The sequence below is a fragment of the Candidatus Pelagibacter sp. HIMB123 genome (genome assembly GCF_052048195.1).
Taxonomy (GTDB): domain Bacteria; phylum Pseudomonadota; class Alphaproteobacteria; order Pelagibacterales; family Pelagibacteraceae; genus Pelagibacter.
On the sequence record NZ_JBNAIL010000002.1, the window covers coordinates 1 to 57,671 of the forward strand.

Annotated in this window: 51 protein-coding genes, 3 tRNA genes, 1 other RNA gene and 1 pseudogene (1 of these 56 running past the window's edge); 16 read left to right on the top strand and 40 right to left on the bottom strand. The window is 28.1% G+C overall.

Features of this window, described 5'->3' with window-relative positions; translation table 11 throughout:
• Positions 1–139, bottom strand: a pseudogene (locus tag ACTTBL_RS00250) (2Fe-2S iron-sulfur cluster-binding protein); the annotation flags it as partial.
• 193 nt (positions 140–332) lie between these two features.
• On the opposite strand from ACTTBL_RS00250, the gene ACTTBL_RS00255 reads away from it, so the two are divergent.
• Positions 333–728: a LexA family protein gene (locus ACTTBL_RS00255; RefSeq protein ID WP_034390305.1), complete on the top strand. Its 396-nt coding sequence runs from the start codon at positions 333–335 to the stop codon at positions 726–728.
• A complete protein-coding gene (locus ACTTBL_RS00260) occupies positions 706–1,983 on the top strand; it encodes a Y-family DNA polymerase (protein ID WP_440643097.1) in 1,278 nt (425 codons plus the stop codon). The genes ACTTBL_RS00255 and ACTTBL_RS00260 overlap by 23 nt, the downstream gene beginning before the upstream one ends.
• On the opposite strand, the gene ACTTBL_RS00265 is transcribed toward ACTTBL_RS00260, so the two are convergent.
• Genes ACTTBL_RS00265 through ACTTBL_RS00285 form a run of 5 tightly spaced genes read right to left on the bottom strand, consistent with a single transcriptional unit; the run spans position 1,980 to position 8,620 of the window.
• Complete coding sequence (locus tag ACTTBL_RS00265; RefSeq protein ID WP_440643098.1) at positions 1,980–3,812, bottom strand: FG-GAP repeat domain-containing protein; 1,833 nt, start codon at positions 3,810–3,812, stop codon at positions 1,980–1,982. The two genes, ACTTBL_RS00260 and ACTTBL_RS00265, sit on opposite strands and share 4 nt — an antisense overlap.
• 3 nt (positions 3,813–3,815) lie before the next feature.
• Positions 3,816–4,982, bottom strand: coding sequence for a DUF1501 domain-containing protein (locus ACTTBL_RS00270; protein ID WP_440643099.1), 1,167 nt, complete (start codon positions 4,980–4,982; stop codon positions 3,816–3,818).
• Entirely contained in the window at positions 4,979–6,424 is a 1,446-nt protein-coding gene (locus tag ACTTBL_RS00275; protein ID WP_440643100.1) for a DUF1800 family protein, read from the bottom strand. Before ACTTBL_RS00275 ends, ACTTBL_RS00270 begins: the two co-directional genes overlap by 4 nt.
• Before the next feature lie 3 nt (positions 6,425–6,427).
• Positions 6,428–7,297, bottom strand: coding sequence for a glycosyltransferase (locus ACTTBL_RS00280; protein WP_440643101.1), 870 nt, complete (start codon positions 7,295–7,297; stop codon positions 6,428–6,430).
• Positions 7,298–8,620 carry a glycosyltransferase family 39 protein gene (locus ACTTBL_RS00285; RefSeq protein WP_440643102.1) on the bottom strand — a complete coding sequence of 441 codons (1,323 nt, stop codon included), beginning with the start codon at positions 8,618–8,620 and terminating at the stop codon, positions 7,298–7,300.
• Positions 8,621–8,698: 78 nt separating this feature from the next.
• On the opposite strand from ACTTBL_RS00285, the gene ACTTBL_RS00290 reads away from it, so the two are divergent.
• The gene (locus ACTTBL_RS00290; protein WP_440643103.1) at positions 8,699–9,214 is read left to right on the top strand and encodes a TraR/DksA family transcriptional regulator; all 516 of its coding nucleotides are present in this window, start codon (positions 8,699–8,701) and stop codon (positions 9,212–9,214) included.
• Here the strand turns inward: ACTTBL_RS00290 and ACTTBL_RS00295 are convergent, their stop codons facing one another.
• The 5 genes from ACTTBL_RS00295 to ACTTBL_RS00315 all read right to left on the bottom strand — a co-directional run bounded on the left by ACTTBL_RS00295 (position 9,215) and on the right by ACTTBL_RS00315 (position 13,108).
• Complete coding sequence (locus ACTTBL_RS00295) at positions 9,215–9,841, bottom strand: glutathione S-transferase family protein (protein ID WP_440643104.1); 627 nt, start codon at positions 9,839–9,841, stop codon at positions 9,215–9,217.
• On the bottom strand, positions 9,838–10,854 hold the full coding sequence (locus tag ACTTBL_RS00300) for an NAD(P)/FAD-dependent oxidoreductase (protein WP_440643105.1): 1,017 nt from the start codon (positions 10,852–10,854) through the stop codon (positions 9,838–9,840). Before ACTTBL_RS00300 ends, ACTTBL_RS00295 begins: the two co-directional genes overlap by 4 nt.
• Positions 10,855–11,175, bottom strand: coding sequence for a 2Fe-2S iron-sulfur cluster-binding protein (locus ACTTBL_RS00305; protein ID WP_440643106.1), 321 nt, complete (start codon positions 11,173–11,175; stop codon positions 10,855–10,857).
• Positions 11,176–11,236: 61 nt separating this feature from the next.
• A complete protein-coding gene (locus tag ACTTBL_RS00310) occupies positions 11,237–12,238 on the bottom strand; it encodes a fatty acid desaturase (RefSeq protein ID WP_440643107.1) in 1,002 nt (333 codons plus the stop codon).
• Between the two features lie 102 nt (positions 12,239–12,340).
• Positions 12,341–13,108 carry a bacteriorhodopsin-like gene (locus ACTTBL_RS00315; protein WP_440643108.1) on the bottom strand — a complete coding sequence of 256 codons (768 nt, stop codon included), beginning with the start codon at positions 13,106–13,108 and terminating at the stop codon, positions 12,341–12,343.
• 212 nt (positions 13,109–13,320) lie between these two features.
• On the opposite strand from ACTTBL_RS00315, the gene ACTTBL_RS00320 reads away from it, so the two are divergent.
• Both ACTTBL_RS00320 and ACTTBL_RS00325 read left to right on the top strand, forming a co-directional pair.
• On the top strand, positions 13,321–15,216 hold the full coding sequence (locus ACTTBL_RS00320) for a propionyl-CoA synthetase (RefSeq protein WP_440643109.1): 1,896 nt from the start codon (positions 13,321–13,323) through the stop codon (positions 15,214–15,216).
• The gene (locus tag ACTTBL_RS00325) at positions 15,216–15,551 is read left to right on the top strand and encodes a DMT family transporter (protein WP_023854905.1); all 336 of its coding nucleotides are present in this window, start codon (positions 15,216–15,218) and stop codon (positions 15,549–15,551) included. The genes ACTTBL_RS00320 and ACTTBL_RS00325 overlap by 1 nt, the downstream gene beginning before the upstream one ends.
• Here the strand turns inward: ACTTBL_RS00325 and ACTTBL_RS00330 are convergent.
• Positions 15,544–16,851, bottom strand: coding sequence for a dihydroorotase (locus ACTTBL_RS00330; protein WP_440643110.1), 1,308 nt, complete (start codon positions 16,849–16,851; stop codon positions 15,544–15,546). The two genes, ACTTBL_RS00325 and ACTTBL_RS00330, sit on opposite strands and share 8 nt — an antisense overlap.
• Positions 16,852–16,894: 43 nt before the next feature.
• Here ACTTBL_RS00330 and ygfZ point away from each other — a divergent pair, with 43 nt between their 5' ends.
• Complete coding sequence (gene ygfZ / locus ACTTBL_RS00335) at positions 16,895–17,785, top strand: CAF17-like 4Fe-4S cluster assembly/insertion protein YgfZ (protein WP_440643111.1); 891 nt, start codon at positions 16,895–16,897, stop codon at positions 17,783–17,785.
• Positions 17,786–17,978: 193 nt separating this feature from the next.
• Here ygfZ and ACTTBL_RS00340 read toward each other — a convergent pair.
• Positions 17,979–18,064 (bottom strand) — tRNA-Leu (locus ACTTBL_RS00340).
• 55 nt (positions 18,065–18,119) lie between these two features.
• On the opposite strand from ACTTBL_RS00340, the gene nadA reads away from it, so the two are divergent.
• Positions 18,120–19,109, top strand: a complete 990-nt coding sequence (gene nadA, locus ACTTBL_RS00345; protein ID WP_440643112.1) for a quinolinate synthase NadA — start codon at positions 18,120–18,122, stop codon at positions 19,107–19,109.
• Between the two features lie 4 nt (positions 19,110–19,113).
• A complete protein-coding gene (nadC, locus tag ACTTBL_RS00350) occupies positions 19,114–19,947 on the top strand; it encodes a carboxylating nicotinate-nucleotide diphosphorylase (RefSeq protein WP_440643113.1) in 834 nt (277 codons plus the stop codon).
• On the opposite strand, the gene ACTTBL_RS00355 is transcribed toward nadC, so the two are convergent.
• Positions 19,944–20,315, bottom strand: coding sequence for a phosphoribosyl-ATP diphosphatase (locus ACTTBL_RS00355; protein WP_440643114.1), 372 nt, complete (start codon positions 20,313–20,315; stop codon positions 19,944–19,946). The genes nadC and ACTTBL_RS00355 overlap by 4 nt on opposite strands.
• Before the next feature lie 67 nt (positions 20,316–20,382).
• Here ACTTBL_RS00355 and fumC point away from each other — a divergent pair, with 67 nt between their 5' ends.
• Positions 20,383–21,771: a class II fumarate hydratase gene (gene fumC / locus ACTTBL_RS00360; RefSeq protein WP_440643115.1), complete on the top strand. Its 1,389-nt coding sequence runs from the start codon at positions 20,383–20,385 to the stop codon at positions 21,769–21,771.
• On the opposite strand, the gene ACTTBL_RS00365 is transcribed toward fumC, so the two are convergent.
• Positions 21,759–23,249 carry an AsmA family protein gene (locus ACTTBL_RS00365; protein ID WP_440643116.1) on the bottom strand — a complete coding sequence of 497 codons (1,491 nt, stop codon included), beginning with the start codon at positions 23,247–23,249 and terminating at the stop codon, positions 21,759–21,761. The genes fumC and ACTTBL_RS00365 overlap by 13 nt on opposite strands.
• 34 nt (positions 23,250–23,283) lie before the next feature.
• Here ACTTBL_RS00365 and ACTTBL_RS00370 point away from each other — a divergent pair, with 34 nt between their 5' ends.
• Together ACTTBL_RS00370 and ACTTBL_RS00375 are read left to right on the top strand one after the other, a co-directional pair.
• Positions 23,284–25,320: an ATP-dependent helicase gene (locus ACTTBL_RS00370; RefSeq protein ID WP_440643117.1), complete on the top strand. Its 2,037-nt coding sequence runs from the start codon at positions 23,284–23,286 to the stop codon at positions 25,318–25,320.
• Positions 25,317–27,011, top strand: a complete 1,695-nt coding sequence (locus ACTTBL_RS00375) for a M24 family metallopeptidase (protein WP_440643118.1) — start codon at positions 25,317–25,319, stop codon at positions 27,009–27,011. The genes ACTTBL_RS00370 and ACTTBL_RS00375 overlap by 4 nt, the downstream gene beginning before the upstream one ends.
• Here the strand turns inward: ACTTBL_RS00375 and ligA are convergent.
• The 20 genes from ligA to ACTTBL_RS00475 form a co-directional block, all read right to left on the bottom strand.
• Positions 26,994–29,024: an NAD-dependent DNA ligase LigA gene (ligA, locus tag ACTTBL_RS00380; protein ID WP_440643119.1), complete on the bottom strand. Its 2,031-nt coding sequence runs from the start codon at positions 29,022–29,024 to the stop codon at positions 26,994–26,996. The two genes, ACTTBL_RS00375 and ligA, sit on opposite strands and share 18 nt — an antisense overlap.
• A complete protein-coding gene (locus tag ACTTBL_RS00385; RefSeq protein WP_440643120.1) occupies positions 29,017–29,871 on the bottom strand; it encodes an outer membrane protein assembly factor BamD in 855 nt (284 codons plus the stop codon). The genes ligA and ACTTBL_RS00385 overlap by 8 nt, the downstream gene beginning before the upstream one ends.
• A 49-nt stretch (positions 29,872–29,920) precedes the next feature.
• Positions 29,921–30,841 carry a UDP-3-O-acyl-N-acetylglucosamine deacetylase gene (gene lpxC, locus ACTTBL_RS00390; protein ID WP_440643121.1) on the bottom strand — a complete coding sequence of 307 codons (921 nt, stop codon included), beginning with the start codon at positions 30,839–30,841 and terminating at the stop codon, positions 29,921–29,923.
• A gap of 64 nt (positions 30,842–30,905) precedes the next feature.
• Positions 30,906–31,610: a hypothetical protein gene (locus tag ACTTBL_RS00395; RefSeq protein ID WP_440643122.1), complete on the bottom strand. Its 705-nt coding sequence runs from the start codon at positions 31,608–31,610 to the stop codon at positions 30,906–30,908.
• Positions 31,607–32,275: a cell division protein FtsQ/DivIB gene (locus ACTTBL_RS00400; protein ID WP_440643123.1), complete on the bottom strand. Its 669-nt coding sequence runs from the start codon at positions 32,273–32,275 to the stop codon at positions 31,607–31,609. Before ACTTBL_RS00400 ends, ACTTBL_RS00395 begins: the two co-directional genes overlap by 4 nt.
• Positions 32,256–33,170 carry a D-alanine--D-alanine ligase gene (locus ACTTBL_RS00405; protein ID WP_440643124.1) on the bottom strand — a complete coding sequence of 305 codons (915 nt, stop codon included), beginning with the start codon at positions 33,168–33,170 and terminating at the stop codon, positions 32,256–32,258. Before ACTTBL_RS00405 ends, ACTTBL_RS00400 begins: the two co-directional genes overlap by 20 nt.
• A gap of 1 nt (position 33,171) precedes the next feature.
• Positions 33,172–34,077 (bottom strand): UDP-N-acetylmuramate dehydrogenase, encoded by a 906-nt coding sequence (murB, locus tag ACTTBL_RS00410; protein WP_440643125.1) that lies wholly within the window; start codon positions 34,075–34,077, stop codon positions 33,172–33,174.
• Positions 34,074–35,471: a UDP-N-acetylmuramate--L-alanine ligase gene (gene murC / locus ACTTBL_RS00415; RefSeq protein ID WP_440643126.1), complete on the bottom strand. Its 1,398-nt coding sequence runs from the start codon at positions 35,469–35,471 to the stop codon at positions 34,074–34,076. Before murC ends, murB begins: the two co-directional genes overlap by 4 nt.
• Positions 35,461–36,525 carry a UDP-N-acetylglucosamine--N-acetylmuramyl-(pentapeptide) pyrophosphoryl-undecaprenol N-acetylglucosamine transferase gene (locus ACTTBL_RS00420; RefSeq protein WP_440643127.1) on the bottom strand — a complete coding sequence of 355 codons (1,065 nt, stop codon included), beginning with the start codon at positions 36,523–36,525 and terminating at the stop codon, positions 35,461–35,463. The genes murC and ACTTBL_RS00420 overlap by 11 nt, the downstream gene beginning before the upstream one ends.
• A 3-nt stretch (positions 36,526–36,528) precedes the next feature.
• Positions 36,529–37,650: an FtsW/RodA/SpoVE family cell cycle protein gene (locus ACTTBL_RS00425; RefSeq protein ID WP_440643128.1), complete on the bottom strand. Its 1,122-nt coding sequence runs from the start codon at positions 37,648–37,650 to the stop codon at positions 36,529–36,531.
• Positions 37,637–38,935 carry a UDP-N-acetylmuramoyl-L-alanine--D-glutamate ligase gene (murD, locus tag ACTTBL_RS00430; protein ID WP_440643129.1) on the bottom strand — a complete coding sequence of 433 codons (1,299 nt, stop codon included), beginning with the start codon at positions 38,933–38,935 and terminating at the stop codon, positions 37,637–37,639. The genes ACTTBL_RS00425 and murD overlap by 14 nt, the downstream gene beginning before the upstream one ends.
• Entirely contained in the window at positions 38,935–40,020 is a 1,086-nt protein-coding gene (gene mraY, locus ACTTBL_RS00435) for a phospho-N-acetylmuramoyl-pentapeptide-transferase (RefSeq protein WP_440643130.1), read from the bottom strand. Before mraY ends, murD begins: the two co-directional genes overlap by 1 nt.
• A complete protein-coding gene (locus ACTTBL_RS00440) occupies positions 40,020–42,863 on the bottom strand; it encodes a UDP-N-acetylmuramoyl-L-alanyl-D-glutamate--2,6-diaminopimelate ligase (RefSeq protein WP_440643131.1) in 2,844 nt (947 codons plus the stop codon). Before ACTTBL_RS00440 ends, mraY begins: the two co-directional genes overlap by 1 nt.
• Before the next feature lie 2 nt (positions 42,864–42,865).
• Complete coding sequence (locus tag ACTTBL_RS00445) at positions 42,866–44,557, bottom strand: peptidoglycan D,D-transpeptidase FtsI family protein (protein WP_440643132.1); 1,692 nt, start codon at positions 44,555–44,557, stop codon at positions 42,866–42,868.
• The gene (locus ACTTBL_RS00450; protein WP_440643133.1) at positions 44,557–44,862 is read right to left on the bottom strand and encodes a cell division protein FtsL; all 306 of its coding nucleotides are present in this window, start codon (positions 44,860–44,862) and stop codon (positions 44,557–44,559) included. The genes ACTTBL_RS00445 and ACTTBL_RS00450 overlap by 1 nt, the downstream gene beginning before the upstream one ends.
• Positions 44,859–45,869, bottom strand: coding sequence for a 16S rRNA (cytosine(1402)-N(4))-methyltransferase RsmH (gene rsmH, locus ACTTBL_RS00455; RefSeq protein ID WP_440643134.1), 1,011 nt, complete (start codon positions 45,867–45,869; stop codon positions 44,859–44,861). Before rsmH ends, ACTTBL_RS00450 begins: the two co-directional genes overlap by 4 nt.
• 18 nt (positions 45,870–45,887) lie before the next feature.
• Positions 45,888–47,372, bottom strand: coding sequence for a cell division protein FtsZ (ftsZ, locus tag ACTTBL_RS00460; protein WP_440643135.1), 1,485 nt, complete (start codon positions 47,370–47,372; stop codon positions 45,888–45,890).
• 1 nt (position 47,373) lies between these two features.
• Positions 47,374–47,841 (bottom strand): division/cell wall cluster transcriptional repressor MraZ, encoded by a 468-nt coding sequence (gene mraZ / locus ACTTBL_RS00465; RefSeq protein WP_440643136.1) that lies wholly within the window; start codon positions 47,839–47,841, stop codon positions 47,374–47,376.
• 214 nt (positions 47,842–48,055) lie between these two features.
• Positions 48,056–48,413: RNase P RNA component class A (gene rnpB / locus ACTTBL_RS00470), an RNA gene on the bottom strand.
• Between the two features lie 41 nt (positions 48,414–48,454).
• Positions 48,455–49,198 (bottom strand): N-acetylmuramoyl-L-alanine amidase, encoded by a 744-nt coding sequence (locus ACTTBL_RS00475; RefSeq protein WP_440643137.1) that lies wholly within the window; start codon positions 49,196–49,198, stop codon positions 48,455–48,457.
• Positions 49,199–49,297: 99 nt separating this feature from the next.
• Between ACTTBL_RS00475 and ACTTBL_RS00480 the strand changes: the two genes are divergently transcribed.
• From ACTTBL_RS00480 to ACTTBL_RS00490, 3 genes are read left to right on the top strand one after another with little or no spacing between them, the layout of a single operon-like run.
• Positions 49,298–50,086 (top strand): MlaA family lipoprotein, encoded by a 789-nt coding sequence (locus ACTTBL_RS00480; protein WP_440643138.1) that lies wholly within the window; start codon positions 49,298–49,300, stop codon positions 50,084–50,086.
• Positions 50,087–50,098: 12 nt separating this feature from the next.
• Positions 50,099–50,692 carry an MlaC/ttg2D family ABC transporter substrate-binding protein gene (locus ACTTBL_RS00485; protein ID WP_440643139.1) on the top strand — a complete coding sequence of 198 codons (594 nt, stop codon included), beginning with the start codon at positions 50,099–50,101 and terminating at the stop codon, positions 50,690–50,692.
• Positions 50,692–51,171, top strand: a complete 480-nt coding sequence (locus tag ACTTBL_RS00490; RefSeq protein WP_440643140.1) for a hypothetical protein — start codon at positions 50,692–50,694, stop codon at positions 51,169–51,171. The genes ACTTBL_RS00485 and ACTTBL_RS00490 overlap by 1 nt, the downstream gene beginning before the upstream one ends.
• A gap of 9 nt (positions 51,172–51,180) precedes the next feature.
• Here ACTTBL_RS00490 and ACTTBL_RS00495 read toward each other — a convergent pair.
• The 5 genes from ACTTBL_RS00495 to ACTTBL_RS00515 form a co-directional block, all read right to left on the bottom strand.
• Positions 51,181–51,257, bottom strand: a tRNA-Ile gene (locus tag ACTTBL_RS00495).
• A 59-nt stretch (positions 51,258–51,316) separates the two neighbouring features.
• Positions 51,317–51,391, bottom strand: a tRNA-Val gene (locus tag ACTTBL_RS00500).
• A 4-nt stretch (positions 51,392–51,395) separates the two neighbouring features.
• Positions 51,396–53,219: an RNA polymerase sigma factor RpoD gene (gene rpoD, locus ACTTBL_RS00505; RefSeq protein ID WP_440643141.1), complete on the bottom strand. Its 1,824-nt coding sequence runs from the start codon at positions 53,217–53,219 to the stop codon at positions 51,396–51,398.
• A gap of 67 nt (positions 53,220–53,286) precedes the next feature.
• Positions 53,287–55,062 (bottom strand): DNA primase, encoded by a 1,776-nt coding sequence (gene dnaG, locus ACTTBL_RS00510; RefSeq protein WP_440643142.1) that lies wholly within the window; start codon positions 55,060–55,062, stop codon positions 53,287–53,289.
• The gene (locus ACTTBL_RS00515) at positions 55,062–55,523 is read right to left on the bottom strand and encodes a GatB/YqeY domain-containing protein (protein ID WP_440643143.1); all 462 of its coding nucleotides are present in this window, start codon (positions 55,521–55,523) and stop codon (positions 55,062–55,064) included. Before ACTTBL_RS00515 ends, dnaG begins: the two co-directional genes overlap by 1 nt.
• Positions 55,524–55,649: 126 nt before the next feature.
• On the opposite strand from ACTTBL_RS00515, the gene carA reads away from it, so the two are divergent.
• Together carA and carB are read left to right on the top strand one after the other, a co-directional pair.
• Positions 55,650–56,846 carry a glutamine-hydrolyzing carbamoyl-phosphate synthase small subunit gene (carA, locus tag ACTTBL_RS00520; RefSeq protein ID WP_440643144.1) on the top strand — a complete coding sequence of 399 codons (1,197 nt, stop codon included), beginning with the start codon at positions 55,650–55,652 and terminating at the stop codon, positions 56,844–56,846.
• Positions 56,824–57,671: the start of a carbamoyl-phosphate synthase large subunit gene (gene carB / locus ACTTBL_RS00525; RefSeq protein WP_440643145.1), read on the top strand. The gene runs 2,371 nt beyond the window's last position; only the first 848 of its 3,219 coding nucleotides appear in the window; its start codon is at positions 56,824–56,826; its stop codon lies off the right edge, out of view. The genes carA and carB overlap by 23 nt, the downstream gene beginning before the upstream one ends.

Sequence of the window (57,671 nt, forward strand, 5' to 3'; positions counted from 1 at the left end):
TATCAATCGTTTCTTTGTCCATTATAATTTCACCATCCTCTTTTGCTGGAAGCTTATCTAACCATTCTTCTTTGACATAAACATGGCAGGTAGCACACGCCATTCCACCACCACAATCTGCATCAATTCCTGGAATATCGGCTTTAATACAAATCATAATTTTCCTTTATAGATCACTTTAAGACTACTTATTGTAAAACTTATCCACATGTCCACTAAATGTTGTTTTGGATGTTCACGTTTTGATTCACTTTTGATTCAATTACGGACTCAAAATACAACCTCTTGAATGTATTGTATAAATGGTCTATAAAGTAGAACAAAACAAGAACATGAAACTAACAATCCCTTATTATCTACATAAAGCAGGCGCTGGTTTTCCTTCTCCTGCAACCGATTACATCGAAGAAGATATTGATCTGAACATGCATTTAATAAGAAATGTTCCAGCAACTTTCATCATCAGAGTTCAAGGTAAATCCATGGTCGATGTTGGGATTAATGATGGTGACTTATTAGTAGTTGATAAAAGTTTAAAACCAAAAAACTTTTCAACAGTGATTGCAAATGTTCATGACGAGCTTGTGGTTAAAACTTTAGTTCAAGAACGAGATAAAAAATTTTTAACTTCTGGATCTAAAGAGTTTTCTGACAGAATTTTAATTAACGAAGAACAAGATATTTTTATTTGGGGGGTTGTTACTTATGTCATCCATTCAACATACTAAAAAAATAGCATTAATTGATTGTAATTCTTTTTACGTTTCTTGTGAAAGATTATTTAATCCAAAAATAAGAAGAAAACCTGTTGTCGTTTTATCAAATAATGATGGCTGTATCATTTCAAGATCAAATGAAGCAAAAGCTTTGGGTATTAAAATGGGGGAACCTTATTTTAAAGCAAAAGATATTATTCTTAAAAATAAAGTTGAAGTTTTCTCATCTAATTATTCTTTATATGGAGATTTATCTAGAAGAGTAATGCGAACTCTTAAAAGATTTAATTCAGAAATAGAAGTTTACTCCATTGATGAAGCGTTCTTAGATTTATCAAACTTTCCTGATAGTGAAGTAGAAAAAGTTGGGAAAGAAATAAGAGAAACAGTTTTGCAATGGACTGGTATCCCAACAAGTATTGGAATAGCGAATACAAAAACATTAAGTAAAGTTGCAAATCATATTGCAAAGAAAAAACAATCAGGGGTAACAAGCTTAATTGGAATTGAAAACTTAGATCCTATTTTAGAAAAAGTTGAAATTAATGATGTTTGGGGTGTTGGTAGACAACTAACTAAATTTTATCAAAAGCATGGAATTTATAATGCTAAGCAGTTAAAAAATAAATCTAATACCTGGATCAAAAAATCTTCAAATGTTCTAAGTTCAAGAACTGCAATGGAGCTTAGAGGAGTTTCTTGTATAGGTTTAGAGACCACTACTACTAAAAGAAAAAGTTGTGTTGTTTCAAGATCATTTGGAAAAAGAATTGAAACGTTCCAAGAGTTAAAAGAAGCAGTTGCTAACTATTGTTTAAATGCATCTGAAAAGATTAGATCAGAGTCTTTAGTTGCAAAAGCAATTACAGTGTTTGTTAGAACCAGTCCCTTCCAAAGGAATTTTGGTTACTATTCAAATGCAAAGACAGTTGATTTTCCAATTGCAACAAACAATAGTATTGAAACAGTTAAGACAGCAGTTTCAATATTAGAAAGCATATTTAAAAATGGTTACCGTTATCAAAAAGCAGGTGTGATGCTAACAGGACTTTCTAATGCAAGTGATAAAACAAATTTATTTACATCTGAAAAGGATGAAAAAATAAATAGCTTAATGCGATCAATTGATAACACTAATCATCGATATGGAAGATCTACTTTAAGCGTTGCAAGTGCTGGGGTTCATAAAAAATGGAATATGAGAAGACAATATTCCTCTAAAATTGATACAGCAGATTTCTTTTGTTTGCCAACGATTAGAGCCTAATTTATATTCTTATCAAGATTAGTTAAAAGCTCTCTCTTTTGATCATCACTTAACTGAGGAATATTTGCTAAAATCGGTCTTACTTCAAAATTTAAATCTTTGAGCAAAGTATCTATTCCTATTTCTATAATGACAGGTTCAGTAATGTCCCAACCAGCAATATATCCACTTTCTCCCCTGCATTCTTGAAAGCTAGGAATTGAAGTTTCATCTAAACCTCCAAATTTAAACCTATCAACTAAACTGACTCTATTTGCGGGAAAATTAAATTTTGAGTAATATTCTAAACACATACTTATTGGGAATTTAATCCCATCCCATTCAACCAAAATATCGTAATCAATCCAATCATCTCCATGTTTTATATATTTATAAGCTAATAAAGAAGCACCAGATCTTTTTAAAAATATTGGTTCATCAATATTTTTAAATCCATCCAAATTAAAATCTTCTAGTTTTTTTCCTTTTAAAAATTTTTTAAATTTTTTAGATGACTCAGTTGGTTTAGATTTCCCACGAGCAGTCTCAAAATTTTCAAAAAAAGTGCTTGGATCATCTTTATACATTTTATCATCAACGATTTTGATTGGGTTTCCTGTCTCTTTATATTTAATATGTTTAAAATTCATCCCACCCTCATTTTTTAATATTGATCCTGCTTTTAGTTTTAAGCTACCTGGGCGTATTAAAACGATATCAGTTAAATTATCATTATCTAAATCTGAAAATCTTACTTGGTCAACAAAACTATTCCATTCATTTCCTTCATGTTTTGGAACATAGTCTTTTGGTGGATCTACTAAAATATAAAATTTAGAGTTAAATTCATTTTCTCCTAAATTTTCTATAACCTGTACTCCAGTACCAACATATAATTCTCCCGCTCTAGATACTACGATATCTAAGTCACCATCCTTATCCAAATCCCAAAAAGAAACTTCTGGCACTGTTCCCCAATTTCCTTCTGGCACAGGTAGTTTAATTTTCTTTTTAAATTTACCCTTGCCATCATTTAGTGCTATACCTGTTACCGTACCCTCGTATTCATGACCACCATGAACAATATCTAAATCTCCATCATTATCAAAATCACCAAGTTCAATTCCAAATGCATTGATAGAACCACATTTTTTTATTTTCATTTTACCGGTGCCATCATTATGCAAACACCGCAAAACTCTTTTTAAATCTGTTAAAACAATATCTATATCTCCATCATTATCGATATCACCTACAGCTCCACCATGATCAAAAATTTTAAACTTCTTTTTTGATAAATGAGTTGATGAACTTTCTAACCAAGTTCCATTTTTTTGACTTAAAAAATAACTATCTCTAAAGCCATCATGATTTCCACCTCCAATTCCATGATCTGCTAAATAAAAATCTAATATTCCATCATTGTTAAAATCAGCTATCAGTTGCTGACGAGATAAACTATGTCCAGAAGGTTCTCTTTTATCAATAATAAGTTTTGAATTATCAATGAAAGACCCATCCTTTTGACCCAAATAAAGTGTCGGTCCTGGCATGTCCCCTTCACATTTTTTACCACCACATGCACCAGATGTATCTTTACCACTTGTTTTAAGGTTGATTGGACGCATTGTCCCTGAATATAAAAAATCTTTTATTCCATCATTATTAAAGTCGTGGTAGCTCCATCTGTGACCAAAATAATATCTTTGCTTTGTTATCCCAGGTCTAGACTGTCCAAAAACAGTCATACCTTCATAGTTTTCAATAAAAATTCCTGCTTGAGGTTTATCTTTGGCAAAAACATTATTTGCGAATGCAAATAAAAATAGAATACCTAAAATTTTTTTCATGATCTAAGCTTTAAAAAGCTTATCAGATAAGTTTTGCAGCTTATCTCCAAAGAAAACTTCTTTTTCAATTTTTTTGAAGTCCAAATCAAATACCGTAGACATGGCAGAAGCATATACAGATCTTGCATCAATCGTTGCATTTAAATCTCTTCCTTGATAAAGCTCTTTTCTTTTTAATCCTGGCCAATCAGAGTAAACTTGGCTTTTCTTTAATAAACCACCAGCCATAAATAGAGCGGTACCATATCCATGTTCTGTGCCATTTCCTCCATTTTGAGCGATTGTTCTTCCAAACTCTGTGACTGTTAATATCAAAGTATCTTTATAAGCTTCTTTTAAATAAACCTTAAGATTTTCAATTATCTCATCCATTTCAAGTAGACATTTGGTGTGAGTACCGTTAATTCCACCTTGAGCAGCATGAGTATCAAATCCATTTACTTCAAATACTGCAACTCTTGGACCATCGGATTTTTTTAAATACTCAGCAGCTTTCATTGCTAAGTTGCCATTTTTTCTTTTTCCGTAACTCGACGTCATACCCATCATTTGTTCATTTTTACGCTTTTTAATAAAGTTCATCATATCGAGTAATTCTTCTTCTGAACTATCGGCATAAACGGATTTTAAAAGATCAATCGTTTCTTCTCTTGGAAGTCTTCCATCAGCTGGAAAATAATTGTCATTTTTAGGAACACCTCTTAACAATAATGGCATCGGCAAAGATAAAGCTAAACCCTCTCCTTTATGGTTAGCTATTTTCATTGCTCTTCCAAGCCAACCTGTTTTTTCTTGGTAAGGAACTCTTCCTCCTGACTCCATTAAATTTTGACCTTCAAAATGTGATCGAGCTGTGTATGGAATGCTAGTTGCATGAACAACAGCACCAGTGTTTTCTTTCCAACATTTATGGAAGGCATTTAACTTTGGATGAAGAGCAAAATCTGTGTCTAATTTAATAGGATTATCAATTAAAATTTTTTTTCTTCTTTTTAGTAGATTTTTGTCTCCAATTACAGGAACAGCTGTAATCCCATCCATTCCTCCTCTTAACATTATAACTACTAAGTTTTTCTTTTTGGAAGTTGAAGCTAAAACTGGGAAATTAAATCCAGCTAAAAACAAAGAAGTTGCAGTTCCTTTTAAAAAATCTCTTCTTGATATCTTCATGCCTTTAATACCTCCGGTAAGTTAAATAATAATATATGTTTTTCCTCGTTAGTCTTTGCTTTTGATACAATTTTTAGAATTTTATCTGGATTATCAAAGTTATTACGAATTATTTTTTCATGAATATTGTCATCTAACATATCTTGTGTGTTGAATTTATGGAAAGCAGTTTTAGCAAACATTATTCTTCTTATAATTAATTCTGTTGAAAGCCAGTCTTTTTCAAGATCTGAAAATCCATTAGGTTGTTTTTGTCTATAAGGATGACAACCTAAATCTTCTAAAAACCAACCTTGCCAGCTAATGTCTCCAAAAGGTTTAATTCCTAGTGGCAGACTATCAATTTCCTTCTCTTTAGTTGGATATGAGTAAGTTGATCCTGACATATTTATCGTTGTAAGCCACCAGTTTTCTGGATTTTGAAATTTTCGATATTTATCATTGTATTCAAAAGCAACTTTAATTGCAGCTTTATGAACTTCTGGTAAAAATCCATCCGATTGTTCCCACGCTTTTATAACTGGCGCAATCATTTGAGGCGTTGGCTCATCTGTAATTAAATATCTACAAAGCTTTGTTGCGATAAACTCTCTACAAGAAGGATGGTTAACTAAATCCTTGATAGCTAGTTTTATAGCTTTTCTTCCTCTTTTGTATTCTTTTCCTAAAACTATTTTTTTACCAGGTTCGTGCCTTTCTGGATCAAATCTTACATCACTTCCATTATCTTTTGATTTGCTCCACTTAGGTCGCCATCCAGTCATAATTTTTGCTAATTCTATGACATCTTCTTGCGTATAACCTGCTTTTGGAGAAATAGTGTGAAGCTCCATTAATTCTCTTGCGTGATTTTCATTAAGTGTTGCCGGTCTCTTTTCTCTTCTTCTCCATTCTTGCTTTGCACTTTCTGACTTAGGGCCCACATTTTCTTTATTATCAAGATGCATAATCATTGGCCAAGCTAGAGTTGCTTCGGTTGCCATAGTTTCAAAATTTTTATCCATATTGGCTCTAATAAAATCTCTCTGATAAGCTCCAGTAGAATATGAGCCTAATGTTTGTGTGTCGCTTATCGTAAAATGATTTCCCCAAAAATACCAAAGCTTAGCTAAAACTGGATGGTCGCTTCTTATACCTTCTGCGTGTCTGATGCACAGTTCGTTAGCGGGCCAAAGTTTTTTTCCAGTATCAGCCTCTAATTTACGTTCAGCTCTCCTAAAACCTTCTGGATCATTTTTATATTTTTTTCTTAATGTGGTATTTTCTTCAACCCTTTGTGTTATCCAATACTTTCTCATTTCTTTTTCAGAATAGATATGTTTCCCCTTCCAATTAAATTCCGGAATTGACTCGACCTGTTTTTGAGCCCAAATTAATGGATCGGAAGGAGCTTTTTCATCAGGCTTTAAGCCAAATGCAACTTTTCTAAAAAAGTTTTTCATAATTTATTTTATTTTATCAATATCATGAATATTTGTTAAGGAATTATTAAATTCTTCAATATTTTCTCTTAACGCTAAACTAGAAATTGAATAAATCATTACAAGTAACAAAACTAATGGCAATGAAGTTATTACTGAAGCGTAGCTTTTGATAAGCAATATATAAAATATAATAAACAAAGCTGATCGAATTAAAACAGTTTTTCTAAAAACACTAATTATTGAAAGTGAGTGTTTTAATAAATTAAAAAAACTCATTTGAGATGGACCAAAATATCTTTTGCCTCTGATTGAGGGTGTTATTATTAAATCTTTCTCTGTTTTTTTCAAAGAAGCAGAAAAACTATTCCAGGTAGCCTTTTCCTCAAGCAGTTTTTTTACAGTTGATTTAGATAGACAAGTAAAGTTCCCAAATTTAATTGATTGTCCGGTAAATGCTAAAGTTAGAAACTTATGAAATTGATAACATAATTGAAAAAATAATCCTTCAGATCTCTTAATTCTTTCACCAACAATTGACTTTTCGCCTGATCGTTCTGAAAGTTGAATAAAATTTTTAATTTCCTCAGGTCTATCTTCTCCGTCACCATCCATTGGAATAACAAAATCGAAATCTTTTTTTTCTAAGATATATTTTAAACCAGATGCAATGCATCTTGCATGACCTCTGTTCTCTTTCATATTAACTATCTCAATTGAATTGATATTCTCAATATTTGGATAGGTATCAACTATCTGTTGAGAAGAAGCATCGTTTATAACAACTATTGATATTTCATGATTTAAATCATTTATTTCATGGTTAATATTTTCAATAAGTAATTTTAAAGACTCTCTGTCGTTATAAATTGGAATTAAAATTACGTATTTCATCTATCTTGAACCTACACAAACATTATCAAGACACATATAATCTTTCAATTGATCAAGCTTTTCTCTTTCAACAAAGCCTTCCCAAACTGGTCTAGATTTTAAATGATAAGATAGGTTTCCAGCATTCCATTCGTCACCTAAAACTACATTAATTGCTGAATTAAATTGTTGGTCCCATGCATATTGAGTTTTTACTGCAATTTCTTTACCTGGATAATCAGTTCTCTTGTCATCTTTTGAAATCGAAACATAAGCGTAAAGCACAGGTGGTAAAAAGAAAAAGAAAACAAATCCAATCACAAATGCTTTTAGTTTTTTTAAATTAATTTGTGCTTGGAATAAATAAACAAACAGTGTACCAAAAAATAAATAAAAAGGTGTCATCCACATAGTTCTAATTTTTGATCCAGTAATTAATGATGTTAAAAACATTAAAACAATTGGTAGAATATTAATTGCTAATAAAAATAGTAATTTTTTATCTTTAAAATTAAAATTGAACTTAATTTTTTTTACCAATAACCAAATCAAAATAAAAAATGGAATCAATATTCCCATTTGTTTTAACAAAAAGATTAATGGAAATTTAATGTGATCCAACAAAATGGATTGTTCTAATCCAGTTCTGGCCAATCCGTATGTAATTGTAATAAAATCATTGTTGTATAACCATATAAAATGTGGGACTAAAACAACTAAAAAAACTTCAATACTAATAAGATATTTAAAATCAAATTTTTTCTCCTTTTTGAAGAATATTAAATAAATAAATAAAAGATCAATAGAAACTAATAAATAAATAAATAGATATTTTGATAGAAAGCCAAAAGCAGCAAATAGACCTACTAAAAAACAATCTAAAAACTTAATTTCCTTGCCACTATATATTTTCCAGGAATAATAAACTGTTAAAGACCAGAAAGGTAATTGACATACATTTACATTAAATTCAGGTGTGGTGAAATTATAAAAATAAATTGCTTCAATTAATAATACAGAAATTAAACCTAATAATTTAATGTTAAATATTTCACTTGAAAATTTAAAAACATAATAAAAAGAAATAATTACAAAGATTTGACTTAGTAAATAATAAGCCCAATCTTGTGATCCAAAAATTTGATAAAAAACTTCTGGAAAAAAAGCACTCATTGGTGGATGTTTATTAAATCCCCAATCTAGATTACTTCCCCAAGCTAAAGCTTCGATTGTATCCAGGGGTAAATTGTGATTTGTAATTGATGGAATCAGAGACCAAAAAATTAGATGAGCTGTAACAAAAATATAAAAAACATTATTGATATTTTTGTTATTAACGGTCATTTATAAATATTTATATCAATTAAGCTTGCTTGACACCCCTAATTTGCTGAATATACTGCGAGCGATTAAAATTAAGCTATGCCAAAGACTGCTAAAGCAAAGAAAAAAGTATCAAAACCAAAAACTAAAGTTGTAACTAAGTCAAAACCAACTACAGCTAAAGTTGCGCCCAAAGGTCCTGTAAAAATTTCAAAAACTTATGTTCCAAAAGATACTGAAAAATATATGTGTGAAAAACATAAAGTATATTTCAGAATAAGACTAACTGAATGGAAAAAAGAATTAATTAAAGCTAATAACGAGGCTCTTTATAATGGTGGTATGGATGATAATAATATTTCTGCTGATATTGTTGATCAAGCAAACTCCTATATTGATAGCAATGTAGAAATGAAAGCAATTAACAGACAGATTAAATTAATCTCAGAAATTGATAAAGCATTAAGAAGAATTAGAGAAGATACTTATGGATACTGTCTGGATACAGCAGAGCCAATTGGATTAAAAAGGTTAATGGCAAGACCTGTTGCTAAATATACTATTGCTGCACAAGAAAAGCATGAAAAAGAAGAAAAAGTTCATGCAGATGATTAATTAAATTTTTGGAATTTTTGCCTCTTTATCCATAAAAGCATATCCTTTAACTACAGCCTCACGTTCAGATATTTCTTGGTACCATCTAGATAAATTCTGATAATTTTTCAAACCAATATCATGCCATTCATGTCTCGCCATCCATGGCCATGTTGCAATATCAGCAATTGTGTATTCAGGACCTGCAAGAAATTTAGATTGTTTTAATCTTGTATCTAATTCTCCATAAATTCTCTTAGTAATTTTAAAATATCTTTCTTCCCCAAATTCACTTTTGCCAGGATTGTAGTGATGAAACTGATGATGTTGACCAATCATTGGACCTACGGTTCCCATTTGAGCCATTAACCATTGATTAATAACCAGTCTATCCTTTTCATTATAAAATTTTCCACTTTTGTCACCTAGGTACATCAAGATTGCACCAGACTCGAAGATGCTTTTATTGTTCTCATGATCAATGATGACAGGAATTTTTCCAAATGGACTAATTTTTAAATATTCTGGTTTAAATTGTTCATCTTTACCTAAATCAACTTTGGTTACTTTGTACTCATAACCAATTTCTTCAAGCATAATACTTATTTTCCATCCATTAGGAGTGTTGGCAGAAAAAAGCTCTATCATTTTTTAATTCCAAGTCTTTCTTGTGCAGCTTTAGAAGTTGTTGTGAATTCAAATCTTAATTTTTCATCAGGTTTAGCATATTTAAAACAGCCTCTTGCTGCTAAAGCACCCTCATGGAAACCTGAAAGAATTAATTTTAATTTTCCTGGATAAGAACAAATATCACCAATTGCAAAAATTCCGTTTACATTGGTTTCAAAATTTTCAGTATTAACTTCAACAGTTTTTTTATTTATATTTAAACCCCAATCTAAAATTGGCCCAAGCTGCATGATTAAACCAAAGAAACCTAATACATAATCAGATTTAATTTCTTTAATTTCACCTTCATCATGTTTTATTTTAACAGTTTCAATTTGTTTGTCTCCAGTTACTGAGTCCATTTGATATTTCGTAAATAAATTTAATTTTCCTTGATCATTAAGATCTTTTACTTTTTGAACACTAGACTCTGCTCCACTAAAACCATCTCTTCTATGTATTAAATTTACTTTAGATGTATTTGATAATTCAATTGCCCAATCTAAAGCTGAATCCCCTCCACCAAAAATTGAAATAGATTTATCTTTAAATATTGATTTATCTTTAATTGAGTAAAATAAAGAACTACCTTCAAATTTTTCGCACTCCTTCACTGGAAACTTCCTTGGCTCAAAAGAACCAACACCTCCAGCTATTACAATTGCTGCAACATCAAACTCTACTCCACCTGACGTTTTAACATGCCATCTACTTTCAGTTTTTTTAAGTTGTTCTACTCTTTCGTTTAAATGAAATTTGACATTGAAAGGTTTAATTTGTTTTAAAAGATTATTAGTTAGTTCTTCACCAGTACACTCTGGCACAGCTGGAATATCATAAATTGGTTTATCAGGATAAAGCTCGATACATTGACCACCTGCTTTATCAAGATTGTCTACTATCTCACAGCTCAATCCTATAATTCCAAGTTGATGAGCGCAAAATAATCCTGTTGGCCCTGCTCCAATAATTAATACATCTATTTTATTCATCTAACCTTGCTTTGACGGAATGTTTACTTCTAGTCCATCTAACTCATCTGAGACAATTAACTGACAACTCAACCTGCTATTATTTTTTGGTTCAAAAGCCATATCAAGCATATCTTCTTCACCATCCTCTTTTGCTGGAAGCTTATCTAACCATTCTTCTTTGACATAAACATGGCAGGTAGCACACGCCATTCCACCTCCACAATCTGCATCAATTCCTGGAATATCATTTTGAACAGCACCTTCCATTACAGTCAAACCGTTTTGAACATCAATCGTGTGGGTTTTGTTATTGTGAGTGTGATAAGTAATTTTTGCCATGCGTTATATATAGTTTCTTATCTAAATAGGACAAGTAAGTAAAATCATACTTAGTATATTTTTAAATATTTTGAGGTTCGGGTAGTTCTTTTTTTATAAAATAGCTTGTATCTTCTTTTTGTTTCATAAGTGCTGGAATAATTTCTTTATAAGCATCTATTAATCCATCATTTGGTTTTGGTAACTGATCTTTAATATGATGATGTAATCTATCTAAATTATATGATGGAACTGTTGGGAACATGTGATGAGTTAAATGATATTCCATTTTCCAATATAAAAAACTCAGTATGGGATTTAAATACATTTCACGTGATGTAACTCTATGATCTTTGACGTTTCTTGCTAAACCAGCATGTTGAGTGAATGCAACAATTTTATGTAAAGTTTTTCCGTAAAATTGTGGTAACACAAAAAATAATAAAGGCATCCAAGAAGAAACTAATATAGACCACAAAATAATTGATAGCCAAATAGCAACATAAATTCTTGAAATAAAAATTGCTTTTGCTTGTGCATTCTCAGGAATACTATCTTGCATAACTTTTGTTTTAATTCCTAAAGCATGTTGAATAATTTCAAATGAAATATGTTTTTTAAAAAACACTAAATCTAAAAATGGAATTATATTTATAATTAATCTCTTTGGGGTTTCTTTTAAATCATTGCCATATTCAATTTCATGATCAAAAGGATTTTCTGTTGAATAAGTATTTCCATGATGAACAAAATGTGTGTATCGCCATCTTGTTGGTTCAAAGTTAGCCATGTAAGAGGAGATGTAATAAAAAAGTTCGTTTAAAAATTTTGATTGAAACGCAGTTTTATGACCCGTCTCATGCCATAATGGATTAGAAAAAGAATAAATATTCCCATAAACTAAAAACCAAAATACTGACCACCATGTACCCCAAGTTTGATAAGCTAGAATTCCAGTTATCAATAATAGTCCGAAAAAAACTGAAACGTGTTGTAGTCCTTTTAAATCAGATTTCTTAGAAAGTTCTTTAAGTACTTCTTTATCAACTTGGCATTTGTGCCATTTTTCTAATTTAACATCCATAGCAAAAAATTATGTATAGTTATTATATATAATTTTATTAAAGGTAAAAAAAAAGGGCAAGTACAAAAATGTACCTGCCCTTAATTTAAATTTTAAGTAAAACTACTTAGCTCTACCAGGTTGTTGCATAGCTGCTGCCCAAATGATCAGACCGAAAGCGATCTTGTTCAAGAAGTCAGCTGCGTTGTAAATCACGTTTAGTGAGTTAGCATCTACACCACCTGTTAGGTAACCAAAAATGTAACCTAATGGGTAAATCGCCCAACCTACTGTAACGATCATTCTCATTGCACCAAAAGCAGTTACAAGTGCTTTGTTACCACTTTTCGCTGCTCTCTTACCTGCTTCACCAGAGAATACTTCATACAAGATGTATACCCAACCAGCCATACCGATTATGAAACCAAGTGTAGCGTTGATGTATCCAGCTTCTCCTAAGTATCCACCTACTAGCATTACTAATGTACCAATCATTAGTCTCCAGAAAATTCCAGAGTCTGATTTGTTTACTGCTGCTAGAACAAAATAGAATTCTAACATCAATAATGGCACTGTAATTAACCAGTCAATATATCTGTAAACTGTTGGTGACTCACCAGTCATGATCCATACTTCTCTCATGTAAATGTAGTGTACGAATGCAATACCAGTTACTAGACCAGCAACAGTCATTGAAACTCTCCATCCAGCTGGAACCGAACTTCTTTCTAAGAAAAAGAATACAGTAGCAGCTAAACAAGCCATTGAAACTAGCCAGAATGAAATTCCAACAAAGTCATCAGAGGCTAAAAGCACAGTTTCTGCGTTTGCTGCACCAGTTACGCCCATAAGAGCAACAACTGTAAGAGCAAACAATTTAAGTTTTTTCATAAAAAACTCCCTCTTCGTTAGTTTTTATTTTTTAGTTTATATAAACTAGACTTGAGTTACCCCAAGCCAAAGTTGTGGTTAAATAGCAAATTAAAGTAGTTTTATGAAGACTTAATTGTCACTAATAAGCATTGATTTTACTTAATTTTTAAAATTAAATACAATTTATAAGTTAAAAACCAAAAAAAATAAGGAAATCGAATCAAATCTTTATGTCTTCTAAGTTTAATGAAATTTACGAAAATTCTATAAATAATCCTGAAAAGTTTTGGCAAGAAGCCTCTGAAGATATCTTTTGGTTTAAAAAACCAACAAAAATTTTAAATAAATCCAACCCGCCTTTCTATAAGTGGTTCGAAGATGGGGTCACAAACACCTGCTATAACGCTTTAGACATCCATATTGATCAAGGAAGAGGACAAAAAACTGCATTAATCTACGATAGTCCCATTACTGGTAACAAAAGTAAGTTCACTTATAAGGAATTAAGATCAAAAGTCTCTAGATTTGCGGGGGCATTGAAAGCGCAAGGTGCAAACAAAGGAGACCGAGTGATCATTTACATGCCGATGATCCCTGAAGCAGTAATTGCCATGCTTGCTTGTGCTAGAATTGGTGCAATTCACTCTGTTGTGTTTGGTGGGTTTGCCTCAAATGAGCTTGCAAGTAGAATAGATGACAGTAAAGCAAAGTTATTAGTAACTGCTTCATGTGGTTTTGAGCCAGGAAGAACTGTTGAGTATAAGCCACTAGTAGATGAAGCTATAAAAATAGCCAATCACAAAATTGAAAAGATGATTTTATTTCAAAGACCTGGTCATGAAGTTAAATTAAATACTCCAACAGAGGTCAGCTGGGAGGAAGTTGTCTCTAATGCGAAAGATGCTGACTGTGTTGAGATGAACTCAAATGAGTTTGCATATATTTTATATACATCAGGTACGACTGGAACTCCAAAAGGTATAGTGAGAGATATTGGTGGTCACATTGTTGCTCTTAAATGGACTATGAAAAATATCTATAACATTGATAAAGATGATATTTGGTGGTCAGCAAGTGACATTGGTTGGATTGTGGGGCACTCTTATATTGTTTATGCTCCATTGTTCAAAGGATGTACTACAGTACTGTTTGAAGGTAAGCCTGTTGGAACACCTGACGCTGGTGCTTTCTGGAAAATCATTTCAGATTATAAAGTAAAGTCACTTTTTACAGCACCAACAGCTTTTAGAGCTATTAAAAAAGAGGATCCTGAAGGTAAATTTTTCTCAAAATATGATTTGAGTAGTTTTGAAAGCTTATTCCTTGCTGGAGAAAGAGCTGATCCAGATACTATAAAGTGGGCTGAAAATTTACTTAAAGTTCCGGTGATAGATCATTGGTGGCAAACAGAGACTAGTTGGGCAATTAGCTCAAATTGTACTGGAATAGAAATGATGGAAACAAAATATGGTTCAGCCTGTAAAGCTGTACCTGGGTATGATGTAAAAATCATCAAACCAGATCAGTCTTTAGCTAAACCAAACGAAATGGGAGACATTGTTGTAAAACTCCCTTTGCCACCAGGTACATTCCCAACATTATGGAATGCAGATCAAAGATATAAAGAAAACTATATGTCTAACTATGAAGGGTATTATCAAACATATGATGCAGGTCACATCGATGATGATGGCTATATTTGGATCATGTCTAGAACAGACGATATTATAAATGTAGCAGGTCATAGATTGTCCACTGGTGCCATTGAAGAAGTTTTATCTGAGCATCAATCCGTTGCTGAATGTGCAGTACTTGGAATAGCAGATAAGTTAAAAGGTCAATTACCTATTGGTCTAGTCGTTTTAAAATCTGGTGTTGATAAAGATAATGACACTATATCTAAAGAATGTGTTCAAATGGTTAGAGATAAAATTGGACCAGTTGCTGCATTTAAAGTAGTGATTGTGATTAAAAGATTACCAAAAACAAGATCAGGTAAAATTTTAAGAGGGACAATAAGAAAAATTGCAGACGGTATTGATTATAAAGTGCCGCCTACAATTGATGATCCAATAATTTTAGATGAAATTAAAGAAAACTTAGTTCAAAATGAAATTATAAAATAATGTTAAAAACATATCTAATTTTAATCGCAGCAACTATCTTTGAAGTTTCAGGAACAATGCTTTTGCCTGTTACAAAGGGTTTTACAAAACCAGTACCAACTGGAGCTTTAATATTTTTTTATGTATGTGCATTTTTTTGTCTCTCAATTGTAGTAACTAAACTTCCATTGGCAGTAGTTTATGCAACTTGGTGCGGTTTAGGAATTTTTACAATTGCTATACTTGGATATATTTTTTATGGACAGTCTTTAAGCTGGCAAGTTATTTTAGGAATGTTCTTAATTGTATTAGGTTTAACGCTCGTAAATATTTATTCTTCTAAAACCATTAACTAAAAGTCAAAGGAGTTCCCTCTGGCTCTCCTAAAATTTTTCCATCCTGCATTTTAATTTTTCCTGCAATAATTGTGTGTGTAGGTGTTCCTTTAAATTTAAATCCATTAAATGGTGACCATTTACATTTGCTTTCAATGTTTTCGTTTTTAATCTCAATTGTTTTGTTCATATCTACAATTGTAAAGTCAGCATCATAACCTTCTTTAATAAAACCTTTGTTTTTAATTCCAAAAATCTTAACTGGATTTTCACAAACAAAATTCATCAATTGATTTAGAGATAATTTTCCATCATTAATATGATTTAACATCACAGGCATTAAAGTTTGAACTCCTGGCATTCCTGAAGGAGTGTTGGGGTATATCTTGTCTTTATTTTCCTTTAAATGAGGAGCATGATCTGATCCAATAGTATCATTAAAATTATTTCTTACCCCATACCACAATCTATCATAATGAGATTTATCTCTTAAAGGTGGGTTCATCTGAGCATAGGTTCCTAGCTTGTCATAGCAGTCTGGAGCATAAAGAGTTAAATGCTGGGGAGTAATCTCAAAAGTAATGTTTCCTTTGTGTTGAGATAGAAAATCAATTTCTTCCTTTGTTGTAATATGAAGTACATGAGCTTTTTTATTGTGCTTTTCTGCTATTCGAACAATTCTTCTGGTAGATGCTATTGCACATTCTGCACTTCTCCATACTGGATGAGTATGAACATCACCCTCTTTAATTAATTTTTTATTAACTTTTAAAATTGCCTCATCTTCGGAATGAACTGCCACAACTTTTGAGGCATTTTGAAAAACTTTATCTATATCGTCTTCTTCAGCAACCAATAAATTACCAGTTGAAGATCCTGCAAACAATTTAATTCCACAACAACCCTCTAAACCCTCTAGACTTGCTAAATCATCCGCATTATCTGCAGTTGCGCCGAAGTAAAAAGCATAATTGCAATACATTCTATTTTTTGCGAGATCTAGTTTTCTTTGAAATTCCTTCATATTGGATGTTGGTGGATTTGTATTAGGCATTTCAAATACACTAGTAATGCCTCCTGTTATTGCTGCTCTACTTCCTGAATGAAGATCTTCTGTATCCGTTGATCCTGGTTCTCTAAAATGTGTTTGGGTATCTATGCAACCAGGTAATACTGTATGGCCTTCTGCATTAATTGTTTCTTTTGCTTCTTCTGAAATTTGCCCAATCTGTTGAATTTTTCCATCTTTTACAGCAACATCAACATATTTTAATTCACTATCGATGTAACATTGTCCGTTTTTAATTATAAGATCTAACATTTTGAGAAATTGTTATTATATTACAATCTATAATTAATCAATTATGAATATAAAAAACGTTTACATTCTAGAAGATAGAGCAATTCTTTATATTAACGGAGAAGATGCAAAAGAGTTTCTTCAAAATCTTATCAGTAAGGATATAAACAAAGTAAGCGATGTAAATAGTTGTTTTAGCTCTTTACTTACGCCCCAGGGTAAATTTTTATATGAATTTATAATCGTAAAACATAAATCAGGATATATTTTGGATTGTGAAAAATCTCAGGCAGAGGAGTTATACAAACAATTATCTCTATATAAGCTAAGATCAAAAGTTGAAATTCTCAATTTAAGTAATGAATTTGTTGTTGCAGCATTTTCTCATGAAAAATTCTTAACTTTTGATGGAGCAAAAGATCAACCTGGATGCACAATTAAATATAGAGAAGATCCAATTTTTTTAGATCCAAGAAATAAGGATTTGGGTGCTAGATTAATTATTAATTTAGAAAAACTTTATTTATCTTTAAAAAAACTAGATCTTCATGATGCTAATCTTAAAGAATATTATTCATTAAGCCATAGCCTTGGAATAGTTCCAAAAGATTTAAATAAATTAAAAGACAAATTGTTTGGTATTGAATGTAATTTTGAAGAACTAAATGGAATTGATTTCAAAAAAGGCTGTTATGTCGGCCAAGAAAATACAGCGCGAATCAAATTAAAGAACAAGCTTTCAAAAAGATTGTTTCCAATAAATGTAATTAATGGAAAACTGCACGAAGGTGAAAGTATTTATAATAACGAAATTGAAATAGGTAAGGTCTTGATTGATAGTGACTACCCTTTTGCTTTAATTAAATTCTTAAACGAAAACTTTGATGAAAAAGCAAATTTTAAAACTAAAGAAGCTTCAATAAATATCAATAAACCTGATTGGATAAAAAACTAATTTTTTTATTTAAATAAATAAACAATCATTAAAATAATAAAAACTACAATAATCCATATACTCAGATTTTTAAGAAATTGCTTTAATTGAGAATTTGATTGTAAAAAACTTGGTAGAACTAAAAGTAAAACCCCGATCATGAATATTACTGAAAGCAATTTATCCATCAAAAACTCCTCTATAAAATTCACTTTGGTGCGGTCGGAGAGACTCGAACTCTCATGGACTAGGTCCACACGGCCCTCAACCGTGCCTGTCTACCGATTTCAGCACGACCGCGATATGTCCCATAATAAATGAATGACAATCATGATTCAAATTGGTAAAAATCTTTATGGAATTTACACAAGAAGTGCGTAAAGCAACAGATCCTATTTATCAAAAAATTTCTAAGGTTATGCCTGAAATTGAATGGTCAGTTCATGCTCCGTATATTCATGAAATCAACAAATTAAAAAAAGAAAAGAATGCTGTAATTCTTGCTCACAACTATCAAACACCAGAAATTTATCATGGTGTAGCAGATTTTTCTGCAGACTCTCTTGCATTAGCAATTGAAGCATCAAAAACTTCAGCTGATATTATTTTAATGGCTGGGGTACATTTCATGGCAGAAACTGCAAAATTAATGAGCCCTGATAAAAAAGTTATTCTTCCAGATATGGATGCTGGCTGTTCTTTATCATCATCGATTACTGGAAAAGATGTAAGGTTATTAAAAGAAAAATATCCAGGTGTTCCTGTAGTTTCTTATGTTAACACTTCGGCTGAAGTCAAAGCTGAAACAGACGTTTGCTGTACATCTGCTAATGCAGTTAAAATAGTTAAATCACTAGGGGTAAAGAGGGTAATATTTTTACCTGATGATTATTTAGCTAAATATGTTGCTTCTCAAACTGATGTTGAAATTATTTCTTGGAAAGGAATTTGCATTGTTCATGATCAATTTAACAAAAAAGAAATAGATGATATAAGAAAAAATAATCCAGGAATTAAAATTATTGCACACCCAGAATGTCCTCCTGAAGTAATTGAAGCAAGTGATTTTGCAGGATCAACTTCTGGAATGATAAAATATGTAAAAGATAATCAACCTAAAAAAGTAATGATGGTTACAGAGTGTTCAATGAGTGACAATATCCAGATAGAAAATCCAAATGTAGACTTTGTTAAACCATGTAATATGTGCCCTCACATGAAAAAAATTACACTTCCAAAAATATTAGATTGTTTAGAAAATGAGACTGGTGAAATTATAATGGACAAAGAAACGATTGATAAAGCCAGAATATCTGTAGAGAGAATGGCAGCTATTGGCAGATAAATAAGTGTCAAAAATAAAACTAAGCAAAGAATTTATCAAAAGTACGGTTAAGCTAGCATTGAATGAGGATCTTTATCCTTCAGGCGATATTACTTCAGACTTAATTAATAATGACAAAATCTTAACAGTTAAATTAATTTCAAATCAAAGCGCAATTGTTGGTGGTTTATTATTTGCTAGAGAAGCATTTTCTTTAATTGATAATGAAATAATATTTATTATTAAGAAAAGAGATGGTTCAAGAGTTAAAAAAGGTTCTGTAGTTGCTTTAATTATAGGGAAGGCAAAAAATATTTTAATTGCTGAAAGAGTTGCTTTAAATTTTTTGTCACACATTTCTGGAATAGCCACTAGAACAAATGAGTTTGTTAAATTAGCTGGAAAAAAAACCAAAATCTGTTGCACGAGAAAAACAATTCCAAATTTGAGAGTTATCCAAAAATATGCCGTTAAATTAGGAGGAGGTACAAATCATAGATTTAATTTAAGTGATGAGTATTTAATTAAAGATAATCATGTAGCAAGCTCAGATATAAAATCTTTAGTCCTAAAAGCAATCAAAAATAAAAAAGGGAAAAAAATTACTGTAGAGGTGGATACAATTAAACAACTTAAATCAATTTTAGGTCTAAAATTTAATACTGTTCTACTTGATAATATGAATATTAAAAATTTGAAGGATAGTGTTAAAATTGCTAAAAAGTATTATGAGACTGAAGCCTCTGGAAATGTTAGCCTAAAAACTGTTAAAGCAATTGCTTCCACTGGTGTTGATAGAATTTCTGTTGGTAGTATTACACACAGCGCTCCAGGTGTTGACTTTAAGTTAGAAATCTAATTTACGAATTTAGAAAGGTCAGGTTTAAAATAGTTTGGACCTTTCATAACCTTTCCAGAATCATTGTAAATTGGTTTTCCATTTTCATCCAACTTACTCATGTTGGAATTTTGTACCTCATCAAAACATTTATCCAAATCAATTCCAAATGCATGCCCTGCTCCATAAGTTACATATAATATGTCTGTTAGCGCATCAGCCACTTCCAATAAGTCCTTATTATTCATAGCTACTGTAAGCTCTTCTAGTTCCTCTTTAATTAAGTCTAACCTTAATTTATTTATTTTATCAGTACTAAATGATGGTTTCGTTTTAACTTCCTGACCAAAAGTTTTCATAAATGTACCTACTTTGCTAAAATTCGACATAATGCTCCTGTATGTTTTTAAAAATTTATTGTATGTTAATAATTATTTGTTACTTAAAAATTAATCAATGAAATTAAGAAAAGAATTTGACAGTATTGGAAGCATAAATGTTCCAAATGATAAATATTGGGGAGCATCTACTCAAAGATCTAATAAATTTTTTAATATTGGAAAAATTTTAGTAAATATTTCAATTATTAAATCTATAGCAACTATTAAAAGATCAGCTGCAATAGTACATGCAAAAGACAAGTTGATTGATGGTAGAATTTCTAAAGCAATAATCAAAGCATCAGATGAAGTGATTAAAGGTAAATTAGATGAAAATTTTCCATTAAAAGTTTGGCAAACAGGATCTGGGACACAGACAAATATGAATGTAAATGAGGTTATTGCTAATAGAGCAATAGAAATTTTAGGTGGAAAAAAAGGAACAAAAAAACCTGTTCATCCAAATGACCATGTTAATAAATCACAATCTACAAATGATGTTTTTCCAACTGCAATGCACATTTCCATTGCTAAAGAAACTATTTCTAAAATGCTACCAAGCTTAAAAATTTTAGAAAAAGAACTAAAAAGAAAATCTAATCAATTTAAAAATATTGTAAAAATTGGAAGAACTCATTTGCAAGATGCTACTCCATTATCTCTCGGACAAGAATTTTCTGGTTATCATTTTCAAGTAAAGAAAAGTATAGAAAGAATAGAATATGCGCTAAAAGAAATAATGTTTCTCGCTCAAGGTGGTACTGCTGTTGGTACTGGAATAAATTCTAAGAAAAATTTTGATAAAAAAATTGTTAAAGAAATTGCTAAACTCACTAAAATCAAATTTAAACCAGCTCCAAATAAATTTGCTGAACTTGCTGCTCATGATGCAATTGTTAATTTTTCTGGTGCTCTTAATACTTGTGCGGTAGCTTTAATGAAAATATCTAATGATATCCGTTTCTTAGGTTCTGGTCCAAGAGCTGGATACGGAGAATTAATCTTACCTGAGAATGAACCAGGCTCATCTATAATGCCAGGGAAAGTTAATCCAACACAATGTGAAGCTGTAACCATGGTTTGTGTAAAGGTTATTGGAAACCACAATGGAATAACAATGGCAGGATCTCATGGCCATTTTGAACTAAATGTTTTTAAACCTTTAATTGCTCACAACATATTACAATCAATTGATTTAATTGCTGACAGCACAAAAAACTTTGCTCTTTATTGTGTTAAAGGAATAAAAGCTAATAAAAAGAAAATTCAAGAGCATTTAGATAATTCTTTAATGCTCGTAACCGCATTAGCTCCTCATATCGGATATGATAATGCTGCTAAAATTGCAAAGACTGCACTAAAAAATAACACCACTCTAAAACACGAAACCCTAAAAACCGGTTTAATTAGTGAAAAGAATTATAAAATAATTGTAGATCCAAGGAAAATGATTTATCCAAAATAGGATTTAATCGCATCATTTAATAAATTTTTTAAATAGATCTTATTTTTAAGATTACTATCCTTAAAATCAAAGCCGGTTATATCTTTATTTAATTTTTGATCAAACTTATCATCTACTTTTATGTTGCTTAGGCTGATTGATTTTTGATCAAAATTATAAGAAAAATTAAGATTAATTTTTTGAATTTTTTTTCTAAATTTTTTTGGAGTAAGTAAATATTTATAAACTTCATTGTAATCACTTATATTTACTTTCAATTGACCGCCCAAAATTAATTCGCCATCCTTGACAAATATCAAACTATCAATAATTTTAAAATTAACAAAATTTTTCCATTCAAATGATGTGTCATCTAAATCAATAAGACCATCTTTTATTTTTGATTTTAAATTAAGATTAATGAAATTAAGGTTATTTAGTATACGCTTTGCAAAAACATTTGACTGAAATTCAATATTTTTGTTATTAAAAATTTCAGTCTTTAACAGCTGTAAAACCATAGCATTACTGTCTAAAAAATATGATAGATTTAGTTCTTCAGTTTGACCTTCTACATTGGAATAAAAAGGTTTAATATTAAATAATCCTTTATAAAAAAACTTTGAATTTTCATATTTATTATAATAATTAAAAGAAAAAAATTTATCATTTATTTTGTATGTTGCTAAACTTTTTAATTTATTAAAAATTATCTCTGTTTTTCCAATTTTATTATCTTTATGAAAATTTATTTCATTTTCAAATTGTAATTTTAAAATATTCATTTTCACTTTTGAAAATACTTTATTTTGATTTCGGTTCTTTAATATTTCAAGTGAATAAGGAATATTAAATATTTCATTATCTGAATAAGAAATATTTTTTTGATCTTTTGTATCATAATAATATTTCATATTTAAAATTTTGTTTATAAACAAAACATCATTTTCTGAATTTTTAAAAAAAATATTACTATTTTTTATTTTAAAAGATCCATTTGCGAATTCATTCTCTAAAAGATTTGAAAAAAAAGCATAAGTTTTTTTATTTAAATTAAAATTTGCTTTATTGATTTTAACATCTTTAATTTTTATATCGTCTAAAGAAAAAAGACTACTTATAGATAAATATATATTTAATTCTTTAATTTCTGAAATATTATCATTCTCTATAAAAATATTTGCATTCTTTATTTTAAAATGTGGCCTTGGAAATAAGTTATAATTTAAATTATTTGACAGTTTAAAATTTAAATTTAATTTTTTTGAAAGCTTATTTTTTAATTCTTTCGAAATTTGATCTTTGCTAAAGAAACTTGGAATAACTAAATAAGATAGAGAAATTATTAAAAGTGCGACAAATGTTAAAATTATTTTAGTACTTCTGGCTAATTTAATTAAATTTTGAAATTTTAACTTGTTTAAATTTTTCTCTAATAGATTATTAATTGAATAGTTGATATTTTTTAAAAATTTATTCAAAGAATTGGTTTTGCTCATAATTGTAAAGAAAGTTTATAAAGTATTATTTTAAATGTTAAACAAAGATTATTTAGAAAATTTAAATGAAGCACAGAAAGAAGCTGTGATTCATCTAGACGGACCCCTTTTAATTGTTGCCGGAGCTGGATCAGGAAAAACAAAAGTTTTAACCTCAAGAATTGCTCATATAATTAAGAAAAAGAAAGCATTTCCCAATCAAATTTTAGCAGTAACCTTTACCAATAAAGCGGCTAAAGAAATGCAAAATAGAGTAAGTAAAATATTAGGTTCTGAAGCAATCGGACTTTCTTGGCTTGGTACATTTCACTCAATTTGTGCAAAATTGTTAAGAAAACATGCATCAGCAGCAAATTTAAATTCTAATTTTACTATTATTGATACTGACGATCAAATTAGACTTGTTAAAAATATATGTAAAGCCGAGAACATAGATGTAAAACAATTATCGCCAAGATTTATACTTGCAATAATTGATAAATGGAAAAATAAGGGATTTTATCCAAATGATGTAATAATTAATAAAAAAGATATTTATGAAAAGACAATTCTTCCTCTTTATAAAATTTATCAACAAAAATTAACCGATCTTAACTCCTGTGACTTTGGTGATCTTATATTGCACGCAGTCAAAGTATTGGAATTTAATTCTGATATTAGAGAAATATATTCAAAAAATTTTAAATATATTCTTGTAGATGAGTATCAAGATACAAATTTTATTCAAAGTAAATGGCTAAATCTTTTATCAGAAAAAAATAAAAATATTTGCTGTGTTGGAGATGATGATCAGTCGATTTATAGTTGGAGGGGTGCGGAAATAAAAAATTTTTTAGAATTTGATCAAGTTTATAAAAATACAAAAGTAATAAGATTAGAGCAAAATTATAGATCTTCTCAAAATATTTTATCTGTAGCTTCAGATCTTATTTCTAATAATCAAAATAGAGTCGGAAAAACATTAATTACTACAATGGAAGAGGGCGACCTAGTGCAATTAAACTGTTTTAAAAATGGTAAAGATGAAGCAATTGGTATTTCAGATGAAATTGAAAAAAAAATAAAAAAAAAGTTTTCTTATAATAATATTGCAATTTTAGTTAGAGCCATTTTTCAGACACGTGAATTTGAGGAAAGGTTTCTTAAAATTGGTATGCCTTATAGAATATTAGGTGGTACAAAATTTTACGAAAGAGCTGAAATTAAAGATTGTGTTGCGTATCTAAGATTGATTCATCAGGAAAAAGATGACTTGGCTTTTGAAAGAATAGTGAATAACCCTAAGAGATCGATAGGTGATAGTACTTTAAAAAATATTCATGAATTTTCCAAGGAAAATAATTTAAATTTAGAAAGAGCATCAATAAAAATGCTTGAACAAAATTTAATTAAACCCAAAGCTAAAATTGGTCTGAGTTTATTTATCAATTCTTTGATGAAATGGAGAAACGATTTAATTGTAAATAAATCAAGTCATATAAAATTATTACAAATTGTTTTGGATGAGTCAGGATATTCAGCAATGCTTAAAAATAAAAAAGACTTGGATAATGAAAATAGATTAGAGAACATTAAAGAGTTATTAAGTGCAATGAAAGAATTTGACAATCTAGAAAGTTTTTTAGAACACGTTTCTTTAGCAACGTCTGTTGATCAGGAATGGGATGGCGAAAAAATTAACATGATGACTATGCATGCCGCAAAAGGTTTGGAATTTGATGTTGTGTTTTTACCTGGATGGGAGGAAGGGTTGTTTCCACACCAAAAATCTATCGAAGAAAAAGGTCAAAATGGCCTAGAGGAAGAAAGACGGTTAGCATATGTAGGAATTACAAGAGCAAAGAAAAAAGCTATAATTTCCTTTTCAATGAATAGATTTTATCAAGGAGATTGGATTGATAGCATGGCTTCAAGATTTGTTGATGAACTTCCAGAAAAACATTTAGAAAAAAACTCCTTCTTTGATGAGGAAATTAATAATGACGATGATTTTGATTTTAATCAAGATTTTGAAATTGAGGAAGGCACAAGAAGTCCTGGTTGGATAAGATATCAAAAGAGAATTAAATGAAAAATTACATAAAAGAATTAAGAAATAAACTTAAGGAATATGAAATTGATGGCTATGTAATTCCAAAAAATGACGATTATTTTACAGAATATTCAAAATTAAATCGATTAGAGGTCATCTCAAACTTTAGCGGATCTGCTGGTTTAGCCATAATTCTTAAGAATAAAAATTATTTGTTTACTGATGGTAGATATACAATTCAAAGTAAAATTGAGAGTGGAAAAAATTTTAAAATTTATGGATTTGAAAAATTAATAAATTGCAGTTTGTTTAAAAATCTTAAACTTGGCATAGATCCAAAGTTATTTACCCATACTCAAATTAAAAATTATTTTTTAAAACACAATAAAATTAAATATGTTGAAAAAAATCTAATTGATGAAATTAAAAATCAGAAAGAAAATACATCTATCCCATTTTTTTCTTTAGATAAAAATATTGTTGGTGAAAGTATTAATTCTAAATTAAATAAAATATCCAAATACTTAAAAAGAAATAAATCTGATTATATTTTTATTAGTGCACCAGAAAATGTTGCGTGGACTTTAAATATACGAGGTGGAGATGGCCCCAACAGTCCAATTCCCAATTCAAGATTAATAGTAAGTAAATCAAAAAAAATACTACTTATAAGTAATCTTAAAAAGTGTAAGCAATTATTAAAAGATAAAATTATTAAGAAAAACGAATTTTTAGATGTAAATACTTTACCAAGTAAAATATTAAATCTTAAGGGAAAAAAATTTATTATAGATGATAAATCTTGTTCAATATTTTATGAAAATTTAATTAAGTCTAAATTTAAAATCATAAAAAGAGAAGATCCAATTTATCTTTTAAAAGCAATCAAAAATAAAACAGAGATTAAGAATATGATTAATGCTCATATCATAGATGGAGTAGCATTAACAAAATTTTTATTTTGGATAAAAAAAATTAATAAAAGAAAAATTACAGAAGTAGAAGCAGCTAAGAAATTAGAAAATTTTAGAAAATTAAATAAAAACTTTCTATATCCTAGTTTTGATACAATAGCGGGCTCAGGCAAAAATGGTGCTATTGTACATTACCGTGCAAAAAAAGAAAAATGCAGAACTATTAATAGAAATGATATTTTATTATGTGACTCAGGTGGGCAATATAATTATGGGACAACTGATGTCACAAGAACAATATGTTTTTCTAAACAGAAACATAGTATCAAAAATATTTTCACAAAAGTATTAAAAGGTCATATTGCTGTTGCTACGACTGATATTAATAAAGATGACACAGGTAAAAAAATTGACAAAAGAGCAAGAAAATTTTTAAATAAAAGTAACCTAGATTATGCCCATGGTACAGGGCACGGTGTTGGTTTTTTTCTTAATGTTCACGAAGGACCTCAATCTATTACGAAAATAAATACAGTAAAAATAAGAGAGGGTATGATTTTAAGTAATGAACCTGGGTATTATAAAACCAATGAATATGGAATTAGGATTGAAAATTTAGTTTATGTTAAAAAAATAAAAAAAAATTTGTTATTTCAAAATTTAACAATGGCGCCCATAGAGAAAGATTTAATAAATTTTGATTTATTAACAATTAATGAGAAAAATTATCTGTTTAAATATCATTTAGAAGTTTATTCAAGGATATCAAAATATTTAAATCCAAAAGAGAAAAGCTGGTTAGCTACTTTTATTTAGCATTTTTAAAAATTCGTCTTGATTAATAATTTTAATTTTTAGCTCTTTGGCACTTTCAACTTTTCTTCTAGTGGGTTTTTCTCCAATAATTAAATAGTTTAGTTTATTTGAAACTGAACTTACTGTGTTTCCTGAGTTTTCTTCAATTAATGATTTGACCTCAGCTCTGCTAATCCCATTTAATTTACCTGTTACTAAAAATGACTTGTTTTTTAATAATCCGTTTTTTTGTGTAGCTAAAGCATTTTTTATTATCAAAGTTTTTCCTAATTCATCTAAAACTTTTAGATTTACTTCATTTTTAAAAAAGCTTTTCATTGAGCTTACTTGAGTTTCTCCAATTCCATCAATATTTAATAAATCATCATAATTTTTTGTTTTAGGCAGATTTTGAAATTTGGAGAAAGATATAAAATGTTTAGATAGTAATTTTGCATTTTCTAATCCTATATGTCTAATACCTAAAGAAAATATAAATCTTTCTAGAGAAATATTTTTTTTTTGATTTATAGAATACTTTAAATTTCTAACAGATAGACTTCCCCATCCTTCAAGTTTCTCAATTTTTTGATAATCTAATTTAAATATATCTTGTGGAAATTTTATTAATTTTAATTTCCAAAATCCCTCTATTATTTTTTTTCCTAGACCATCAATGTTAAATGCGTCTTTTGATACAAAATGCTTTAATTTTTCAATTGAAATTTTATCACAATAATAACCTTCACTTGAGCATCTTCTTACTGCATCAACTTTTTTTGTGACTTTATTAAATTCTTTAACAGTTTTTGAGCCACACGAAGGACATTTATCTGGAAAAATAAATTTTGAATTTGACTTGGATCTTTTTTTAAAATCTACAGCAAGTATGTGAGGAATAACATCGCCAGCTCTTTCGACTGTTACTGTATCACCAATTCTAATATCTTTTCTAATAATTTCGTCTTCATTATGCAAAGTTGCGTTGGAAACTAACACTCCTCCAATATTAATAGGTTTTATTTTTGCTACTGGTGTTAATGCACCTGTTCTGCCTACTTGAATATCAATATCTAAAATTTTAGAAATTGCTTTATTTGAGGAAAACTTATGAGCAATTGCCCATCTAGGAGCATTAGCAACATTTCCTAATCTTTTCTGTAAATCAAAATCATCAATCTTATAAACTATACCATCTATATCAAAATCCAAATTTGCTCTTTGTTGTTCAACTTCTTTATAATTTTGAATTAAATTTTTTATACCAGAAATTGTTTTATTAAGTGGGTTGGTTTTAAATCCCCATTTATGTAATTTTTTCAAATAATCGGATTGTTTTTTTTGGTTTAAACCTTGCTCAAAACCAAAAGTATAAGCTATAAAATTTAGGGGAATTTTTTTTGTATCCTCTGGATTTTTTTGTCTTAAAGAACCTGAGGCAGCGTTTCTAGGGTTTGCAAACTTTTCTTTTAAATTCTCAAAATCACTATTTTGAATAAATACCTCGCCTCTAATATCAATATCTTTAGGAAAATCTTTATCTAAAATTTTTTTTGGAATATCTTTTATTGTTTCTAAATTTGAAGTTATATCCTCACCCTCTCTACCATCTCCTCTAGACAATCCTCTTTCAAATTTACCATTTTTGTAAGTTAATGAAGCAGAAATTCCATCAATTTTTGGTTCAGCACTGTAAGAAATTTTGTAATCTTTGTCTTTAGACAAAAAATTTAAAATTTTTTTTTCGAAATTTATTAAATCATCTTCTGTAAAAGCATTTGCTAAAGATAGCATAGGGACTCTATGTAAATCCTTTTTAAAATTTTTAGATGGTTTAGAACCTACAGTTATTGATGGTGAATTTGTTGATTTTAAAAAATCATATTTTTTTTCTAAATTAATTATTTCAATTTTTAAACTATCATATTCTTGATCACTAACTTTGGGATCGCTATTATTATAATAAAAATTATTTAATTCGCTTATTAATTTAATTTTATTTTTATAAATATCCTTAATTTTCTTTTTACTCATCTAAATTAAAAAGAGATTTAAATTTTTTAAGAAATTTGTTTTTATTCTTTTTATCTTTTTCAAATTTTATTTTATTTTTTTCATACATCTTATTAAATACCATATAAGATCTTTCATACCATTGTGAAGATTGGTAATTGTAACCTAAAAGCTTAGCATACTTTTTTGCTTCTACCTCTAAACCAATTGTATAATATACTTCTACTAAGCGATGCAATGCTTCCTCGGTATAAATAGTAGTTTCATATTCATTAACAACTGTTTTAAATCTATTAATTGCTGATATCCATTTTTTTTTTTTGAAATAATATCTTCCTATATACATTTCTTTGGATGCTAAAGTGTCATTTATAAGATCTATTTTAAATTCAGCATCCAGGGCATATTCTGTCTCTGGATATTTTTCTATTATTAATAAAAACTCTTCTTTAGCTTTTAAAATTGTTTGTAAATCTTTTTTCTCATCAATAATCTGTTCATACCAACTCAATCCAAGTAAATAATGTGCATAATCTATATTTTTATGAAAAGGATAAACTTTTATAAATCTCTGTAATTCTCCTATTGCATCTTCATAATAATCTTGAGAATAATAAGAATAAGCTGCCATTAAAGCTGCCTTTGGTGCTGTAGTAGATTGTGGAAAGAGTGTTTCAGCCTCATTAAATTTTTTTGCTGCATACAAAACATCATTTTTTTTTAGTGATTCTATGCCCTCCTCATAAGCTTCTAGAACTTGAAGTTCTAAACTTTTTTGTTCTATAGTTGATTTCTGAACTTTGTCCTTAGAGCATGAAATTAAAGATAATGTTATAAATAATATTAAAAATAAGTTAATAAGTTTCATTATAAGTTTATACTGATTTAAGAGAAACTTTTAAAGTTATCTTTATGGACTATGCTATAGATTTTAAAATTCTATTATTTATAAGAGTATGAGGAAGATTTTTTTCCTTTATCTCTATAATTGAAAAATTTTCTCTATTTTGAAATACTTTTCGTAATAATTGATTAGTTAAATAATGACCACCACGTGAACATTTAACTGAACCAATAATTCTATATCCTGATGTATACAAATCTCCGATACAATCTAGTATTTTATGATTTACGAACTCTTTTGAATTTCTTAATCCTTCAGAATTCAGTATTTCGTTATTTTTAACAACCACTGCATTATCTAAACTTCCACCTTTTGCTAAGCCAATTTTTTTGATTTTTTCAATATCCTCAAACAAACAAAAAGTTCTAGAATTGTATATATCTGTTAAATCTTCTTCATAAACTTTTACTTTATTTCTTTGTTTGCCAATAATTTTATTTTCATATTTAAGTTCAAAATCAATATCTAGACTTAATGTTGAAGGTTTTAAAGATATAGACCTCTCACCTTCAGAAAACTTAACTTCATTATTAATTTTAATTATTTTTATTGGTGAGTCACTTACTTGTAGTCCACAACTAATAATTTTTTCTATAAATTCTTTCGCGGATCCGTCTAAAATAGGAACCTCTTCATTATCCATTTCAATTAATGCATTATCAATCCCTAAACCAAATAATGCTCCCATCAAATGTTCTATAGTTGATACTTTAACTCCATATTCATTTTCAACAGTAGTATTTAGAGAGGTATTTGAAACATTTAAAAAATTTGGATAAACCAGGTTATTATTCTTGATATCCATTCTTTTAAAAACAATACCAAAATTTGGTTCAGCAGGTTTAATACGCATGTTTACATTAAGTCCGCTGTGTAGGGCTACACCAGAAAATGAAACATTATTTTTTATTGTTTTTTGAGTTAAATAATTCACTTCTTTTTTTTAATTTCTATTCATCTAAATTAAAAAACAACTAATGTTACGATAAAAAACAAAATTAACTAAATAGTTGAAAAAACTTTTCAAAAATACCAATTTTTACAGGATTTTTTGGAATTAGCTTTATCTCATTTTCATTAGCCCCATTTTGTATCCTATTAGCCATCTGTGATAACTCTAACTTTTCATTTTTGAAATATTTTTTAACATATTCTCCATCTAAAAAACGGGAGATTTTAATTTGATATTTTTCTAAAATTTTATCTAACTGAAAAATTATCTCATTTGAAATTGATTTAAATTCAATTTCAATACAATAACTATCTCCACGTAAATTATCAATATAAGTTAGGTGAGATTGATCACCAACTATAAATTCTCTAATCAACATATGCATAATTTTTTTATCTTGAAAACTTTCATTGAATAAATCCTTAGCTTCAATTAATGAATTTTCAAAATTTTTTTTACTTATTAGTTGATCATAATTTTTCTTTTTTATACCTAAATTAATATTTAATAATTCTCTTATTTCTACAATTAAAAATATATTTTTAATAAATTTTCCAATTAACTTTTCTATTTTAAAAATATTTTCATCTAAAAATTTTGTTAAAGCAATTAAATCTAATTTTTCAGAATTGTTTTCAAAATTAAATTTTTCTTTATATAAAGTTTTTAATTTTTTTTTATCAAATAAATATATTTCAAATTTATTTATTGAAATAAACAAATAAGTCTCAAATTCTAATTCTTCAATCATTTTAAAATTAATTGATTGATAATGCGAGCGTCAATTGATGTAATGTTTTCAAAATTCTTTTCATTCATTATTTTAAAAATATGATCTAAAGTATCTCCAATATGATCTCTGGGTAATTTTAAAAAAATATTATTTTTTAATTCTAGATCCCATCTTTTAGATGGAAAAAAATATAAATTTTTTATTTCATCAAAAGAAAATTTTGAATTATCAATTATTTTTTTTATTTCTAAAAACTCATGAATTTTTGGATTACCAAAAATAAAAGGTAGCTCATTATTATAGAGTTGATTTTTCAATAATTTTCCGTTTGATCCAATAATAAAAATTTTTTTTTCTATACTAATTTTTGCTAAATAAATTGTTTTTTCAATTTTAATATCTAGAGTATATGGATAAATTTTAAATATTTTAAAACTCTCAACTAAACTATTGTTATTAATAATTTCATAAATTCCTCTCTTTTTCATAAAAAAAATATTTTCTAGATTTAAATTTTTTATCTCTTTAGTTAGTATTTGGTTCTCAATTTCATCTAAGCCTGAAACTTTTACAAAATAATTATTTTTGAAATTTTTGATGTTTAAATTTGTATTCTGAATTGAACCTAGAAAAAATAGTAAAAAAAAATAAATAAAAATTTTTTTACCTTTTCGTTGATGCATCGTCTAAAATCCATTCAATAAGTTTTATAAAATTTATTCCTTCATATGCAGCTATTTCTGGTACAAGAGATAATTTTGTCATGCCTGGTTGAGTATTAATTTCTAATAAATAAAATTTTCCATTATAAAATTTGAAATCTGATCTTGTAACTCCGCGGCAACCAATTATTTTATGAGCTTTATGTGCAATTTGAAGAACTTGATTAATTTTATTTTTGGGTAAATCGACTGGTATAATGTGTTGGGTTTTGGCATTTGTATTATATTTAGCTTGATAATCATAAAATTTCCTTTTTGGCCTAAGCTCTATTGCTCCCAATTTTTTATTACCCATAATTGCAACTTGTATTTCTCTACCTCCAATAAATTCTTCAATCATAACCTTTTTATAATTTTTAATTAAATTTAAAATTTTAATGATATTTTTCTCATTGCATATGTAAACATTTACACTTGAACCTTCATTTAAAGGTTTGACTACTACCGGAAATTTTAATTTTTTTTTGATTTCTTTAATTAAATTGTATGAAGAAATATTATAGGTATGTGTAATATATTTTGGTGTTTTAATATTATTTTGAATAAAAATTTTTTTAGAAATTTCTTTATCCATTGCTAAAGACGATGCAATCACTCCTGAATGGGTGTATGGAATTTTAAATCTTTCAAGAATAGTCTGGATGTAACCATCTTCACCAAATTGACCATGTAATGCATTAAAAATTATACTAGGATTAAAACTTTTTATATTTTTTTCTAAATTATGATCTGGCTCAGATATTTTAACTCTATAACCATTTTTTTTTAATTCTTTTGCGACTTGTATTCCGGTATCAAGACTTATTAATCTCTCTTTAGAAACTCCGCCTGACAGTATTAATATTTTTTTTTTCAATTTATTCTAATATTTTTATTTCTGTTTCTAATTTTATGCCTGTTTTTTTATATACACTTTCAGAAACAAAATTAATTAACTGTTTCATATCTTCAAACTTAGCATTACCTTTATTTACAAAAAAATTACAGTGTTTTTCTGAAATTGATGCATCTCCAAATGATTTTTCAAGGGGCACTGACTCTTTAATCAATTGCCAAACTTTTTTATCTGATTGGTCTATAGGGTTTTTAAAAGTACTGCCACTTGTCTTTATTCTAGTTGGCTGAGCTTGTTCTTTTTTTTCTTTCAATATTTTTATTTCTCTTTTGATAATATCTTTATCTTTTTTAAAACCTTTAAATGATGCGCTTAAAAAAATTAGTTCATCAGACAATCTACTATCTCTGTACTTAAAATTCATCTCTTTTGCGGGTATGTTAATTATTTCACCTGATTTATTGATTGCCTGAATAGAAATTAAAATATCTTTAAATTCTCTTTGAAAACAGCCTGCATTCATTTTAATGCCCCCACCAATTGTTCCTGGTATACATGATAGAAATTCAAAACCACCAAGACCATTTTCCATTGCAAAGTCTGATAATGATTTATCATTAACAGCACTCCCGGCTATTATAATTTCATCATTTAACAAAGAGATATTATTAAAATTTTTTGAAAGTTTAATTACAATACCATTAAATTGTTTATCCGTAATTAATGTATTTGAGCCAGCACCTAATACAAATATCTTTTCGTGATTTTGGATTTTTTTCAGAAATCTAATTAATTCTTTTAAGCTGTCAGCTTTAAAGAAAGCTTTTGTTTTGCCTCCTATATTAAACCAATTTTTTTTTTTTAAATCATAATTTAACTTTAAGTTGTTACTAAATTCTTTAATTAGTTCTTCTAAATCAATTTTCATGATAACAATTTTGGTAATTCTCGCATCCAACTTGAAATAGTCCCTGCACCCATTCCTATTACGATTTTTTTTCCATGTATATTTGCTTTAATAAATTTTGCTAATTGAAATTTATCATCTACTAAGAATAGATTTACTTTTGAATTTTTAATTATTTCTTTAGCAAAATTAACATAGCTAAACCCAAGTTTTAACTTTTCTCCAGCAGTATAAATTGGAAACAAAATAACTTTATCAGCATTTTTAAAAGCAAAAGTAAATTCTTTTTTTAAATCTTTTAGTCTTGATACTCTATGTGGTTGGAAAATACATATCTTTTCATAATCTTTATAAACTTTTTTTACACCATCTAATACTTCTTTGATTTCTGTAGGATGGTGGGCATAATCATCATAAAAATCCACATTATTAAAATTGAAAATTTTATTAAATCTTCTTTGAACCCCTTTAAAATTTTTAAGTCCTTTTTTTATATCATTTATTGGTAGACCTACAGTTAAAGCTAACGCAGTTGCAGCTACAGAATTTTTAATATTATGAGTTCCTAATAAGGGGATTTTAAATTTTTTAATTAATTGAATTTTTTTGTTTGGTAATTTTATATTTAAGTCAAACTCAGAGTGCTCTTTTAATTGTTTTATATTTTTAATACAAAAATTTGATTTGTTATCCAATCCATATGTATAGAAGTTTTTATTATTGATGTTTTTAATTAATTTTTTGTTATTTTTATCATCTAAACAAATAAATGATTTTCCAAATGAAGGAACTCTATTTACAAAATTTTTAAAATATTTATTTAATTTATCCATACTACCATAATAATCCATATGCTCTCTATCTATATTGGTGATGATTGAGTATGTTGGGGGTATATAAATAAAACTTCCATCTGACTCGTCCGCCTCTAATATAGACCAATCACTTTTCCCAAGTTTTGCAGAATTATTAATTGAATTTATTACTCCACCATTAATTATTGTAGGATCAATTTTTGTTTCTTGAAATATAGATGCTATTAAAGAGGTTGTTGTGGTTTTTCCGTGTGATCCGACTACTACAATATTTTTTGTTAAAGAAACAATATTGGCTAGCATTTCTCCTCTTTTGTAAATGGGCAATTGTTTTTTTTTTGCCGCAATAAGCTCAGGATTATTTTTTTTAATAGCTGAAGATACAACTAGTATAGTTCCCTTTTCTATATTTTGTTTATTATGTCCAATAAAAACTTTAATTTTTTCTTTTCTCAATCTTTCAATATTTTTATTATTTGAAATATCGCTTCCTTGAACTTTAAAACCTTTACCTTTCATTATTAGTGCTAAGCCACTCATACCTATTCCACCTATTCCAACGAAATGTATTAGTTCTGTTTTTGCTAATTTAATTTTCATTAATAATTTTTAATATTTTTTGATTAACATTATTCCATGTATTTTGATAATTTAATTTCTGTAAATTATTTTTTTTTGTCATATAATCCTGACTTTTATTTATCATTTCCATTAAAAATTTCTCAAATTTTTGGTCATCAAAATTCTTTTGATCAATTATCCAACAGCAATCCTGTTCCTTGTAGTATTTTGCATTTTCGTACTGATGATTATCTTTTGATGACGGAAGTGGTATTGCTATAAATGGAATAGCTAATAAAGATAGTTCAGCTAAACTTGAAGCACCCGCTCTTGTTATACATAAATCTCCCTGTTTTAAAACTTCATTAAGATTGTGATCAAAACTGAAAACTCTATTTTCAATATTATTCTGAGAATAAAAATTTTTTAAAAAATTAATATTTTTCTCACTTGTTTGATGAATAATTTTGATAGAAACTTTTTTTGCTATACTCACAATAGATTTATTTAAAAGCTCATCAAAGATTTTTGCACCCTGACTACCCCCTATTATTATAATTGTGAATAAATTGTCTTTTTTTTGATACTCAACAGCTTCATAATATTCTTTTCTTATCAAAGGTTTAATAGTAGTTAATTTATTATTAATTCCAGATGGTAAATTAATTAAATTCTTTGAATAACATATTAATTTTTTTGATAAATTTAAAAAAAATTTATTTGCTCTTCCAAGAACCATATTTGGTTCAATTAAAAAAATATTAATGCCCAATATTTTTGCTGCTAAACATAGTGGTAAAGACATATAGCCACCAGTAGAAATTAAAATTGAAATATTATTTTTTTTTAACAGAAAAAAAGATTTTATAGTTAGAAAAAGTATTTTTAAAAATGAAAAAGGAAGCAAAAAATAATTATTTAATTTTGGAGTATTAATTACAAAAACTTTGTAATTCTTATCTAAATATGCAAGACCTCTTATATCAGTTGAAATAAAAATTTCATGCGTATGCTTTAAATGATTATAAAATGTAATTGCTGGTATAACATGACCTCCAGATCCACCTGTGGAAATTAAAATTTTTTGTGTCATTTATTAAGTTATTTTTCTTTTTGTTAAATTTAAAATTATCCCAGCTAATATTGATGTACTTATTATCGATGAACCACCATAACTTAAAAAAGGTAACGTCATTCCAGTAGTTGGAAATAATCTTATATTAACCCCTACATGAATAGTGGCCTGCATTAATATTAAACTAGTAGAACCAATTAAAATAAGTTTAACTTTATCATTTGTCTCAAAACTTATTTTTTTAAAAACCATATAAATTAAGATCAAAAACAATAATAATATTAAGATTATGGCAACAACACCAAACTCTTCAGAAATTACTGAAATAATGTAGTCAGTATGAGCTTCGGGAACTCTATTTTTAAGAGTACCTTCACCTATACCTTTTCCAAAAAAACCTCCACTTGTAATAGATTCTATTGCTTTATCAGATTGAAAATTATGTGTACCTGTTTCTCTATTGAAAAATGAAAAAATACGTCCTTGAATATAATCAAACCTGGGTACATAAATAATAAGATAGGTAAGTAAAGATGCACCAGCAATAAATATTGCTAAAAGAATATATATATTAATTCCTGATGTGAAGATTTGAACTGCCCAACAAAATACTACTAACAAAGTTTGACCAATATCTGGTTGAGCTATTAAAAGTAAAGAAATAACGGATATCAAAATAATAGATATCAAATACTTAAATAAAATATTTGATCTACTTTCACATAAAATAGTTGCTAAAATTATTATTAAAAATGGTTTTAAAACTTCTATAGGCTGAAATCTTGGTAAGAAAAATAAGTCTATCCATCTTTTAGATCCTTTAACTTCAACACCAACGAATGGCACCAAAAATAAAGAAATAAGTGAAATAAAAAAAAGAAAAATAGAGTATTTATATAATTGATCTGAATTTAAAGAGGAAAATATAAAAATAAAAGATATTCCAATTAACACATAAATCAAATGTTTAAAAAAGAAGAAATAACTGTTGGTATCTAACTTATCAGAGGCTATTAGAGAAGTTGAAACTAAAGAAAAAAACAATCCAATAACAAATAATAAACTTATTAGTAAAAAAATAGATTTATCTATGTTTTTCCACCATTGATAATAAAATTTGTAAACAATACTATCGCTTTGCATTAATATACTTTTTAATTATTTGATTAAAATGATACCCTCTATCTTCAAAATTTTTAAAACTATCGAATGAAGCTCCAGCTGGACTGAAAAAAATAATATTTTTTTTTGATTTTTGAATATTAATTTCTGAGAAAATAACTTTAAGGGTTTCTTGTAAATTTTTGAAATTTTTAATTTTTAATCTATTTTTTAAAATTTTTATAAATTTTCTATGATGTGATCCAAAAATATAAGCCTTAATATTTTTGCACTTTATTTTTGATAGTTTAAATTTATCTCCTTTTTTGGGAATTCCTCCCAATATCCAATATGCATCATTTAAATTTTTTAATATATTTTCCGAGGAAGCAAAGCTTGTAGATTTAGAGTCATTAATTATTGTAAGATTTTTTTTATCAAATATAATTTGTTGTCTGAAATCTAGGCCTTTAAATTTATTAATAGTTTTAATTAATTTTTTGTAATTAAGTTTTAATCTTGGGGCAATTTTTAATATAAATGATAAATTTTCTTTATTCCCATGAGATAAAAAATATTTATTAGTAATTTTATTAAACTTTTTATCTATGCTTGAAGTCTGTACTCTGTAGATCTTTGAACTATATTTATTTTTATTTAATTTTTTAGTTATTAGTTCATCCTCTTTTTTTACATATGCAAAAGATCCACTTATTTGAGATGTTAATAATTTAAATTTTGCATTTACATAATTCTTTAGACTTTTATGTCTTTCAATGTGGTCTGCAGTTATGTTTAAAATTATCGCATATTTTGATCTAAATACGCTACTATAATTTAGCTGATAAGAAGAGGCCTCAATCACAAAGATTGTTTTTTTTGTAATATTTTTTTCTGATAATGCTGGATTACCAATGTTCCCAATAAGTCTTGAGTCTCTTTTTTGATCGATTAAAGCATCATGTAAAATTTTAGCAGTTGTAGATTTACCATTAGTTCCAGTAATCGTAATACTTTCATTGTTATAAAATGAAAACAAGACATCAAGGTCGGTGTGAATTTTTTTAAAATTTTTCTTTAAAAATTTTGATAATTTGCAATTTGAGATATCAATTCCAGGACTAATAATAATTCTATCAAAATTTATTTTTTTTATTTGTTCATATCTAATAATTTTTTTTTTAAGTTTAAATTTAATTTTTGGATTGTCATCAAACAAATATACATCAGACTTATTTTTTAAAAACTTATAAGATGAAATGCCACTCTTTCCTAAACCATAAATTAATATTTTTTTTCTTAAAAAAATATTATTAAATATTTTCATTATCTTAATTTTAAGGTAGCTAAACCAATCATTGCTAGGATGATAGAGATAATCCAAAACCTAATTACAACTGTAGACTCTGGCCATCCTTTTTTCTCAAAATGATGATGAATAGGCGCCATTCTAAAAATTCTTTTTCCAGTAAGTTTAAACGAAATCACCTGAACCATTACTGAAACTGCCTCTAGTACAAAAAGTCCACCAGTAATAGCTAAAACAATTTCATGCTTTGTGATAATTCCTACTGCACCTAAAGATCCTCCAAGAGATAATGAGCCTGTGTCACCCATAAAAATTTTGGCAGGTGGAGCATTAAACCATAAGAAACCTAAACAAGAGCCAATAATTGCACCACAAAAAATTGATACTTCACCAGTTCCTTCTATGTAAGGTATCTGTAAATAATTTGAAAATACAATATTTCCAGTAACATAACTTATAAAAGCAAAACATGCTGCAACTAATATTACAGGTACTGTTGCTAGACCATCTAATCCATCCGTAAGGTTAACAGCATTTGACGAACCAATAATTACGAATATTGCGAATGGTATAAAAAACCATCCAAGGTTTATGATTAAATTTTTAAAGAATGGAAAATATAAATTATTTAAATCTTTATAATCATTTAAATAAACGAACAAACTTACACCAATGATTGCTAATATTATTTGTGAAGTTATTTTAAACTTTGAAGAAATTCCTGATGAGTTGCTAAATTTAATCTTCTTAAAGTCATCATATGCTCCTAATAAACCAAACGTAATTACTATGTAGACACAAAATATAATATTAATATTTGATAAATCTGCCCAGAATATTACTGATACTAATAAGCCAAATAAAATTATTAAACCTCCCATTGTTGGTGTGCCAATTTTTTTAACTATATGATCCTCAGGTCCATCGTCCCGGATTGGATTTAAAATTTTTTGTTTTGAAAAAAATTTAATAAAAGGACCTCCAATAATCAGCACAATAACCAATGAGGTGAAAAAAGATAAACCTGTTCTAAAAGTTAAATATTTAAACACATTTAAAAAACTAAAAGTATCAACAAAATTTAACAAAAATTGATAAAGCATTAATGCAATCCTTTCAGATCTTTTACTATGTCGTTGAATCCTGTCGCAAGTGAGGCTTTGATCATTAAATAATCATTATTATTTAAATCTTTTCTAATCAATTCAATAATTTGAGAATTGTTTAATAAAATCTTGCCTTTTTTGGCTTCTGAAATATTTGCAAATATTATAGACGCCATTTTACCTTTAACAAATACCTTATCTATCTTAGTTTGATTAATTATTGGAGCAATAGATTGATGAAGTTTTTTAGAATGACTACCAAGCTCTAACATGTCACCAATTAGTAGATATTTATTTGATTTTTTCGAGTTTATTTTATCAAAATTTTTTATCGCTGATTTTAATGATAGAGGATTTGAATTGTAACTTTGATCAATTAAATTAATTCTTTTATTATCAATTTTTACTACAGAATGATCTCCTCTTCCTCCTGGAATTTTGAAATTGAGAAAAATATTTTCATTAAGTTTAAATATATTTTTAGAAATACTAATAACCGCTAAAGCAGCAAGTATATTGTATATATTGTTTTGAAAATCGTTAGATACTGTGAAATCCTTTTTTTTATTATTTAACTTTATATTAATTTTAAATTTTTTTCCGAAGGGCTGTATATTATTTAATTTAATGTCTGCTTTCTGACTTTTAATACCAAAAGAAACTACTTTAATTTTCTTTTTTTTGGCAATTTTTTTATGTAATTGAAAAAAACTGTCATCTGCATTCAATACAATATAACCATAAAGTTTTATGTTGTTAATAATTTCAGATTTTGCCAAAGCGATTTGTTTAATATTTTTAAAATTTTTAGCATGTGCATAATTTATATTTGTTATTACACCAATATCTGGTTTTATAATTTTAGACAAATAATCAATTTCACCTTTTTTATCCATTCCAATTTCTAAAATTCCAAATTCATCATTTTGTTTTAAATTAAAAAGACTCAAAGGAACTCCAAATTTATTGTTATAAGATTTTGGTGAAATACTTACTTTCGTAATTTTACTTAATACATTGCCCAGCAATTCTTTAAGCGTAGTTTTTCCACAACTACCTGTAATAGCTATAATATTTGTATCAATACTTTTTCTAAAAGTTTTTGAAATATCTGTTAAGAATTTTAAAGTATTTTTAACTTTAATCTGTCGATTTTTATTTAATTTATTTTGAATTTTATTTACTACAGCTAAAGATGCTTTTCTGTTAAATGATTGTGAAACATATTTATTACCATCATTTTTTTTTCCTCTAATAGCAAAAAAAATATCATTTTTAGTAACTTCTTGAGAATTAATCCTTGCTGTTTTTAAAGATATGGAAGTAGACAATTTTTTAATTTTGGCTGCTTCTTTAACCACATTTAATTTTAAATTATCTGATAAATTATTATTTTTATGCTTGATAGCATTTAGAATTAACTTTCTATCTGAAAAGAAAATTTTCTTATTTCCAATATCCTGCGTTTTCTCATGACCTTTTCCAGCAACTAACAAAATATCACCTGAATTTAAATTATAAACAGCTTGAGTTATTGCTATTGCTCTATTAGATATTTCAATAATTCTCTTTTTTTTAATTCCCTTTTTTATATCTCTTATTATTTTTTGAGGATTTTCAAATCTAGGATTATCATTTGTAAGAATGATACTATCTGCAAAATCACTAGCTACTTTCCCCATTTTTGATCTTTTACTTTGGTCCCTATTTCCCCCACAACCGAATAACACTGTGATTGTTTTATCAGGAAATTGTTCTCTAAGATTTAAAAGACAAGTTTTTAGAGCATCAGGCGTATGTGCGTAATCAAGAATTACTTTTGATTGATTTTTAATTTTACCAATTTTTTCAAACCTTCCCTCAACAGTTTTTAATTTTGGAATTGTATTTAAAATTTTATTTATACTAATACCGCTATATTTTGCTGCAATTATTGCCATCAAAACATTTTTTAATTGTATTTTTCCAATTAAATTTAAATTTATATTCCTTATTGCGCTATTTAATTTAATTTTAAGAAATTGACCCTCTCCTTTAAAATTATGAGATAAAAGCTCTAGATTATTGTTTCCATCATTAAGTGTATGCAATTTTAATTTCTTATTAATTGCAATTTTTCTTATGTTTTTAAACTCAGGTATTGATTGATCTGTAATTACATTTCCTCTTTTTGAGATTAGGTTTTCAAATAAATAAAGTTTTGCATTTAAATAGTTTTTTAAATTTTTATGATAATCAAGATGATCATGGGATAGATTAGTAAATATACCTGAATTAAACTTTAAACCATCTAATCTATTTTGCTTTAAACCATGGCTTGAGGCTTCCATAATTACATTCTCTATTTTTTGATTTTTCAACTTGCTTAATATTTTAGCCAATTTGATTGGATCTATTGTTGTATTAGATAAATTCAAATTAATACTTTTTGATTTAACACCTAATGTACCAATTGAAGCACCTTTTTTATTATTTAATTTTAATATTTGATAATAAAAATCTGCAACCGATGATTTTCCGTTAGTACCAGTAACTGCAATTAAATTTTTTGGTTTTTTATTATAAATTTTAAAAGCAGTTTCAGCTAATAATTTTCTTATATTCTTTGTATGAATATACAAAATTCCATTTTGGAATTGACTTGTTTTTCTTTCAGTAACAATAATTTTTGATCCTTTTTTAATTGCTTTAGTAATAAATTTATTCCCATCAATAGAATTTCCTTTGATTGCAAAAAAAATATTATTTTTTTTAATACTCTTTGTATTAAATGAAATTCCTGAAAAGGAAAAATTTCTATAATTTTTATTTATGTTATGAAAGTAGTTTCCCAGAAGCATAATTAATTAACCTCTATATATTTTGTGGCTAAAATAGGCCCGATTTTATCTATGACTTTTCCAGCTACCTCTACTGAAGTCCAGCCAGCAGTATTATAAAGTGTACCCTTCCAGCCTCCTTTTCGGTGTCTATACTTATAATAATAATCTTTAGATTTTTTTGGAGTATCTAACATTACGACAAAAACAAATTGTGGATTTGAAGTGGGAAAAATGGAGGCAAAAGTATTTATTTTTGCTTCAGAATATGCTCCTCCCTCAGGTTGATCAGCAGTTCCTGTTTTTCCACCAACTTCATAATTTTGAACATCTGCAAATTTAGCTGTGCCTTCCTCAGTATTTACAATTTTTCTTAAAGCCTTAACAACTTGTTCCGAAATACCTTTGTTTAATATTCTCTCGTTTTTTTGCTTAAAATTATTCTCTTTAAAAATTAATGTTGGCTTAATTTCATAACCACCATTTGATAAAACCGCATAACCTTTTGCCAATTGAAGAATTGTAGTCGCTACTCCATGTCCAAAAGAAGCTGTAGCTAATCTACATTTCCCAAAATCATAATTTTTTTGAGGAGCAACTTCTTCAATATCAAAATCAAAATCACTTAACACGCCAACTTTTTCTAAAAATAATTTAAATTTTTGTGGGCCAATTTTTTGAGCAATTCTGACAGATCCTATATTTCCAGATCTAACTAAAATTTGCTCTGCAGTTAAATCTGACGGTATTTCATTGTCATACTCACCTATTCTGTATTTGTCACATTTAATTGATTTGGGTAAATCTAAAAATTCAGTCTCTGGTTTAATTACCTTTTCATTTAAAGCGCTAGCAAAAGTAAATGCTTTAAATACAGAGCCGAGTTCATATGTTCCTTTAGTTACCCTGTTAATATAATTTACATCTGTAATATTTTGTCTTTCATTTGGATTAAAATCTGGCAAAGAAACTAGTGATAAAATATTACCATTATTAACATCCATTAAAATGGCTGCACTACCTTTGCTTTTAAAAATTTCCTGATATTTAATTAATTCTTCTCTTATTAAAAACTGAATATCCTTATCTAGAGTAAGTCTAATGGGTTTTTTTGATTGTCTAAGTTCGTCATTCAATGATTTTTCCAATCCAGAAATACCGTTATTGTCATCATCTATCTGACCCAAAACATGACTAAAAAGATTTTTTTGTGGGTACATTCTTAAAACTCTTTCTTCTGGGACTAGAGATTTATCGCCTAGTTTCATTATTTTTTCATAATTTTCCTCTGAAATTTTCTTCTCTAAATAAAAAAATTTCTTAGTTTTTATTTTTTTTTTAATTTCATTAAAATTTTTATCAGGAAAAATAATATTTAAACTTAGAAGTAATTTTTTTTCATTAATTATATCTGAAGTTTTTAAACCAATATCGATAGATTTAACTGTCTTAGCTAAATAATTTCCATTTATATCTGTAATGTCTGCTCTGTAGAGTTTATTTGAAGTCAAAAATAAATTGCTTCTTTGTTCTAAATTATCTTTTAGTGAGCCTAGATGAATTAAGTGAATTGTGTAAATCAAATAGATAATAAAAAAAATGAAAAAAATAAAAGCTACACGATTAAATTGAATATTTAATCCATTCTCTTTTTTCTTAAATATAAAATCACTTTTGTAGTCTTCTATAATTAATTTAGATTTATTATCAGCCATTACTCTTTTGTAATTTTAAAATTTTGGATTTTATTTATATAGTCTGAAATATTATAAATTTTTAAGTCATTTATATTTTTTTGAATTAACTCATCCTCAAAATACTGTGATTGATATTCAAGTAATCTTTCTGCAGAACTTAAATAATCATACTCTAAGGACACATTTTCAAATTCAGATTTTAAAACTCGAATACTCTCTTTTGCTGTAAATATTTCATCTTCAATCTGTTTAGTCGAATTTTTTATTATTGCAGTTGATAAGACTAAAAAAAAAATCACTAATGCTAAAACATACTTTTTCACAGTTTGTCTCCATATTTTTCGATTTCAATATAATTTCTGAATTTCTCCTCTATATCGGTATCGAAATTATAAAAATCAGTTTTTTTTATTGCATATCTAAATTTAGCAGATCTAGACGGTGGATTTTCACTTAACTCTTCTTCTGAGGGAGTTATTGGTTTTTTTTGAATCAAATTAAATAATGTATCAGCTTGTTTTACAAGAGGACTATATCGTGAAATACTTTTATTTTCAGAAAGGCTTTTTAAAAAATATTTTACTATTTTATCCTCTAAAGAATGAAAAGTAACTACCCCTAGAATGCCTCCTTTTTTTAAAACTTTAGTGGCATTAATAAGCCCATAAATTAATTCGCTTATTTCTTTATTTACAAAAATTCTAAGTGCCTGAAAAACTTTGGTTGCATTATGAATTTTAAAATTTTTTCTTTTTTTTGATTTATCAATAATTTCAACTAAAGATTTAGTATCAATGTCATTTTTAGATCTCTCTTTATTGATATTTCGTGCAATGTATTTTGCTTCTTTTTCGTCACCAAAAAATTTAAAAATCTTTTCTAATTCTTTTTCATCAAGTTTATTTATTACATCTTCTGCAGAATAGTTATTTAAACCTAACTGCATATTTAATTTACCATTTGCTTCAAATGAAAGTCCTTTTTCTGGATCTTTTATCTGAGTGTAAGAATAACCGAGATCAAAAATTACTCCTCTTATATTTTCGTTTTTAAGCTTTAAATTATTTAATTGGCTAAATTTAATATTTTTAAAAATAAATCTATCTTTAAAACTTTCTTTTAATTGGTTAGCAATTTTTGCACTCTCTATATCTCTATCTAGAGCTATTACGTTTGTATTTTCAAAGTCTAAAATTTTTTTGGTATAACCACCTTGACCAAACGTGCAATCAATAAATGTGCCACCATGTTGAGGGGAAATAACGCTAATAATTTCTTTTAGCAGTACCGGATAATGCTTTTGCATTTTCGGTACTATGGTGGCGTCCATTTATTTCTTGGAAGACCATTAATTTTTTTGTCTTCTTAAGAATGCTGGTATCTCAAGATCATCTTCTTCTTCCTCATGTTCAGAAGATAAAAGTTCATCTGAACTTGAGGTTTCAGTTTCTGAACTGAATAAATCTGGGGCATCAGAATCAACTCCAAATTCTTTAAGATCATTAGAAACCTCTTCATGAATATTATTATCTTGGGTTCCTTCATTATTAGTTTCCAAAGCCTCTTGTGCAAAAGATTTTTCCATTTCATTAATTGAATTATCTTCAACTATACTCTCACTTTCCATGCTAGTATTTTGAACAACTTCCTCATTCATCATTTGATTGTGAGAACTTTCAGTTTGTTGTTCTTGAACAATCTCATTTTCAAGTTTTAAAGCATTTGCGCCATGAGTAATTGGATTTGACGTTGTTGTGTTTGAAAAATTGAAAGATTGAGAGGATCCCATATTTGAAAAATCAGAATAGCCAGGATTACGGTTTTGAATTCGATGAACCATGTTTACAACAGATTTTGAGTCTGGTTGCTGACCATCTAATGAGGTTGCAACAATTGAAACTCTCATTTTTCCATCAAGTTCTGTATCAGTAATTGCACCAATAATTAATTCTGCTTCAGGATCAACTTCAGCTCTAACTTTATTTACAGCCTCATCAACTTCAAAAAGTTTAAGATCTTTACCACCGGTAATATTTACCAATAAACCTTTTGCACCTTTTAAAGTATAGTCATCTATTAACGGATTACTAATTGCCATTTCTGCCGCTTTAAGAGCTCTACCTTCTCCTTCAGCTTCACCTGTTCCCATCATAGCTTTACCCATTGCTGCCATAACCGTTTCAACATCAGCAAAATCTAAGTTTATTAAACCAGGTCTGACCATCAGATCAGTTATACTTTGAACACCATGCATCAAAACATTATTTGAAAGGTTAAATGACTCTTCAAAAGTAGTCTGTTCATTAGCTATTTTAAATAAATTTTGGTTAGGTATAACAATTATTGTATCAACATGTTTTCTTAACTCTTCCAAACCTTGTTGTGCTCTTCTCATTCTAGAGGGGCCTTCATATAAAAATGGAAGAGTCACAACACCTACAGTTAAGATATTTAATTCTTTAGCAGCTCTTGCGATGACGTGAGCAGCACCAGTGCCCGTTCCACCACCCATACCAGCTGCAATAAAAACCATGTTTGCACCTTGAAGTGTATTTACAATTTCATTTAAAGACTCATCAGCTGCAGCTTGACCAATATCAAGTTTTGCTCCAGCTCCTAAACCTTTTGTTAAATTTAAACCTATTTGAATTCTGGATTTTGCTTTACTTAACTTTAAATCTTGAGCATCGGTATTAACTGCAATAAATTCTACTCCTTGCATATTGTTTTCAATCATTTCATTGATAGCATTTCCGCCTGCCCCACCAACTCCTAATACTAATAGTCGTGGTTGCAACTCTTTAATTTCTGGTGCTTTAAAGTTTATTGTCATCTTATTTCCCCTCGTTGTTGTTTAAGTGTTTTTCCCATTTAAGACTTGCACGATTAATATTTGCTTTTTTTCTTGCTGATGTCTTAAATTTTTCAAATGCTGTTGGCTCCCATATTTGAAATGTTTGGCCTTGACCAACAAACAACATGCTATTTTTTATTTTTGCATGTTTCAATAATTTTGATGAAAGTGAAATTCTGCCTTCACTGTCGAATTGTAAATTTATACTTTCTGCTAATATTGATGTTGCAAAGTAATCTCTTTTTTCCTCAAAAGGATTTAAGGAGTCAATTGCTGAAGAAATTTTTTCAATTCTATCTTGAGAACATGCTTCTATTGATGAATTGTTAAAAGATGGATAACAAATAATACCGTTGTAACCCAAATTTGACAAATATGACCTGAAACTAGCAGGCACTGATACTCTCCCCTTTTTGTCCAATTTGTTCTCGTAAGTAGATAAAAACATATATTTTTAAATTTATAAATTCCATAATTGGGAATATATGGGAATATATGGGTATTTAAAAAGATAGTCAAACCCTGAATCTTGACTGATTTTCCTTATACATATTAGTTTTTTTTATACCAGCGTTTATAAGAATAGGCTTTTTTAGTAATGACTTAATATTGAATCAAATCAAGAACATCCGTGTAATGTAAAAATCTATATTGTGAATGAGTTTGCCAGATAAACTATAAGCCGGGTTCTGTCATTTAAACTTATCATTTGTCTAGGCTTAAGATCACTCTTAAGCTCAAGCAACTAACCCTGATGACTAGCCAAGGACGGCTTTCTGTTTTTCAACAATGTCATCTCTACTTAGTCTTGCTCCCAGTGGGGTTTTCCAGCGTTCATTGTTACCAATAGAACCGGTGTGCTCTTACCACACCTTTTCACCCTTGCCATGTTATGGCGGTTTATTTTCTGTGGCACTATCCCTAGGGTTTCCCCCCGCCAGGTATTACCTGGCACTGTGTCCTTGTAGAGCCCGGACTTTCCTCTTTAAACTTAATTAAAGCGATAAGTCATTTATCTGGCATATTTAAATTAATACTAATTTTTAAAACTTCAAGAAATTTTATGCAAATTTTTTTGCTAAATTATTGCTAATAATCAAACATTCTTTATCAATTTTTCCATTTATCAATTCTTGTCTAAATCTTCTTTGAAAAGCTTTCACAATATAATTATTAAATTTTCTATTTTTTAAATTTTCAGTTTTTTTCATTGCATACCCAATTTTTGATAAATTGTTAAAAAATATTTTTTTACTGACTTGATCTAATTCAATTTTTCTATTTTTTTTAAGTAATTGAATAGATAATGAATGCCATAAACCAATACCTTGCTTTGACAACTCTTTCCATGGAAATTTTTCTCCTGGATCTTTTTTTCTTTCTGGAGCAATGTCTGAATGCCCCAAAATATTTTGAGACTTAATTTTATATTTTTTAATTAATGTCTTAGATAATTTAATTAAAGATTGAGTTTGTTTTTTCGAAAAAGGTTTGTAGTTATGTTCGTGCCCAGGATTACTGATCTCTATACCAATAGAATGTCTATTAAGAGATTTATAATGTTTCCATTTAGATTTACCAGCATGCCATGCGATATATGAACCCGGTACCATCAATAAAATTTCACCATTTTTTTTTAGAAAGTAATGACAACTTAGATTAGATTTTACATTGGTTAATTTTTCAATAGCAACAGAATCGTTTCTCATTCCTGTATAATGAAAAACTAAGAATTTAATTTGATTAGGTTTTCTTTTTATTGGATTAAAATTAGGTGAATAATTAGAGGTAATTTTTATACTCATTTTGGTGGCCAATTTTAATTTTAAGCCATATTTTAGTCATTTTAATTGCTAAATCTTGATTTACTTTATCTTTACATAGAATATATATATTTTAAATAAATGTTAAAAACTATAAAAATTATTTTTTTGTTATTATTCCTTTCTGCTAACGCTCTAGCGGGTTCTGACGGGGAGTTGGAATTATCAAAAAAAAATAAACCTACAAAAGATTGTTTTGAGCCTTTAAACAGATTAACTTTTTCATTAAATCAAAGCTTAGATAAAGCAATTTTTAAACCTGTTGCAAAAGGATATAGAGCACTACCATCTCCCATAAAGAAAGGTACTGGCAATGCTTTAAAAAATCTATCAACTTTAGTTACTGTTCCAAACAATGTTTTGCAAGGTGATTTTAAACTAGCTGGAATTAATACAGGAAGATTTATTTTGAATACAACCGTTGGAGTGCTAGGTATATTTGATCCAGCATCTGAGATGGGTTTTCCTAAATATGTTAAGGAAGACTATGGACAAACACTTGGAGCTTGGGGAGTTGGACCAGGTTGCTATTTAGTTTTGCCAGTTTTAGGCCCTTCAACAATTAGGGATACTGCAGGAATGTTTGTTAATGTATTAGGTGGTGATCCTTATTATAATGTTTCAACAAATGCTAATAATGAATATTTAGATGCAGAACTTTTCGCTGCTACAAAAATATTAACTGGTGTAGCATTCAGGGCAGAAAATATTGACAGTTTGGATAATCTACAAAAAAATTCAGTAGATTTTTATGCATCAGTAAGAAGTGTATATACTCAAGATAGAGAAAATAAAATTAAAAATCTTGAAAGAGGAAATATTGAAGTTATTTACAACGATGATGACTGGGAAGAGATAGAGCCGAAATAACAAATTAAATATATGAAAAAATTTCCAATTATTTTATTTATTTTAACTTCAATATTTTACAGTAATGTTGCTTACTCAATATCTCCAGATGTATTTGTTCAATCCACTGTAAATAGAGCTGCAGAAACACTTGGAACTGGATTAACTAAGGATGAAAGAATTGAAGAGTTGAAAAAAATAGCTTTGGAAACTGTAGATATTAGAGGAATAGGTTTTTACTCTCTAGGATCTCACAGAAAAACAGCTACTGAAGAACAAAAAGATGAATATGAAAGAGTATTTAAAGAATATTTTTTACAAAGTTTTTCTAGTAGATTAGCAGAATACTCAAACCCAATAATTAATGTAGATTCAAAAAAAAAAATAAATGAAAACTACACAATTGTTTCAAGTACTCTTGCAGCAACTGAAAAAAGACCCTCGGTAAAAATTGAGTGGAGAGTTTATACAAAAAACAAAGATCAGCCCTTAATAAGAGACTTAATAATTGAGGGATTGAGTTTAGCAAGAACGCAGAAAGAAGAATTTAATTCTATAATTCAAAGTGCAGATGGAGATTTAAATGTGCTATTGGATAACCTTAGAAATTTTTCGAATGCAAATTAATGCAATCTAAAAAATTAAGAGTTCTCCCAAAATTTTCTTTTTTAATTTCTGCCTTTACTACTTTGTTATTTGCAATTTTTTCTGGATATAAAGGTGTACTTCTTTATTTTATAAATAAATCAATGGATGATACCTTTGTAGGAGGTGAAGTATCGAATATTTCTATCAGTTTATGGTTATTCATAAGTGGAATTATGTTTTTTCTTGCTTTTTTGTTTATTTATTTAAGAAAATTAAGAGACTTAAAAAGCCAGAAAACAATTAATAGTGCTTTTATAATTTTATGGTTCATAACCTTTGTAATTATTTTATTTTTTTTACCTAAAATGAAATATTTTTCTCTAATACCCTTTAGTTTGATGGTTATTTATATAATTTCATATAGTAACGTGAAAAAACAAATTATCTTCAACAAAAGAAATAAACATTTATCTAAAAATGAAATTGATCTTTTGCAGAGACTAGCAAAAAGAAAATAAGAATTTATTTGGTGGGCCCGCCAGGACTCGAACCTGGGACCAATACATTATGAGTGTACTGCTCTAACCAACTGAGCTACAGGCCCAAAACTCATATCTAGTTATATCATTTTTATAAAGTTATCAATTAAAGATAATTTTCAAATGGTGGGCCGTGTTGGTTACGCTCCAACTACCCCTGCAATGTCAATGCAGTACTCTACTATTGAGCTAACGGCCCTATTTTAACTTTCTAAGAAACTTTTTAATTGCTTAGATCTGCTTGGATGTTTTAACTTTCTAAGTGCTTTAGCTTCAATTTGTCTTATCCTTTCACGAGTTACAGAAAACTGTAATCCAACTTCCTCTAGAGTGTGGTCAGTATTCATTCCAACTCCAAACCGCATTCTCAATACTCTTTCTTCTCTTGGGGTTAATGTTGATAAAATTTTAGTAGTTGCTTCACCTAAGTTTGATTTTATAGCTTGTTCTAATGGAGCCAAAGCTTTTGTATCCTCTATAAAATCTCCTAAACTACTATCTTCTTCATCTCCTACAGGTTTTTCTAATGAGACTGGCTCTTTTGAGATTTTTAAAACTTTTCTTACTTTATCTAGTGGCATTCTGAGTTTTTGAGCAAGCTCCTCTGGGGTTGCTTCTCTTCCAAACTCACTTAAAATTAATCTTTGGGTTCTAACAATTTTATTTATTGTTTCAATCATATGAACTGGAATACGTATAGTTCTTGCCTGATCTGCAATTGATCTTGTTATTGCTTGTCTAATCCACCATGTTGCATAAGTTGAGAACTTATAACCCCTTCTGTACTCAAATTTATCGACCGCTTTCATTAACCCTATATTTCCCTCTTGAATTAGATCTAAAAATTGTAGACCTCTATTTGTATATTTTTTTGCAATAGAAATTACTAATCTTAAGTTAGCTTCTACCATTTCTTTTTTTGCAATTCGTGACTCTTTTTCTCCTTTTTGAATTCTACTTACGAGTTTTTTAAAATCAGTTACTGAAATTCCAAGTTTGTGACTAATTTCAATTAATCTTTCTCTAATATTTTTAAATTCTTCTTTATTCTTAGTAAAAAATTGTTTCCAAACTGAGTTTGTGTCTAAAAATTTTTTTAAATTAGGATTAATTTCATTGCCAACGTAAAATTTAATAAATTCATTTCTAGGTATTTGATGATCCATTGCAAGTCTTAAAAGATTACCTTCTAAAGAAATAATTTTTTTATTTTCTACATAATGTTTTTGGACAAGTTCTTCTAAAACAGATGGAGATAGTTGAAGAGATTTAATATTTTCTAATATGTCATTAACAATTTTTTCATACCCTTTTTCTTTTGCTGGTGAAAAATTTTGGGAATTTAAAACACAATCTAATTTTTCTTTCTGATATTTTATTAGCTTTGTATATTCTTTTGTTAAAGTATTAACAGTTTTTAAAACTTTTGGTTTAATTTCAGTTTCCATTGCAGCAAGGGTTGGATTAAAGTCGTCGTCGTCATCTGATGAACTTTCATCTTTTTCTGTTTCACCTGCATTTTTTTGTTTTGCACTTGGTCCAGTGGACTCATCTTCCATATAATTTGTATCAATATCTATAATTTCTCTAACTAAAATTTCATCTTTTTGCAGTTGTTCATTCCATTCAAAAAATTGTTGTGCTGTAATTGGGCTTTGAGAAAGTGCAATTAACATTACATCTTTACCTGCTTCTATTCTTTTGGCAATTGCAATTTCACCTTCTCTAGAAAGCAACTCAACCCCACCCATTTCACGCAAATACATTCTTATAGGGTCATCACTTTTTTCTATTGTTTTACCCTCTTCTTTATTTGAATTTTCTTTTTTTCTTAAAACTTTAAAATCTGATTTTTTTTCTACTAACGTAACATTTTCATCCAATATATGAATAAATGCTTGTGCCAAATTTTCATCTGATAAATTTCTTTTACCTAATGATTTACTTAATTCCTCGTAAGTTATAAATCCCCTATGGGTTCCACGACCCATAAGTCTAGCAAATGATTTTGTAATAATTCTTTCCACGATAATTTGAGTTTAAAGGTCTTATATAATGTCAATTATATAAAAATCTATTAATAATTTTGTCAGTTTAATTGAGATTCTGCTTTTTTTTGAGCTCTTTTAACTCATTAAATGTGGACTCGCTCATATCCACAGAAAACTTCGATTCTAATTCCTGGATTCTGAACTCAAGATCATAATTCATCAAATCTCTAGAGATGTCCTCTAATAATTCGATTATTTTTTGATCATCATCAGATTGATTTTTTAGAATATGTTTGATTGGAGCAAATTTATTTATTTTTTCTGTTAATTGAACATCCAAGTTAAGATCTTGAACTGCAACATGTGAACTAGATTTTAATTTTTCAATAATCATTTCAAATATTTTTTTATTAAACTCGGTAAATAATTTAATATTTTCAATCAAATGAGTATTTGCTTGCAACAAATCTAGGTTATTAATAACTAAATATAAGAGAGAAAACTCTTTTAATTCAACTCCAGACAAAGACTGACTTTCTTTAAAATATTTTTTTGTACTTTCTAAAGATTTTGTTTTTTTTGAAATAAATCTTTTATTATTTTGATTGGAATGTGGTGTTAGCTCAGCAATTTTCTCTAAAAAATATTCTAAAACATATTTTTTTATAAAATCATCTTTAATTGTATTTGCAATTGCTCTAAGTTTTTTCTCAAAAATAGCCATCGATGATGGGTTATTTTTAGTTTGTTTTTTGTAATGACTAAAAATAAATTGATGAATGGATAATTTGCTTTGCTTTGTAAAATCTATAAAATTAGTCTTACCATTTTTGTTTACATAACTATCTGGATCTTCTTTTTCTGGCAGAAATAAAAATGAAATTTGTTTTTCAGGTTTCAGTTCCTTTATTGAATTTTCAGCAGCTCTAACAGCAGCTTTGTATCCACTTTCGTCACCATCAAAACATATTATGATATCATCAAAAAATTGATTTAAGGTTAAAATTTGTTTGTCGGTTAAAGATGTACCAAGATTTGCCACCACGTTATCAATTCCATTTTTGCTCAGACCTACAACATCCATGTATCCTTCAACTAGATAAATATGGTCAATTTTATTTGAAAGTTTTCTTGCTAAATCTAAATTATATAAATTTGATCCTTTTTTAAAAAAATTTGTCTCAGGTGAATTTATATATTTTGCTAAGTAATCTAAATTTTCTATAATTCTCCCTCCTAAAGCAATTGGTTGACCTGAAATATTATTGATTGGAAATATTAATCGACCTCTAAATCTTTCTAAATAAATTTTTTTTTTCTCATCTAAATAGAATAAACCAGTTTCTACTAAAGTTTGTTCATTATGATCTTTTTTTAATTTTTCAAAAAAATTTGGATTTTTTTCTATGTATCCTATCTTAAACTTTTTAACCTCATCTTTACCTAATGATCTATTTTTTAAATAATCTCTAGCAATAGAATAATTTTCATTTTTTAAAAGTTCATTGTGATAAAATTCAACATAATGACTAAAAATAGATTTATACTCATTCCACTTTTTTTCTCTTTCTTCATCTTGTTTAGAAAACATATATGGCTGCATACCTGCTAATTGAGCTAGGTATTTAACTGCTTCTCCAAATTTTAAATTTTGAGTTTTCATCACAAAATCAAAAATATTGCCATGTTCTGAAGTTGCAAAACAATGATAAAATTCTTTTTCATCATTAACAGTAAATGAGGGTGTTTTTTCATTTTTAAAAGGCGATAAACCTACAAATTCTTTACCTCTTTTTTTTAAGGAAACAGTTTTTGATACTACTGTTGAAACTTTCAACCTATTTTTAATTTCATCGAGATACTCTTTCGGGTATTTCATTATTTATTCAACAATTCTTTAATCATAGGTCCTGCTTTGGAAAAATCAATTTCATCTGCATGAGTTTTTTTAAGTTCACCCATAACTTTTCCCATATCTTTTAATGAATTTGCTCCAATTTTCAAAATAACATCCGCACAAATTTTCTTAGTTTCTTCTTCACTAAGCTGCTTTGGTAAGAAGCTTGTTAAAATATCATATTCATTTTGCTCAACCTCTAAAAGATCTGTTCTATTATTTTTTTTATAAATATCGATCGATTCGGCACGCTGTTTAACCATTTTTTTTAAAAGTTTCTTAATATCGTCATCATCAGTTTCCTTTTTATTTGGGCCTGATCTGTTAACAATGTCCAAATCCTTAATAGAAGATAATATTAACCTATAGGTTGATATTTTATTTTTATCTTTAGATTTTAGAGCATTTTTATATTCGTTTTCGATAGTCTGTTTTAATGACATAATTTTTTAATCTACTTTAAAGAAAAAATTCTTCAAAAGAAAAATTGTTTTTTTACAATTTTATATTACATCTCTGTTGCGATAATAAAGCAATTATTGTATTAACCTTTAACTCATGAGTTGTAATTGATCAAAAAAGCAAAAAAAACTAACTCAAAAATTAAATCTCAAATCAATACAGGCGTTTTAGTTCTAGAAAATAAAAAGGTATTTAGAGGAATTGGAATTGGATACCAAGGAGAAGCCACAGGAGAAGTTTGCTTTAATACATCTTTGACTGGTTACCAAGAAATAATCTCCGATCCATCTTACGCAGGTCAAATTATTAACTTTACCTTTCCTCATATTGGAAATGTTGGAACTAATAAAGAAGATCATGAGTCTGATAAAATATGGGCTAGAGGAGTGATTTTTAACTCTGAAATAACTTCACCTTCAAATTACAGATCGTTCCTGCATTTAGATACTTGGCTAAAAAAAAATAAAATTGTTGGAATTACTGGCTTAGACACCAGAAGCCTTACAAACTTTATAAGAGATAAAGGAGCCCCTAAAGGCACAATTAGTTATTCAAAAAAAGGAAGGTTTAATATTAATAAATTGACTAATACTACCATCAAATGGAGTGGATTAAAAAATCTTGATCTTGCAGAATTAGTTTCCACTCAAAAAAATTATATTTGGAAAGGTTTCAAAACTTGGAAAAAAGAATTTGGATATAAAAAAAATAATAAAAATTCATTTCATGTTGTTGCAATTGATTATGGAATTAAAAAAAATATCCTAAGATATTTCTCTGACTTTAATTGCAAAATTACTGTCGTTTCTTGTAAAACTGATGCTCAAAAAATTTTAGCTTTAAAACCAAATGGAATATTTTTATCAAATGGTCCTGGTGATCCAGCTGCGACAGGGAAATATGCTATAGAAATTATTAAAGATCTAATTAAAAAAAATTTACCAATATTTGGTATTTGTTTGGGTCATCAAATTTTAGCATTGGCATTAGGTGGTAAAACAAAGAAAATGAAGCTTGGTCATAGAGGAGCAAATCATCCAGTTAAAAATTTAATTCATGATAATGTTGAGATAACGAGTCAAAACCATGGATTTGAAGTAGTTAAAGAAACATTACCAAAAAATATTGAGGTCACACATAAATCTTTATTTGATAATAGTATTGAAGGTATCAAACTAAAAAATAAACCAGTTTTTTCAGTTCAGTATCATCCTGAGTCTAATCCAGGACCTCAGGATAGTGTTTATTTGTTTCAAGAATTTATTAACAACATGAAAAAAAATGCCAAAAAGAAAAGATATTAAAAAAATATTAGTTGTAGGGGCTGGTCCAATAATTATAGGACAAGCATGTGAATTTGACTATTCAGGTACACAAGCATGTAAAGCTCTAAAAGATGAAGGTTATAAAGTTGTCCTAATAAATTCAAATCCAGCAACAATTATGACAGATCCAGATGTTGCGGATAAAACTTATATTGAACCCATTACACTTGATGTATTAGAAAAAATTCTCAAGAAAGAAAAACCAGATGCAATTCTTCCAACAATGGGAGGGCAAACCGCACTTAACCTCGCGATGGAAGCGGAGAAAAAAGGAATCCTAAAAAAATACAAAATTGAATTGATAGGAGCAAATTCTAAAGCAATTTCTAATGCCGAGGACAGAAAGAAATTTAGAAAAAATATGATCGATATTGGTTTAGATTTACCAAAATCTGAAATTGTTAATAACAATAATCAAGCATCAAAAGTATTAAAAAAAATTGGTTTGCCAGCAATCATAAGACCTGCTTTTACACTTGGTGGGCTTGGTGGGGGAATAGCCAAAACTAGAAAAGATTATTTTAAGATTGTTAAAAATGGGTTGCACGAATCTCCGGTAAGCCAAGTTCTTGTAGAGGAATGTTTAGAGGGTTGGAAAGAATTTGAGATGGAGGTTGTAAGAGATAAGAAAGATAACTGTATCATCATTTGCTCGATTGAAAATATAGATCCAATGGGAATTCATACGGGCGACTCAGTAACAATTGCACCTGCTCTTACTCTAACAGATAAAGAATACCAAGTAATGAGAAATGCTTCTATTGCCTGTTTAAGAAAAATTGGAGTTGAAACTGGAGGATCGAA

What these genes read in the sequence shown, in the direction of transcription:
- ACTTBL_RS00255 (WP_034390305.1), top strand. Translation starts at nt 333, where the DNA reads ATGAAACTAACAATCCCTTATTATCTACATAAAGCAGGCGCTGGTTTT.
- ACTTBL_RS00260 (WP_440643097.1), top strand. Translation starts at nt 706, where the DNA reads ATGTCATCCATTCAACATACTAAAAAAATAGCATTAATTGATTGTAAT.
- ACTTBL_RS00265 (WP_440643098.1), bottom strand. Translation starts at nt 3,812, where the DNA reads ATGAAAAAAATTTTAGGTATTCTATTTTTATTTGCATTCGCAAATAAT.
- ACTTBL_RS00270 (WP_440643099.1), bottom strand. Translation starts at nt 4,982, where the DNA reads ATGAAGATATCAAGAAGAGATTTTTTAAAAGGAACTGCAACTTCTTTG.
- ACTTBL_RS00275 (WP_440643100.1), bottom strand. Translation starts at nt 6,424, where the DNA reads ATGAAAAACTTTTTTAGAAAAGTTGCATTTGGCTTAAAGCCTGATGAA.
- ACTTBL_RS00280 (WP_440643101.1), bottom strand. Translation starts at nt 7,297, where the DNA reads ATGAAATACGTAATTTTAATTCCAATTTATAACGACAGAGAGTCTTTA.
- ACTTBL_RS00285 (WP_440643102.1), bottom strand. Translation starts at nt 8,620, where the DNA reads ATGACCGTTAATAACAAAAATATCAATAATGTTTTTTATATTTTTGTT.
- ACTTBL_RS00290 (WP_440643103.1), top strand. Translation starts at nt 8,699, where the DNA reads ATGCCAAAGACTGCTAAAGCAAAGAAAAAAGTATCAAAACCAAAAACT.
- ACTTBL_RS00295 (WP_440643104.1), bottom strand. Translation starts at nt 9,841, where the DNA reads ATGATAGAGCTTTTTTCTGCCAACACTCCTAATGGATGGAAAATAAGT.
- ACTTBL_RS00300 (WP_440643105.1), bottom strand. Translation starts at nt 10,854, where the DNA reads ATGAATAAAATAGATGTATTAATTATTGGAGCAGGGCCAACAGGATTA.
- ACTTBL_RS00305 (WP_440643106.1), bottom strand. Translation starts at nt 11,175, where the DNA reads ATGGCAAAAATTACTTATCACACTCACAATAACAAAACCCACACGATT.
- ACTTBL_RS00310 (WP_440643107.1), bottom strand. Translation starts at nt 12,238, where the DNA reads ATGGATGTTAAATTAGAAAAATGGCACAAATGCCAAGTTGATAAAGAA.
- ACTTBL_RS00315 (WP_440643108.1), bottom strand. Translation starts at nt 13,108, where the DNA reads ATGAAAAAACTTAAATTGTTTGCTCTTACAGTTGTTGCTCTTATGGGC.
- ACTTBL_RS00320 (WP_440643109.1), top strand. Translation starts at nt 13,321, where the DNA reads ATGTCTTCTAAGTTTAATGAAATTTACGAAAATTCTATAAATAATCCT.
- ACTTBL_RS00325 (WP_023854905.1), top strand. Translation starts at nt 15,216, where the DNA reads ATGTTAAAAACATATCTAATTTTAATCGCAGCAACTATCTTTGAAGTT.
- ACTTBL_RS00330 (WP_440643110.1), bottom strand. Translation starts at nt 16,851, where the DNA reads ATGTTAGATCTTATAATTAAAAACGGACAATGTTACATCGATAGTGAA.
- ygfZ (WP_440643111.1), top strand. Translation starts at nt 16,895, where the DNA reads ATGAATATAAAAAACGTTTACATTCTAGAAGATAGAGCAATTCTTTAT.
- nadA (WP_440643112.1), top strand. Translation starts at nt 18,120, where the DNA reads ATGGAATTTACACAAGAAGTGCGTAAAGCAACAGATCCTATTTATCAA.
- ACTTBL_RS00355 (WP_440643114.1), bottom strand. Translation starts at nt 20,315, where the DNA reads ATGTCGAATTTTAGCAAAGTAGGTACATTTATGAAAACTTTTGGTCAG.
- fumC (WP_440643115.1), top strand. Translation starts at nt 20,383, where the DNA reads ATGAAATTAAGAAAAGAATTTGACAGTATTGGAAGCATAAATGTTCCA.
- ACTTBL_RS00365 (WP_440643116.1), bottom strand. Translation starts at nt 23,249, where the DNA reads ATGAGCAAAACCAATTCTTTGAATAAATTTTTAAAAAATATCAACTAT.
- ACTTBL_RS00370 (WP_440643117.1), top strand. Translation starts at nt 23,284, where the DNA reads ATGTTAAACAAAGATTATTTAGAAAATTTAAATGAAGCACAGAAAGAA.
- ACTTBL_RS00375 (WP_440643118.1), top strand. Translation starts at nt 25,317, where the DNA reads ATGAAAAATTACATAAAAGAATTAAGAAATAAACTTAAGGAATATGAA.
- ligA (WP_440643119.1), bottom strand. Translation starts at nt 29,024, where the DNA reads ATGAGTAAAAAGAAAATTAAGGATATTTATAAAAATAAAATTAAATTA.
- ACTTBL_RS00385 (WP_440643120.1), bottom strand. Translation starts at nt 29,871, where the DNA reads ATGAAACTTATTAACTTATTTTTAATATTATTTATAACATTATCTTTA.
- ACTTBL_RS00395 (WP_440643122.1), bottom strand. Translation starts at nt 31,610, where the DNA reads ATGATTGAAGAATTAGAATTTGAGACTTATTTGTTTATTTCAATAAAT.
- ACTTBL_RS00400 (WP_440643123.1), bottom strand. Translation starts at nt 32,275, where the DNA reads ATGCATCAACGAAAAGGTAAAAAAATTTTTATTTATTTTTTTTTACTA.
- murB (WP_440643125.1), bottom strand. Translation starts at nt 34,077, where the DNA reads ATGAAAATTGATTTAGAAGAACTAATTAAAGAATTTAGTAACAACTTA.
- murC (WP_440643126.1), bottom strand. Translation starts at nt 35,471, where the DNA reads ATGAAAATTAAATTAGCAAAAACAGAACTAATACATTTCGTTGGAATA.
- ACTTBL_RS00420 (WP_440643127.1), bottom strand. Translation starts at nt 36,525, where the DNA reads ATGACACAAAAAATTTTAATTTCCACAGGTGGATCTGGAGGTCATGTT.
- ACTTBL_RS00425 (WP_440643128.1), bottom strand. Translation starts at nt 37,650, where the DNA reads ATGCAAAGCGATAGTATTGTTTACAAATTTTATTATCAATGGTGGAAA.
- murD (WP_440643129.1), bottom strand. Translation starts at nt 38,935, where the DNA reads ATGAAAATATTTAATAATATTTTTTTAAGAAAAAAAATATTAATTTAT.
- mraY (WP_440643130.1), bottom strand. Translation starts at nt 40,020, where the DNA reads ATGCTTTATCAATTTTTGTTAAATTTTGTTGATACTTTTAGTTTTTTA.
- ACTTBL_RS00440 (WP_440643131.1), bottom strand. Translation starts at nt 42,863, where the DNA reads ATGCTTCTGGGAAACTACTTTCATAACATAAATAAAAATTATAGAAAT.
- ACTTBL_RS00445 (WP_440643132.1), bottom strand. Translation starts at nt 44,557, where the DNA reads ATGGCTGATAATAAATCTAAATTAATTATAGAAGACTACAAAAGTGAT.
- rsmH (WP_440643134.1), bottom strand. Translation starts at nt 45,869, where the DNA reads ATGGACGCCACCATAGTACCGAAAATGCAAAAGCATTATCCGGTACTG.
- ftsZ (WP_440643135.1), bottom strand. Translation starts at nt 47,372, where the DNA reads ATGACAATAAACTTTAAAGCACCAGAAATTAAAGAGTTGCAACCACGA.
- mraZ (WP_440643136.1), bottom strand. Translation starts at nt 47,841, where the DNA reads ATGTTTTTATCTACTTACGAGAACAAATTGGACAAAAAGGGGAGAGTA.
- ACTTBL_RS00475 (WP_440643137.1), bottom strand. Translation starts at nt 49,198, where the DNA reads ATGAGTATAAAAATTACCTCTAATTATTCACCTAATTTTAATCCAATA.
- ACTTBL_RS00480 (WP_440643138.1), top strand. Translation starts at nt 49,298, where the DNA reads ATGTTAAAAACTATAAAAATTATTTTTTTGTTATTATTCCTTTCTGCT.
- ACTTBL_RS00485 (WP_440643139.1), top strand. Translation starts at nt 50,099, where the DNA reads ATGAAAAAATTTCCAATTATTTTATTTATTTTAACTTCAATATTTTAC.
- ACTTBL_RS00490 (WP_440643140.1), top strand. Translation starts at nt 50,692, where the DNA reads ATGCAATCTAAAAAATTAAGAGTTCTCCCAAAATTTTCTTTTTTAATT.
- dnaG (WP_440643142.1), bottom strand. Translation starts at nt 55,062, where the DNA reads ATGAAATACCCGAAAGAGTATCTCGATGAAATTAAAAATAGGTTGAAA.
- ACTTBL_RS00515 (WP_440643143.1), bottom strand. Translation starts at nt 55,523, where the DNA reads ATGTCATTAAAACAGACTATCGAAAACGAATATAAAAATGCTCTAAAA.